Here is a 57671-nt window from a genome sequence, read left to right on the forward strand (position 1 = left end):
GCTCGAGCAGGCCGGCCTCGCGCAGGACCCGGAAGTGGTGGGTCAGCGTGGACTTCGGCCGGTCGATGCCGACCCAGCCGCAGCTGCGCTCGCCCCCGGCCGCGTCGACCAGGTAGCGGTGCAGGATCGCGAGCCGGATCGGATCACTCAGGGCGTCCATCACGACCGGGAGGTCCATCTCGGCCACGGACGGCTGCGGCAGCCGTTCAGGAGCATCGACGTGCGCGGGCATGGACGGGACGCTACCACCGTTCGGCTTGCTGTACGACTTGCGTCGTACTGTTCGAGTGCGGTACGAATGCAGTCGTACTGCACGGAGATGGAAAGGGGTGCGCATGCACCAGTCAGCTCGTTCGGTCGCCGGGTTCTGGATCCTGGCGGCGATGCTCCTGGTCTCGGTCGCGTCGTCGGCCGTGCCGTCGCCCATCTACCCGGTCTACGCAGCCGAGTGGCACCTCACCCCGCTCATGCTCACCGGGGTCTTCGCCATCTACGTCGCCGGCCTGCTGGCGAGTCTGCTCGTCGCGGGTCGCCTGTCCGACCACGTCGGCCGCAAGCCCGTGCTCGTCGTCGGCGGCCTGGGCGTCGCGCTGTCGCTCGGCCTGTTCGCGATGGCGGACGGGGTCGTCGCGCTCATCATCGACCGGATCGTGCAGGGTGTCTCGGTCGGACTGCTCATCGGGGCCCTCGGTGCGGCCCTCATCGACAACTCCCTCGAACGCCACCCCACCATGGCCGGCGTGCTGAACGGCGTCATCCCGCCGATCGCCCTGGCCACCGGCGCGATGTCGAGCGGCGCGCTGGTGCAGTGGGGTCCGGCGCCGGAGCAGCTCGTCTACCTGCTGTTCGGCGCGCTCCTCGTGCTGCTCGTGCTCGCGCTGTTCGTCGTCCCCGAGCAGGTGCAGCGTCGCCCCGGCGCGCTCCGCTCCCTGCGCCCGACGATCAGCGTGCCGCGGTCCTCACGCCGGCTGTTCCGCGGCGTCGCCGGCTCGCTCGTCGCAAGCTGGGCCCTCGGCGGCATGTTCCTGTCGCTCGTCCCCTCGGCGCTCGGCACGGTGTTCGGCATCACGAACCACTTCGCCGCCGGTGCACTCATCGCCGTGGTCACCGGCGTCGGCGCCCTGACCGGCTTGGCCATCCAGCGGATGGACACCCGTCGCGCGGTCCTGCTCGGACTCGTCGCGCTCGTGCTCGGCCCGATCGTCACCGTGTCGTTCGTGTTCGCACACTCCCTGCCGGGCATGGTCGTCGGCAGCGCCATCGCCGGTGTCGGCTTCGGCGCCGGGTTCCAGGCGCCGCTCCGGATGCTGCTCGCCACCGCTGCCCCGACCCACCGCGCCGGGCTGCTCTCCACGATCTACGTCGTCAGCTACCTGGCGTTCGGGGTGCCCTCGGTCATCGGCGGGCTGCTCGAGCCCTCGGTTGGCCTGGTCCCGGTCATCGCCGGGTACGGCGGCTTCATCGTGCTCGCCGCGGTCGTCGCCCTCGTGCTGCAGCTGTCGTCGAAGGACGCCGCCGAGGTCGAGGAGCACGCCGCCGAGGTCATCGAGCGCACCGCAACAGGCTCGATCCGGGTCGCTTCCGCCGACTAGTGCCGCCGCGCTAGTGGCCCGGTCGCGCCGAGTTCGCACCGCGAGCGCGCGCACGCACCCCGACCGTCCGCGCCGCACCGGTGTGCGCAGCGTCGACGTCGGCTTTGCCCCGGTCGGCGGCATCGCGCAGACGCTTCGGCCCGTGCCGCTTGGCCCAGTCCCAGAAGCGGTGCAGCTGCGCCCGGAGCCAGGTGATGATCCGGTGGAAGAAGTGGAACTCGCTCGCCAGCACCGTCAGGCCGATGAACACCACGAGCCACCCCGGGCCCGGCAGCGGCACCAGGATCAGCCCGACGATGACCACCAGCCCGCCCACCAGACCGACCAGCACCTTGTAGAGCAGGTGCACGTGCGGCCGCGCGTGGATCCAGGCGCGCAGGCGGTGGAACCACTGGAAGCGCTGGCGCGGCGTGCCGTCGGCCCGGGCGTCGCCGGGTCGGTCGTTCGGGTCGCCGTCCATGCCGAAAACGTAGGGCGCGCGGCTGGGAATCAGCGGCGCACGGGGTGGACGCGGGGTGCGCATGCCGGGAGGCGCGTGGCGGGGACGGACCGCGCCTCCAGGCCGTCAGGCGGCACCGATCGCGTGCCCCTCACGCGTGCGCGACGCACGTCGCCGCCCACGGGACGGCGGCCAGCCGGGCCTCCGCGATCGGCTCGCCGCCGACCGTGCACCGACCGTATGTGCCGTCGTCGAGTCGTGCGAGCGCTGCGTCCACCTGGCGGATCCGCAGCTGCGCGCCGTCGCGGACCGCACCGAGCGAGCCGCGTTCCCAGGCCAGGGTCGCACCCTCCGGGTCGTGTTCGTCGTCGGAGTTGGCGTCCTGCCGGGCGTCGCTGACGTCGCGCATGCTCCGCTCGACCTCGGCGAGCAGCCGGACGTTGCGGACGCGTTCGGCCTCGAGCGCGGGGCGGGGGCCCTCCATCCCGGACACGGTAGTCGCGGCGGAATGGCCCCGCCTCCGGATGCGTTCGCATGGACATGACGAAGATCGGGTTCCTGTCGTTCGGACACTGGCGTGACGTGCCGGGGTCGAAGGTGCGCAGTGGGCGGGAGGCCCTGGTGCAGGCGATCGACCTCGCGGTCGCAGCCGAGGAAGCCGGTGTGGACGGCGCCTACTTCCGCGTCCACCACTTCGCGCCGCAGCAGGCCGCACCGTTCCCGCTGCTCTCCGCCATCGCCGCGAAGACCAGCCGGATCGAGATCGGCACCGGCGTCATCGACATGCGCTACGAGAACCCGCTCTACATGGCGGAGGAAGCCGCGGCCACCGACCTGATCTCCGGCGGGCGACTGCAGCTCGGTGTCTCGCGGGGATCACCCGAGACCGCCCTCGCCGGCTACCAGCAGTTCGGCTACGTGCCCGACGCTGCCGACGAGAACGGCGGCGACATGGCCCGTGCGCACACGAACGTGTTCCGTCGCGCGATCGCCGGCGAGCCGATGGCCAACGCCAACCCGCAGATGACCGGTTCGGCCGGGTCGTTGCCGATCTCCCCGCTGTCCGACTCGCTCGGCGACCGCATCTGGTGGGGCGCCGGCACCCGTGCCACCGCGGAGTGGACCGCCGAGCAGGGCATGAACCTGATGTCCTCGACCCTGCTGACCGAGGACACCGGTGTGCCGTTCGACCAGCTGCAGGCCGAGCAGATCGAGCGCTTCCGCCGGGTGTGGTCCGAGTCGGGCTGGGACCGCGAACCGCGCGTCTCGGTCTCGCGGAGCATCATCCCGATCATCGACGACGAGTCGCGCCACTACTTCGGCATCCGTGCGCAGGTCGAGGGGCAGGACCAGGTCGGGCATCTCGACGGCGGGCTGGCCCGGTTCGGCCGGTCCTACATCGGTGAGCCCGAACAGCTCGTCGCGGAACTCGCGGCCGACCAGGCCGTCCGGGCTGCCGACACCGTGCTCGTCACCGTGCCGAACCAGCTCGGCGTGGACTTCAACGCCCGGCTGCTCGCCGCCGTGAAGGACGTGTTCACCGAGGTCGACGCGGAGCCGGTCCCCGCCTGACCCGGCCTCGGGGTCAGCCGTTCGGCCAGAGCAGCCGGAACCGCTCGCACACGACCGGCATGTCCGGCGCGAACCCGCGCGGGTTCTCCGAGTGTCCGCGCCAGAACGCCTCGTGCACCGTCCGCCAGTGCTCGAGCGTCCGGTCCCCTTCGCCCTCGGCCCAGGCGTGGTCCGCACCGACCTGGTCGAACGGCACCACCCGGACCACCGTCGTCTCGATGACGGCACGGGGCGCACCCGAGCCGTCGGTCACGATGCTCAACTCGTCGGCCGCCGGCAGCGCGTCACCGGTCGCCTCGTAGTCCCAGAGCGACGACGCCGTGCCGACCTTGACCCCGTCGAGCACGAGCTGCAGGAGCGCGTCCGCCTGCTCCGGGGTCGCGCCGAAGGACCACGCCTCCGGCACCGCCGTCGGGAGACCCGGACGCTCGCGGCGTCGCGCGGTCCAGAAGTCGTCGAGCGTCGAGGGCACGCCCCGACCGTAGTGCACCGGCCCGGTCCCCCCGTGTGCTGACACCCGGCTGGGGACTGGGGCGAGGCCGACCGCGCTCCTAGGCTCGGGAGCGTCGATCCACCCCGCACCTCGAGGAGCAACCGTGACGCTGCCGGCCGCAGGCTGGTTCCCGGACCCGCAGGACGCCCGTCGTCTGCGCTGGTGGGACGGTCGCACCTGGGGCGCAGCCACGCGGGTCCCCGCGGCCGCTGCTGACCCGGTCACGCCGATCGTCGTCGCACCGGTGGGGCCGTCGTTCTCGGTGCAGACCGCGGCGATCCGGACGGACGCGTGGGCATCGGGCACCGCCGGCGACCGTCGACTCTGCGTGTTCACGGTGCTCGCGGTACTGCTCGCCGTGGTCTCGGTCGTCGCGAACCCATGGGGCCTGGCGGGGCTGCTCGGTGTGGCGTGCGGCGTCATCGGCATCGTCCGTCCCGGTGCCGTCGGCGCCTGGGCGGTCCTGGCGCGGAGCGCTTCGGCGAGCGCCCTCGTCGTCGCGGTGACGACGACCGTCATCGCCGCGTCGGCCCAGTTCCACCTGTTCTGAGGGCGCGGGCCCGCCTACCGCCGCGCCCGCGGGTGTGCCGTCTGGTAGACGTCACGCAGCATGTCCGCCGTGACCATCGTGTAGATCTGCGTCGTGGCGACACTCGCGTGCCCGAGCAACTCCTGCACCACGCGCACATCGGCACCGCCCTCGAGCAGGTGCGTCGCGAACGAGTGCCGGAACGTGTGCGGTGACACGTGCGCCTCCAGGTCGGCGGCAGCAGCGGCAGCCTGGATCACGAGCCAGGCGCTCTGCCGCGACAACCGCGCTCCACGGGCACCGAGGAACAGCGCGGGCGTCGACGGCCCGCGCGCAGCGAACACCGGCCGTGCGCGCACCAGGTAGGCGTCGATCGCGGCCCGGGCGAAGCTGCCGAGCGGCACGATCCGCTGCTTGTTGCCCTTGCCGGTGACCTTCACGACGGAGAGCACGCCGTCGGCGTCCGACAGCGTCGTCACGTCGTCGACCGACAGTCCCACCGCCTCGGAGATCCGCGCACCGGTGGCGTAGAGCAGCTCGAGCAGGGCCTTGTCCCGCAGCTGGACGGGGTCGTCGGCGTCGACGGACACCGCCCCGAGCAGCCGTTCCATGTCCTCGACGGGGATCGCCTTCGGCAGCCGCATCGGGGCCTTCGGCGGCCGGACGGCGGTGCCCGGGTCGAGCGGCAGCCAGCCCTCCCCCGCGGCGAAGGCGGTGAACGAGCGCACTGAACTGAGCATCCGCGCGATCGACCGCGGTGCGAGCGGACCTTCCGGTCGGGTGGCCAGGTGTGTCACGAACCCCGAGACGTCCGCCCGTGCCAACCGTGCCACGTCCAGCAGCGCCGAGGACCCCCCGGCCCGGTCCGCACCGTCAGACTCGACGACCGGAGCGGCCGCCAACCACGACGTGAACACGGCGAGATCACGCCGGTACGCGGACAACGTGTGCTGCGAGAGTCCCCGCTCGATCGCGACGTGCCGCAGGTACGTCTCCGCGGCACGGTCGAGGGGCATCACCTCAGCAGGCTAACCGGCGCGGGGCCACCCGCCGTCAGTGCAACGCCTCGTCCGGCGTGCCCACGCGGAACCCGGTGAACGTCACGGTCAGCCCGGCCCGCGTCGGACCGGCGCACAGCAGCCCCGCGGACACGACGGCGTCCGGGTCGAGGTACGCGACCCGCACCAAGCGGGACTCGTCACCCTCGGCCCACGCCCGGATCGTCACGGCGTCACCATCGCGGCTCGCGCGGACGGTCACCACCCGGCCCACCCACTCCGGTACGGGCGACACCGACCAGTCCGAGAACCCACGTGTCACCACGGCGCCGAGCTGCGGGGCTCCGTCCGAGAACTCCACGCCGGCCTTGATCCAGGTCTGTTCGTCGACGCGCAGGAACACCCCGGCCTGGTCGAACTGCTCGGTGTAGTCGAGCACGAACGACGCCTCGACCGAGAACGGCCCGTCGGTCGGCTGCAGCAGCGCGTGCTCGGAGTCGTGCACGAACCCGTACGAGGTGGTCCGCCAGGCGTCACTGCCTTCGACCGCGGTGACGCGGAACACGTCGCCGTCGAACTCGGCGGCCTCCGGCTCGTGCGTCCACGTCCCCGTGGCGACCAGCTCGCGCAGACCGTCGCCCGCGGACCCGCTCACTTGCCGCGCTGTTCGATGGCCTCGACGGCGAGCGCCGCGACGACGAGGGCCGAGTTGTTCAGCCGACCGCCCAGGATCCCCTCGAGCAGCTCCGCCCGCGGGACCCAGCGCGTCACGATGTCGGCCTCTTCCGCCTCGCGCTCGAACGCGGACTCGGTCGACCGGACGCCGCGCGCCCGGTAGATCTGGATGAACTCGTCGCTGCCACCCGACGACGTGTTGTAGCGGACCAGGGGCTCCCAGGTGTCGGCCTCGAGGTCGGCCTCCTCGCCCAGCTCGCGCTTCGCGGCCGTCAGGTGGTCCTCGCCCTCCATGTCGAGCAGACCGGCGGGCAGCTCCCAGTCGCGCAGCCGCACCGGGTGTCGGTACTGCTGGATGACCAGGACGCGGCCCTCGTCGTCCTCGGCGTACACGGCGACGGCGCCCGTGTGGTCGATGTACTCGCGGACCATCGAGTCGCCGTTGTACGCGACGGTGTCGCGGCGCACGTCCCAGACGGCGCCCTCGTACACGACGGTGGATTCGGTGACCTCGAAGGAGGCGGACTCGTCAGCGATCGGTGCGTCTGTCACGGCTCCATCCAAGCACGCGCGCGCCGGACGCCCCGTCGGAACCAGGTTCCGGACACAGCACCGCGTCGTTCCGTGGTTCCGTGTCCGGAACCAGGTGCCGTGGACGCGCCCCCAGACGGACGGGAGGCGCGGTGCCAGCTGGCACCGCGCCTCCCGTCCGATCGTGGAGACCGGCGCTTACGCGACCTGCTCCTCGGTCTGCGGGTCGAACAGGCTGGACGCCTCGTGGCGCTCGATCGCGGCCGCGACGAGCCCCGCGAACAGCGGGTGCGCATCGGTCGGACGCGAGCGGAGCTCCGGGTGCGCCTGCGTGGCGATGTAGAACGGGTGCACGTCGCGCGGGAGCTCGACGTACTCCACCAGCGTGCCGTCGGGCGACGTGCCCGAGAAGACGAGGCCGGCGTCCGCGATCTGCTCGCGGTACCTGTTGTTCACCTCGTAGCGGTGACGGTGCCGCTCGGAGGCCTCCGGCGCCCCGTACAGCTCCGCCGCCAGCGAGCCTTCGGTGAACGACGCCGGGTACAGGCCCAGGCGCATCGTGCCACCCAGGTCGCCGCCGGCGATGATCTCGACCTGCTCCGCCATCGTCGCGATGACCGGGGTCGAGGTCTCCGGGTCGAACTCGGTGCTCGACGCGTCGGTCAGACCGACCTCGTGGCGGGCGTACTCGATGACCATGCACTGCAGGCCGAGGCACAGGCCGAGCGTCGGGATGCCCTGCTCACGCGCGAACTTGAGCGCGCCGAGCTTGCCCTCGATGCCGCGCACGCCGAACCCACCGGGGATGCAGATGCCGTCGACGTCACCGAGCTGCTTCGCCGCACCCTCGGGCGTGGTGCAGTCGTCGGACACGACCCACTTCAGCGTCACCTTGGCGTCGTGCGCGAAGCCGCCGGCACGGAGCGCCTCGGTGACGGACAGGTAGGCGTCCGGCAGGTCGATGTACTTGCCGACCAGGGCGACCGTGACGGCCTTCTTCGGCTCGTGCACGGCCTTCAGCACCGGGGTCCACGCGGTCCAGTCGACCGGACCGGCGTCGAGCTTGAGCGCATCGACGATGACCTGGTCGAGGCCCTGGTTGTTCAGCAGCGTCGGCAGGTCGTAGATCGAGGGGACGTCAACGGCGTTCACCACGGCGTCCTCGTCGACGTCGCACATGAGCGCGATCTTGCGCTTGTTCGACTCCGACACCGGACGGTCCGACCGCAGCACGAGCGCGTCGGGCTGGATGCCGATCGAGCGGAGCGCGGCGACGGAGTGCTGCGTCGGCTTGGTCTTCTGCTCACCCGAGGCGTTCATGAACGGCACCAGCGAGACGTGCACGAAGAACACGTTGTTGCGGCCGAGCTCGTGCCGCACCTGCCGGGCGGACTCGATGAACGGCTGCGACTCGATGTCGCCGACGGTGCCGCCGACCTCGGTGATGATGACGTCGGGCTGCGGGTCGTTCTGCGCCTGCTCGCGCATCCGGCGCTTGATCTCGTCGGTGATGTGCGGGATGACCTGCACCGTGTCGCCGAGGTACTCGCCGCGACGCTCCTTGGCGATCACCGTCGAGTACACCTGACCGGTCGTGACGTTCGCGGCCTGCGACAGGTTGATGTCGAGGAAGCGCTCGTAGTGCCCGATGTCGAGGTCCGTCTCCGCACCGTCGTCGGTCACGAAGACCTCGCCGTGCTGGAACGGGTTCATGGTGCCCGGGTCCACGTTGAGGTACGGGTCGAGCTTCTGCATGACGACCTTGAGGCCGCGAGCCGTGAGCAGGTTGCCGAGGCTGGCCGCCGTCAGGCCCTTGCCGAGAGACGAGACGACCCCGCCGGTCACGAAGATCTGCTTCGTCACCTTCGGGGTCGAGTTCGAGGAATTGGTACCGCCGCTGAGAGTGTCCGCCACGGGATTCCATCGTACGTCAGAACTGCCGGGAGGCGCGACCTCGGTTCGCCGTGGGCGTTGCGCGGGTGGGTGGCCGGGTCCTCGGGCCGTGGCCGGGTCCGGGTCCGGGTCCCGCCTGCTTGGTCGTCAGGCCCGCTGGCCGGCCACGTCGAGCAGCTCGCGTGCGTGCTCGATGCCGCTGGCGCTGTCACCGAGTCCGGAGAGCAGCCGTGCCATCTCCTGCAACCGGTCCTCGCCCTCGAGCCGGCGCACGCTCGACGACGTGACGGCACCGCTGGCATCCTTCACGACGTTGAGGTGGTTGTTCGCGAAGGCCGCGACCTGGGCCAGGTGCGTGACGACGATGACCTGCGTGCGCTCGGCGAGCTTCGCCAGCCGTCGGCCGATCTCGATCGCCGCCGCCCCACCGACACCCGCGTCGACCTCGTCGAAGACGAACGTCGGCACCGTGGTGCTGCCGGCCATGACGACCTCGATCGCGAGCATCACGCGCGACAGCTCACCGCCGGACGCCCCCTTGCCGATCGGCCGGGGGTCGGTGCCGGAGTGCGGCTGGAGCAGGATCGTCACCTGGTCACGGCCGTGTCGGCGGTACTCGCCGGCGTCGGTGACCTCGACCACCAGGGTCGCACCGCCCATCGCCAGGGTCTTCAGCTCAGCGGTCACGCGCTTCGCCAGGTCGGTCGCGGCCTTGGTGCGCGCCGTGGTGAGCGCGGCGGCGGCGGTCTCGAGCGCCTGCTCGTCCTGCTCGACCGACTGCTGCAACGCCGCGATCCGGTCGTCGTCGCCGTCGAGCTCGAGCAGCCGGTCGCTCGCGCGCTGTCCGTAGGCGATGACGTCGTCCACCGTCTCGCCGTACTTGCGGGTGAGGCCGGCCAGCAGGGCACGGCGTTCGTTGATGAGTTCGAGGTCGTGCCCGGCCTCGGGTTCCAGGGAACCCAGGTAGCTCGAGATGCTCGCCGAGGCCTCGGCCGCCTGGATCCCGAGTTCCGTGAGCTGCTCGAGCACCGGCTGCAGAGCACTGTCCGACGACACGACGCGCTCCACGGCACGGCGTGCGGACTCGACCAGGCCGACGACGTCGGAGACGCCGTCGAGGGACTCGCTGGACAACGCCTCGTGCGCAAGGGCCGCGGACAACCGGAGCTCCTCGAGGTTGCCCAACCGTTCGGCGCGCTCGGCCAGCTCGACGTCCTCGCCGGGCTGCGGGTCGGCGGCCTCGATCTCGTCGGAGGCCGCGCGGATCCGCTCGGCCTCGGCCACCCGGTCGTCCCGGTCGCGGACCAGGACCTCGAGTTCACCGGCGTGCTGCTGCCAGGCGTCGTACGCGGCGACGTACCGGGCGAGGGCCTTCTCGAGCGAGGCTCCCCCGAACCCGTCGAGGGCAGCGCGCTGCGCGGTGGCCGACGTCAGGCGGATCTGGTCCGACTGCCCGTGCACGGTGACGAGCTGGTCGGCGAGCTCGCCGAGCACCGCCACGGGCGCACTGCGACCGCCCACCGTCGCACGGCTGCGCCCCTCGGCGGAGACCGTGCGGGTGAGGATGAGTTCGCCGTCCTCGACGGTGCCGCCGGCGTCCTCGACGCGTTCGGCGACGGCGTCCTGCTCCGGGACGTGCCAGCGACCTTCGACGACGGCGCTCGATGCACCGCGGCGCACCGAACCGGCATCGGCCCGCGCACCGAGCAGCAGCCCGAGCGCCGTGACGATCATGGTCTTGCCCGCACCGGTCTCCCCGGTGACGACGGTGAAGCCCGGCCCGAGTTCGAGCGTGGTCTCACCGATGACACCGAGGTCGCGGATCGCGATCTCCTCGATCATCGGTCGTCCTCCGTGCTCATCGGTCGTCCTCCGTGCTCATCGGTCGTCCTCGTCGCTCTGGGGGCCGCGCCACCCGGCGACGGGCAGCTGGAACTTCGCGACCAGGCGGTCGGTGAACGGAGCGTCCTTGAGTCGGGCGACACGCACCGGGTCGGGCGAACGCCGGACTTCGACACGGGCGCCCGGGGGCAGGTCGTGGGTCCGTCGGCCGTCGCACCAGAGCACGCCGACGCCGCTCGTGCGCCTCAGGACCTCGATCGCGAGCGTGCAGTCCGGCCCGACGACGATCGGACGGGCGAACAGGGCGTGGGCGCTCAGCGGCACCATGAGCAGCGCGTCGACGTCCGGCCACACGATGGGGCCACCGCCGGAGAACGAGTACGCCGTGGAGCCGGTCGGGGTCGACACGACCACGCCGTCGCAGCCGAAGGACGACAGTGGGCGGCCGTCGACCTCGGTCACGACCTCGAGCATCCGCTCCCGAGAAGCCTTCTCGATCGTGGCCTCGTTCAGCGCCCAGCTCGAGTAGACGATCTGGTTGCCCACGACGACGTCGACCTGCAGGGTGACGCGCTCCTCGACGTTGTACTCGCCGGACAGCGCGCGCTCGACCGTCTCGGACAGGCCGTCACGCTCGCTCTCGGCAAGGAACCCGACGTGCCCGAGGTTCACCCCGATGAGCGGAGCGCCGGTGTTCCGCACGAGTTCCGCCGCGCGGAGGATCGTGCCGTCGCCACCGAGCACGATGACGATCTCGAGCTGGTTCGGCTGGACGTCGACGCCGAGGATGTCGACCTTGCCGACCGACGCTTCGGCACGACGGATGTCCGCGTACTCGTCGAAGGGCATGACGGGCGTGAGACCGGCCGCGTGCAGGAGGTCGCAGACCTCGACCGCAGCGTCGATCGAGTCACGGCGACCCGTGTGGGACACGAGCAGGATGTGCCGTTCGTCACTCATGAAGACCCTTCCGTGAGTTCGGTCGCCCGGACTCTCCATTCTGTCGGATTGCCCCCGACACCACGCTGCAAGCGGGCCAGGTACTCGTGGTTGCCGTGCGTCCCGACGATCGGGGACGCGGCGAGCCCACTGGTGCCGAGGCCCAGGTCCCACGCCGCCCACAGCACGTTCATGAGCGCGTCGTTCCGGAGTCCGGCGTCGTGCACGATGCCCTCGCGCACACCGCCACGGCCCACTTCGAACTGGGGCTTCACCAGGAGCACGAACTCGTCCGCGGGAACGGCTTCGGCCAGCGCAGGCAGCACGAGTCGGAGCGAGATGAAGGACAGGTCCCCCACGACCAGGCTCGTCTCGACGGCGGCACCGTCGAGCGCCAGGTAGTCGGCGCGCGTGAGGTTCCGCGCGTTCGTCCCCTCGACCACGGCCACGCGTTCGTCGAGTGCGATGGTGGGGTGCAGCTGCCCGTGGCCCACGTCGAGCGCGATGACGCGGCGCGCTCCGCGCGCGAGCAGCACCTGGGTGAACCCGCCGGTGCTCGCACCCACGTCGAGCACGACCCGGTCGGCGGGGTCGACGTCGAACGCGTCGAGTGCGCCGACGAGCTTCCGGGCCGCACGCGAGACCCATTCGTCCGCGGCGTCGACCTCGATGTCCGCGTCGGACGCGATCGGCGTCGACGGTTTCAGGACGGCACGGCCGCCCACGAGCACCCGGCCGTCCTGGATCAGCTTGCTGGCGACGGTGCGCGACCGTGCGAGCCCGCGTGCGGCGAGGAGGGCGTCGAGGCGGACCGGGGTCGCGTCGTGCACGGCTCCGTCCGGCTCAGGCACTCGCGGAGCCGCCGCTCTCGAGCCGCGTCCGCAGCTCGTCGTGCAGGGCGGAGAAGGCGTCGGCACGGTCAGCGAGCGGTAGGGCCTCGGCCTCGGCTGTGCGCGCGGCGAAGGCGTCCTGCTGCTCGGGATCGGCGGACGGCTGCTCAGGGTTCGGCACGTCCGACACGCTACTCGCCGCCGTACAGCTGCGGGTCCACGTCGAGGCCGTAGATGGCCAACCCGGATTCCCAGATGAGCGTCGAGCCGGCACGGAGCCGATCGATGTCCGTCCCGGCATCGAGCACCCGGACGACGTGCCCGCGCATGGCCACCGTCGAGGTACCGACGGTCGCGTACCGGGTGCCGTCCTCGTCCTCGCGCCGCGCCGTCTCCGGGTAGGGCTGGGACAGCCCCCGGAGGTCTTCGAGTACGTAGGTGGGACGCGACCGCTGGTCGGCCGCGAGCACCTGCTTCGCCTTGTCGATGCCGGTGAGCACGAGCACGCTCGGGATACCGGCGTCGTTCGCGCCCTTGATGTCGGTGTCCAACCGGTCCCCGATGAACAGGGTCCGACCGCCACCGAAGCGCTCGACGGCCGTGTCGAAGATCGGCCGCTCGGGCTTGCCGGCGACCACGGGCATCCGGCCGACCGCCTGGTGCACGGCGGACACGAGCGTGCCGTTGCCGGGCGCGATGCCCCGCTCGACCGGGATCGACCAGTCCATGTTCGTGGCCACCCACGGCACGTCCGGGTCCGCCAGTGCGAACGAGGCCTCGGCCAGTTCCTTCCAACCGAGGTCCGGCGAGAAGCCCTGGATGACCGCGGCCGGGGAGTCCTCGGCACTCGAGGTGACCGTGAACCCGGCTGCCTCGACGATGCTCGACAGGCCGAGCCCGCCGGTGACCAGGACGGTCGACCCGGCCGGCACCAGGGTCGCGAGCAGCTGGACGCCGGCCTGCGACGAGGTCACGACGTCACCCTCGGACACCTCGAGCCCGTAGCGCTCGAGGTGCTCGGCGACGTCGATCGGGCGGCGCGACGCGTTGTTCGTGATGTAACCGACCCGCGCCGTGAGCGATGCCCGGGTCAGGGCCTCGACCGCGTGCGGGATGGCGTTGCGGCCCCGGTAGACGACGCCGTCGAGGTCGGTGAGGACCACGTCGACGCCGTCGGTCAGGGCCGCCGAGTGCTCAGTCGGCTGCGGAGCCGTCGACGTCGCGGGGGTTGTCGTCGTCGATCTCGCCGGGCTCGTCGGCTGCGGAGGTGTCGTCGTCGAGGTCGTCGAGGGCGGGTTCGTCGTCGAGGTCGCCGTCGAGGTCGTCGGCGGATTCGTCGTCGCCGTCGAGTTCGTCGGTCGCGACGTCGTCGGCTCCGAGGTCATCGGCGTCGTCGTCTCCGGCGTCTCCGTGTTCTTCGACTTCGAGCGTTTCCTCGACCACATCAACTGTCTCCCAAGCGTTGTCGTCCGCGATTTCGGCGAGGGCCGCTGCCGCGCGGTCCACACGGGCCCACCACTCGTCGGCCTCGTCCTGTCGACCGAGCTCCTCGAGCGTGGCCGCGTAAGCACTGTAGAGCGCCGGGGACCACGTGTAGGCGGTGGACGGGTCGAGCTGTGGAATCTCCAGCTCACCGAGGGCGGCTGTGGGGTTCCCGAGGTCGAGACGAGCGCCGGACATGGCGATCGCGAGCTCGACCTGCACCGGGGTGTCGAGGGCCGAGCGCTCGACCGAGCGACCGAGCTCCAGTGCCCGCTCCGGACGGCCCAGGCCACGCTCGCAGTCCACCATCATCGGCAGCTGGTCGTTGCGACCGGAGATCCGACGGTAGGTGCGGAGCTCCCGGAGCGCGGTGGCGAAGTCGCCGAGGCGGTACGCGGTGATCGCGGCCGTCTCCCGGACGACACCGACACGACCGGCACGACGAGCAGCGCTGAGGGCGTGCTGGTTGGCCGCCTCGGGGTCGTCGTCGACGAAGAGCGCAGCTGCCACGAGGTGACGCGCAACCCAGTCGGCGTTGTCCTTGCTGAGGGTCTTCAGCTCCATCCGGGCCGCGGGGTCGAGGTCGCGTGCCTGGATCTCCTCGGGGATCTCCGGGTCGTCGTGGCGCGGACGGATCGACTTCGTGCCGTACGGGTCGCGGTCTTCCCAGTCGTCGCGCGCGGCCTCACCGAAACGGGCGCCGGCGTGACGGCTGCCGTCACCGAAACGACGACGGTCCTCACCGCCGTCGCGGGCCGGGCGGTCTGACGAACCGCCGCGGAACGGACGGTCGGACGAACCACCACGGGCCGGACGGTCGGAGGAACCACCACGGTAGGGGCGGTCGCCGTCACGAGCGGGACGATCCGAGCCACCACGGTACGGGCGGTCCCCATCACGGGCGGGACGATCCGAACCACCGCGGTACGGGCGGTCGCCATCTCGAGCGGGACGATCCGAACCACCACGGTACGGACGGTCGCCATCTCGAGCGGGACGATCCGAACCACCACGGTACGGACGGTCGCCGTCACGCCGCGGCCGGTCCGACGATCCGCCACGGTACGGGCGATCGCCATCACGAGCGGGACGGTCCGACGATCCGCCACGGTACGGGCGATCGCCATCACGAGCGGGACGGTCCGACGAGCCGCCACGGTACGGGCGATCGCCATCACGAGCCGGACGGTCCGAACGACCCTGGAACGGGCGGTCACCGTCACGACGCGGACGGTCAGAGCTCCCACCACGGAACGGACGGTCCCCGTCACGAGCCGGGCGGTCGGAGCCACCACGGAACGGACGATCGGCACCGCGCGGACCATCGCCGCGCGGCGGCCGGCCGGAGTCACCACGGTCGCCCTGCCACGACGGACGGTCGTTCCGGTCGCCGGAACGGAACGGACGGTCGCCGTCGCGACGCGGAGCGCTGTCCCGTCGAGGTGCGCCGTCGCGGAACGGGCGGTCTCCACCCTGCGGACGATCACGACGGTCGCCCTCGCGGCGCTCGAACTCGCGAGGACCGGACGACCAACGACCATCACTCTGGCCGTCCCGACGCGGAGCGCCGTCGCGACGCGGGAAACGGTCGCCGTCCCGCCGGGGTCGATCTCCGCGGTCCCCGTCGTTCCGCCGCTGATCGTCGTCGTTCGCCACCGTTGCTCCTCATCGCGTGCCCGGTGCAGTGCCTCGGGCGTTCGTCCGCTGTGTCGTTGTGTTGGGTGCCGCGTCGGCCACCCGACGTCGGCCTCCAGTCCATCACGAACCAGAGCCGGCGTCGAGCGAACGGCGGCGAAAACAGAAATGGCCACCGGCCCCGACCGAGAACGAGGGTTTCCCCTGCGAATTCTCGATGGAGGGCCGATGGCCACATCTTTCATACGTTAAGTCCGGCGGCGTCCTACTCTCCCACAAGGTCCCCCTTGCAGTACCATCGGCGCTGAGAGGCTTAGCTTCCGGGTTCGGAATGTGACCGGGCGTTTCCCTCTCGCTATGACCACCGGAACACTCTCGACCAGATCATACTTGGTCTCAAAGCTGTCCCGACTGCTGCCCCCGGTGAAGAGGGCAGAGCGGTGTATTCAGTTTCGATTCCCGATCGTCTGTCGGGAACCACAAAGTGGACGCGAGCCCGTGCAACAAGTGCACGGAAATCAGTGTGTTATCAAGTCTTCGGCTTATTAGTACCGGTCAGCTCCACGGGTCGTTAGTCCCCGCTTCCACATCCGGCCTATCAACCCAGTAGTCTGCTGGGAGCCTCTCACACTCAAGGTGCATGGAAATCTCATCTCGAAGACGGCTTCCCGCTTAGATGCTTTCAGCGGTTATCCGGTCCGAACGTAGCTAATCAGCGGTGCCCTTGGCAGAACAACTGACACACCAGAGGTTCGTCCATCCCGGTCCTCTCGTACTAGGGATAGATCTTCTCAAATTTCCAACGCGCGCAGCGGATAGGGACCGAACTGTCTCACGACGTTCTAAACCCAGCTCGCGTACCGCTTTAATGGGCGAACAGCCCAACCCTTGGGACCTACTCCAGCCCCAGGATGCGACGAGCCGACATCGAGGTGCCAAACCATGCCGTCGATATGGACTCTTGGGCAAGATCAGCCTGTTATCCCCGAGGTACCTTTTATCCGTTGAGCGACAGCGCTTCCACAAGCCACTGCCGGATCACTAGTCCCGACTTTCGTCCCTGCTCGACCTGTCAGTCTCACAGTCAAGCTCCCTTGTGCACTTACACTCGCCACCTGATTGCCAACCAGGTTGAGGGAACCTTTGGGCGCCTCCGTTACTCTTTGGGAGGCAACCGCCCCAGTTAAACTACCCATCAGGCACTGTCCATGAACCCGATCAGGGTCCTACGTTAGACATCCAAAGTGACCAGAGTGGTATTTCAACAATGACTCCACGAACACTAGCGTGCCCGCTTCACAGTCTCCCACCTATCCTACACAAGCCACTCCGAACACCAATACCAAACTGTAGTAAAGGTCACGGGGTCTTTCCGTCCTGCTGCGCGTAACGAGCATCTTTACTCGTAGTGCAATTTCGCCGAGTTCGCGGTTGAGACAGCTGGGAAGTCGTTACGCCATTCGTGCAGGTCGGAACTTACCCGACAAGGAATTTCGCTACCTTAGGATGGTTATAGTTACCACCGCCGTTTACTGGGGCTTAAATTCAGAGCTTCGCCCAAAGGCTAACCCTTCCTCTTAACCTTCCAGCACCGGGCAGGCGTCAGTCCGTATACATCGTCTTGCGACTTCGCACGGACCTGTGTTTTTAGTAAACAGTCGCTTCCCACTGGTCTCTGCGGCCTTCAACGCTCACGGAGTAAATCCGGTCACGTGTCCGGCCCCCCTTCTCCCGAAGTTACGGGGGCATTTTGCCGAGTTCCTTAACCACGATTCTCTCGATCTCCTTGGTATTCTCTACCTGACCACCTGAGTCGGTTTCGGGTACGGGCGGCTGCAACCTCGCGTCGATGCTTTTCTCGGCAGCATAGGATCACTGATTTCCCCTTACGGGTACGCGTCGGATCTCAGGCACACAGACGACGGATTTGCCTATCGTCAGCCCTACATCCTTACACCAGGTTCACCTTACGGATACCATCGCCTGGCTCAGCTACCTTCCTGCGTCACACCTGTTCATACGCTAACCGCACCAGCATGGGGTCGAGCGTTAGACCGGCCACCATCACCCCGAAGGGATCCGGTTGTACCGGGTTAGGACTCTTAGCACCACTGGATTAGCTTGGGCGGTTGTTCGCCGGTACGGGAATATCAACCCGTTGTCCATCGACTACGCCTGTCGGCCTCGCCTTAGGTCCCGACTTACCCAGGGCGGATTAACCTGGCCCTGGAACCCTTGGTCTTTCGGAGGACGGGTTTCTCACCCGTCTTTCGCTACTCATGCCTGCATTCTCACTCGTGTAGCGTCCACGGCTGGATCACTCCGCCGCTTCACTCGCCACACGACGCTCTCCTACCACTCCGCACGACTGAACCACGAAGGCTTGTCTATAGTGCGAAATCTACAACTTCGGTGGTGTGCTTGAGCCCCGTTACATTGTCGGCGCGGAATCACTTGACCAGTGAGCTATTACGCACTCTTTCAAGGGTGGCTGCTTCTAAGCCAACCTCCTGGTTGTCTGTGCAACTCCACATCCTTTCCCACTTAGCACACGCTTAGGGACCTTAGTTGGTAGTCTGGGTTGTTTCCCTCTCGACGATGAAGCTTATCCCCCACCGTCTCACTGCTGCGCTCTCACTCACCGGCATTCGGAGTTTGGCTGACGTCAGTAACCTGTTGAGGCCCATCGGCCATCCAGTAGCTCTACCTCCGGCGAGAAACACGCAACGCTGCACCTAAATGCATTTCGGAGAGAACCAGCTATCACGAAGTTTGATTGGCCTTTCACCCCTATCCACAGCTCATCCCCTCCATTTTCAACTGAAGTGGGTTCGGTCCTCCACGACGTCTTACCGTCGCTTCAACCTGGCCATGGATAGATCACTTCGCTTCGGGTCTAGAACATGCGACTCAAACGCCCTATTCAGACTCGCTTTCGCTACGGCTGCCCCTCACGGGTTAACCTCGCCACATATCACTAACTCGCAGGCTCATTCTTCAAAAGGCACGCCGTCACCCCTACTAAGGAGGCTCCGACGGTTTGTAAGCAAACGGTTTCAGGTACTATTTCACTCCCCTCCCGGGGTACTTTTCACCTTTCCCTCACGGTACTTGTCCGCTATCGGTCATCTGGGAGTATTTAGGCTTATCAGGTGGTCCTGACAGATTCACACGGGATTTCTCGGGCCCCGTGCTACTTGGGATACACATCCGGCCATAACACCATTTCGTCTACGGGGCTGGCACCCACTACGGCCCGGCTTTCAAACCGGTTCGACTATGATGCGCTGTAACCGTCCCAGTCCGGCAGAACTGAGTGACGTGTCCCACAACCCCGACCATGCAACGCCCGCCGGCTATCACACATGATCGGTTTAGCCTCATCCGCTTTCGCTCGCCACTACTCACGGAATCACATGTTGTTTTCTCTTCCTGTGGGTACTGAGATGTTTCACTTCCCCACGTTCCCTCTACCCGCCCTATATATTCAGGCGGGAGTCACCAGGTCGCAAAACGCCTGGCGGGGTTTCCCCATTCGGAAATCCTCGGATCGAGGCTCGATTATCAGCTCCCCGAGGCTTATCGCAGATTTCTACGTCCTTCATCGGCTCCAGATGCCAAGGCATCCACCGTTTGCTCTTAGAAACTTGACCACAAAGATTAAAATTGCGATCCAACGTCACCACACCAACCCGAAGGCTGATCATGGATGACGCGAATCAAAGATGCTCGCGTCCACTGTGTAGTTCTCAACATACGATCGGCACCAGCACTCCCCCACCACAACGGTAGGTTCACCCTGGCCCGACGAAGGACCCGTAGGCCCAACCCCCACCACCACTCACGTGACGACAGGAAGCCTGGTCCCTCAGGACCCAACAACGTGCACCAGCCAGTCACTCCACCCCCGACCCGTCCCAACCCTGCAAGCAGAGCGTACTGAGGTCGGAAGCATCACTCCCAACTGCACTGTCAATGTTCCACCCATGAGCTACCCGTCGGACACGTTCGGTCCGAATCAGGCGCCTGGACACCGCAAGCGATGCCAGATGCTCCTTAGAAAGGAGGTGATCCAGCCGCACCTTCCGGTACGGCTACCTTGTTACGACTTAGTCCTAATCACCGATCCCACCTTCGACGGCTCCTTCCACAAGGGTTAGGCCACCGGCTTCGGGTGTTACCGACTTTCATGACTTGACGGGCGGTGTGTACAAGGCCCGGGAACGTATTCACCGCAGCGTTGCTGATCTGCGATTACTAGCGACTCCGACTTCATGAGGTCGAGTTGCAGACCTCAATCCGAACTGAGACCGGCTTTTTGGGATTCGCTCCACCTTACGGTATCGCAGCCCTTTGTACCGGCCATTGTAGCATGCGTGAAGCCCAAGACATAAGGGGCATGATGATTTGACGTCATCCCCACCTTCCTCCGAGTTGACCCCGGCAGTCTCCTATGAGTCCCCGGCATAACCCGCTGGCAACATAGAACGAGGGTTGCGCTCGTTGCGGGACTTAACCCAACATCTCACGACACGAGCTGACGACAACCATGCACCACCTGTACACCGACCACAAGGGGGCGACCATCTCTGGCCGTTTCCGGTGTATGTCAAGCCTTGGTAAGGTTCTTCGCGTTGCATCGAATTAATCCGCATGCTCCGCCGCTTGTGCGGGCCCCCGTCAATTCCTTTGAGTTTTAGCCTTGCGGCCGTACTCCCCAGGCGGGGCGCTTAATGCGTTAGCTACGACACAGAAACCGTGGAAAGGTCCCTACATCTAGCGCCCAACGTTTACGGCATGGACTACCAGGGTATCTAATCCTGTTCGCTCCCCATGCTTTCGCTCCTCAGCGTCAGTTACGGCCCAGAGATCTGCCTTCGCCATCGGTGTTCCTCCTGATATCTGCGCATTCCACCGCTACACCAGGAATTCCAATCTCCCCTACCGCACTCTAGTCTGCCCGTACCCACTGCAAGCCCGAGGTTGAGCCTCGGGATTTCACAGCAGACGCGACAAACCGCCTACGAGCTCTTTACGCCCAATAATTCCGGACAACGCTTGCACCCTACGTATTACCGCGGCTGCTGGCACGTAGTTAGCCGGTGCTTTTTCTGCAGGTACCGTCACTTTCGCTTCTTCCCTACTAAAAGAGGTTTACAACCCGAAGGCCGTCATCCCTCACGCGGCGTTGCTGCATCAGGCTTTCGCCCATTGTGCAATATTCCCCACTGCTGCCTCCCGTAGGAGTCTGGGCCGTGTCTCAGTCCCAGTGTGGCCGGTCACCCTCTCAGGCCGGCTACCCGTCGTCGCCTTGGTGAGCCATTACCTCACCAACAAGCTGATAGGCCGCGAGTCCATCCCCAACCAAAAAATCTTTCCACCACCAGACCATGCGGCCAGTGATCATATCCAGTATTAGACGTCGTTTCCAACGCTTATCCCAGAGTCAGGGGCAGGTTACTCACGTGTTACTCACCCGTTCGCCACTAATCCACCCAGCAAGCTGGGCATCATCGTTCGACTTGCATGTGTTAAGCACGCCGCCAGCGTTCGTCCTGAGCCAGGATCAAACTCTCCGTAAAAAAATACAGACCCAACACCCGAAGGCATCAGACCGAGTTGATTCTGACTGTTGACTGTCTACTGACAATCTTCAATCCAAAAGGAATTGCTTCATGACCCAGTCAGCAAGCCGACCAGGCACGAGGTCAATCAATAAATTGGCATTGACAATGTGCACGCTGTTGAGTTCTCAAGGACCAGACGCACTTGCTCCTCGGCTCGAGTTCGAGCTTCAGCCACAAGGCTTGTGTTCTTGGCTTGCCACCGGTGGTTCGTCGGACCCGGAGGTCCAGTGGCTCATCCCGAGGGGAGAGAACCGGTGGGCTTGTCATCCTAGGCGTCGAAGCGATCCGGCGCAAGGCCCGATCTGAACTTCAGTGGAGGATGGTCCCGCTTGAGGGCCGACGTGCTCTGGGCTTTCGCTCCAGCCGCTCCGCCGCACCTTTGGGGTGACGAGTAAGAACTATACGCAGCCCTGAGCGAGTGCGCCAAGCCAGCTCCCATCCCGGGCGTGTCGCGTTGTGCAACACGCGTCGCCCGGACGCAGCGATGCCCGGTTCCACAGGGGAACCGGGCATCGCAGGGGGGTCGAGCAACCGGGGTCAGGCGAGCGTCACACCGGCGAGGGTCTTCTTGCCACGACGCAGTACGAGCACTCCCCCGGGCAGGGCGAGGTCGGACAGCGGGGCGGCCGGGTCTTCGGCCCTGACGTTGTTCACGTAGACGCCGCCTTGGTCGATCGCGCGGCGGGCCTCGCCGAGGGACTTCACGAGTTCGGTCTCCACGAGTGCGCGCGCGACGTCCGCTCCGGAGTCGAGCGTGACCGTGCCCGGCAGCGCGGCGATCGCCGACCGCAGGGTCTCCGGGTCGAGCGCACCGAGCTCGCCGTTGCCGAACAGCGCGGCCGCGGCATCGATCGCCGCCTGGGTCGCCGCCACCCCGTGCACGATCGAGGTCACCTCGAACGCCAGGGTCCGCTGGGCTTCTCGTCGGAAGGGTTCGTCGGCGACGGCCTGCTCGAGTCGTTCGATCTCGGTGCGCGTCAGGAACGTGAACTGCCGCAGTCGGGCGATCACGTCGGCGTCCGCCGTGTTGAGCCAGAACTGGTACAGCGCGTAGGGCGAGGTCATCTCGGCATCGAGCCAGATCGCGTTGCCCTCGCTCTTGCCGAACTTCGTGCCGTCGGAGTTCGTGATGAGCGGGGTCCCGAGGGCGTGCACCGTGGCACCTTCGGCACGACGGATGAGCTCCGTACCGGAGGTCAGGTTGCCCCACTGGTCCGAGCCGCCGGTCTGCAGCGTGCACCCGTACTGGCGCCAGAGCTCGCGGTAGTCGAGCCCCTGCAGGATCTGGTAGCTGAACTCGGTGTAGCTGATCCCCGCATCGGAGTTCAGCCGCGCGGCCACCGCGTCCTTCTTGAGCATCGAGTTGACGCGGAAGTACTTGCCGACGTCACGCAGGAAGTCGATCGCGGACAACGGTGCGGTCCAGTCGAGGTTGTTCACCAGGCGGACGCCGTTGTCGCCGTCCGGACTGAGGAACCGCGAAACCTGTGCCTGCAGCCGGGACACCCACTCCGCCACGGTCTCCGGCGTGTTCAGCGTGCGCTCTGCCGTGGGACGGGGATCGCCGATGAGACCAGTCGACCCACCCACCAACGCGAGCGGCTTGTGGCCGGCGAGCTGCAGCCGTCGCATGGTCAGGAGTTGCAGCAGGTTGCCGCAGTGCAGCGACGGCGCCGTCGGGTCGAAGCCGCAGTAGTACGTGATCGGCTCACCGTCGAGGGCCTCTTGCAGCGCGGTCTCGTCGGTCGAGACCTGCACCAGACCGCGCCACTGCAGTTCGTCCCACACCGAGTCGAAGGCGGGGTCGTTCTGCTGGCGCGTCAGGACGTCTTGAGCGGTATCACTGGACACCCCGCCATCGTAGCGGCGACGGACGTCCGGCAGGCGCGGCAGCCGGGAGGCCCGTGGCCGGGTTCACGAGTCGACGGCGCCCTTGTGCCGTCGGTACGTCGAGACCGTGGGGTCACCCGTCAGCCAGAAGCGCCAGGGGTACCGCACCCCACCGGCGATGCCGCCGACGCCGGTGCGCGGGCCGCGGGAGATCCGCGGGACCGCAGCGCCCGAGTGCGGACCTGCCAGGGTCTCGGACAGGAGCTCGTCGACCACGTCGGCCGGTCCGGCGGAGGCGAGCCGGGCCTCCAGGCCGGGTGCCAGGGTGAGCACGAACGGACCGGATCCGTCGAGGAGCGACGTGCCGTCGTCCTGCCCGAGGACCGCTCCGAGCGCACCACCGAGGTTGCCGGGCCCGCGTGCCAACGCGACGTCCGCGACCCTCGACCCGCGACGCGCTCGTGCGACGTCCACGCCCTCGACGACCTGCGCGCCGCGCAGCAGGGAGCCCGACGAGGTGCCGGCCGGCCCGCTCACGACGTTGACGCAGGTGTGGATTCCGTACGAGCGGTAGGCGTACAGCGTGCCGGGCGGACCGAAGAGGTGGCGGTTGCGATCCGTCATCCCCCGGTGACCGTGTGACCCGGGATCGGTGGGACCGGAGTAGGCCTCGACCTCGGTGATGCGGAGCGCGACGCCGCGCCCCGCGACCGTCGCACCGAGCAGGGCCGGCGCGATGATCGGGGCGGGCTCGGCGAGCAGCGCGGCGATCCCCCGGGTCATCGCGAGAAGGGTGCGCCCTCGGCCAGGTCGCGGACGCGGCGGGTGACGGACGCGAGCTGCTCGGCGACCCGGTCGGGTGCGGTGCCGCCGACGCCGGAGCGCGATGCGACGCTGCCCTCGATGGTCAGGACGGAACGGACGTCGGGCGTGAGGTGCTCGGACACCGACCGGTACTCGTCGTCGGTGGGCTCGTCGAGCTCGATGTCGCGCTCCTCGCAGTACCGGACGAGCGCGCCGGAGACCTCGTGCGCATCCCGGAACGGGACGCCCTGCCGGACCAACCACTCGGCGACGTCCGTCGCGAGCGAGAAGCCCTGGGGCGCGAGCTCGGCCATCCGGTCGGTGTCGAAGGTCAGGGTCGCGATCATGCCGGTGAACGCCGGCAACAGGACCTCGAGCGTGGCGACGGAGTCGAAGACCGGCTCCTTGTCCTCCTGCAGGTCGCGGTTGTACGCCAGTGGCAGTCCCTTGAGGGTCGCGAGGAGCCCGGTCAGGTTGCCGATCAGGCGCCCCGACTTGCCCCGGGCGAGCTCGGCGATGTCCGGGTTCTTCTTCTGCGGCATGATGCTCGAGCCGGTCGAGAACGCGTCGTGGAGCCGGACGAAGCCGAACTCCTTCGTGTTCCAGAGGATGACCTCTTCCGACAGGCGCGAGACGTCGATGCCGATCTGTGCGAGGACGAACGCGAACTCGGCGACGACGTCACGGGCTGCCGTGGCGTCGATCGAGTTGTCCGCCGGACGGTCGAAGCCGAGCTCCGCGGCGATCGCGGCGGGGTCGAGGCCGAGGGAACTGCCCGCCAGCGCACCGGCACCGTACGGGCTGACGCTCGCGCGGCCGGCCCAGTCGCGGAGGCGCTCGAGGTCGCGGACGAGCGGCCAGGCGTGCGCGAGCAGGTGGTGGGCCAGGAGCACCGGCTGTGCGTGCTGCAGGTGCGTGCGCCCCGGCATGATCGCGGCCGGGTGCTCGGTCGCCTGCTGGGTGATCGCGTCGACGAGGTCGATGACGAGTCGGCCGATGCGCCGCCCGTGGTCGAGCATGTGCATGCGGCCGAGGGTGGCGATCTGGTCGTTGCGGCTGCGGCCGGCACGGAGCTTGCCGCCGAGCTCGGGACCGAGGTCGGCGATGAGCAGGCGTTCGAGGGCGCCGTGGACGTCCTCGTCGGAGTCGTCGGGCTGCAGTGTGCCGTCGACGTGCGCCGCTTCGAGCCGGTCGAGGCCGGCGAGCATGCGTTCGAGCTCGTCGGCGGTCAAGTAGCCCGCGGTGTGCAGCGCTCGGGCGTGGGCACGGGACCCCGCGATGTCGTAGGGCGCGAGCTGCCAGTCGAAGTGCGTCGACTTCGAGAGCGCGGCGAGGGCCGCACTCGGGCCGTCGGCGAAGCGGCCGCCCCAGAGGGCACCGGTGTTGGTGGCGTCGGTCTTCTCGTCGGTCATGTCGTCCTGCGTCGTTTCGTCTGTGGTGCGGCTGTCGGTCAGTTCGCCGCGTCGCGGCGGGCGGAGATCTTGCTGGGCAGTGACCAGAGCTCGATGAACCCCCTGGACACTGAGTGGTCGAACGCGTCGCCGGTGTCCGACGTCGCCAGGTCGAAGTCGTAGAGGCTCTGCTCGGACCGACGGCCCGTCACGGTGGCACGCCCACCCTGCAGCCGCAACCGGACGTCGCCGGAGACGTGCTGCTGGGTGTGCTCGACGAAGGCGTCGAGGCTGCGCTTGAGTCCGCCGAACCACAGGCCGTCGTAGACCAGGTCGGCCCACTCGGACTCGACGCCGCGTTTGAACCGGGCGACGTCACGCTCGAGGGTGAGGCTCTCGAGCTCCTCGTGCGCGGCGATGAGCGCGATCGCGGCCGGCGCCTCGTAGACCTCGCGCGACTTGATGCCGACCACCCGGTCCTCGACGACGTCGATCCGCCCGACGCCGTGCTTGCCGGCGACCGCGTTGAGCTCCTGCACCATGCGCAGCACGCTGAACCGCTGCCCGTCGAGGGCGACCGGGACACCACGGTCGAAGGTGATCGTGACCTCGTCGGCCTGCTGCGGGAACGCCGGGTCTTGCGTGGTCGCGTAGAGGTCGGCGGCGGGGGCGTTCCACGGGTCTTCGAGGAGCCCGGTCTCGACGGCTCGGCCCCACACGTTCTGGTCGACCGACCACGGCTCCCGCTCCGAGTGCTGGATCGGCAGCCGGTGCTCCTGCGCGTACGCGATGGCGCGGTCGCGGGTCAGGGCGAGGTCCCGCACCGGGGCGACGGTCCGCAGGTCCGGTGCGATCGCCGCGACGGCTGCCTCGAAGCGGACCTGGTCGTTGCCCTTGCCGGTGGCGCCGTGCGCGACGCTGTCGGCACCGAGCTGCTTCGCCGTCAGCGCGAGGTGCTTCGCGATGAGCGGGCGGCTCAGTGCCGAGACGAGCGGGTACCGCTTCTGGTAGAGCGCGTTGGCCCGGAGCGCCGGCACGATGTACTCGTCGGCGAACTCGTCCTTGGCGTCGACGACGAGTGACTCCACGGCGCCGCAGTCGAGCGCACGCTGCCGGACCGCCTCGAGGTCCTCGCCGCCCTGGCCGACGTCGACCACGAGTGCGACGACGTCCTTGCCGGTGGCGTCGCGCAGCCAGCCGATCCCGACGGAGGTGTCGAGACCGCCGGAGTACGCGAGGACGACGCGGTCAGCCACTGGTGATCGGTCCGTCGGCTAGTCGTTGGCGAGCAGCCAGGCCAGCAGCGCCTTCTGGGCGTGCAGACGGTTCTCCGCCTCGTCCCAGATGATGCTGCGCGGGCCGTCGATGACGTCGGCGGTCACTTCGAACCCACGGTCGGCCGGCAGGCAGTGCATGAAGACGGCGTCGTCGGCGGCGTGCGCCATGAGCGCGTCGTCGACGCGGTACCCCGCGAAGGTGTCGAGACGCGACTGCTTCTCGGACTCCTTGCCCATCGACACCCAGGTGTCGGTGACGACCACGTCGGCACCCGCGACCGCGGCCACCGGGTCGGTCACCACGAGGACGGAGCCACCCGTCACGGCGGCGCGTGCCTCGGCGTCGGTGACGACCTGTGCCGACGGGGAGAACTCGGCGGGGGCGGCGACGCGGACGTGCATGCCCGCCGTCGCCCCGGCGAGCAGGTACGACTGCGCCATGTTGCTCGCGCCGTCGCCGATGAACGCCACGGTCTGCCCGGCGAGGGCGCCGCGGTGCTCACGGATGGTGAGCAGGTCGGCGAGGAGCTGGCAGGGGTGGAAGTCGTCGGACAGCGCGTTGACGACGGGGACCGTCGTGCCGGCGGCCATCTCCTCGAGCCCGGCCTGGCCGTAGGTGCGCCACACGATCGCCGACACCATGCGCTCGAGCACGCGGGCGGTGTCCGACGGGGTCTCCTTGCCGCCGAGCTGGCTGTTCGCCGTCGAGATGATCAGCGGGCTGCCGCCGAGGTCGGAGATGCCGACGTGGAAGGACACCCGGGTACGGGTCGACGACTTGTCGAAGATCACCGCGACGCTCTGCGGACCGGCCAGCGGCTTCTCCGCCCAGCGGTCGGCCTTCATGCGGTCGGCGATGTCGAGGATCGCGGACTGCTCGGCCTGGCTCAGGTCGTCGTCGCGGAGGAAGTGGCGGGTCATGCTGTGGGCTCCTGCGCTGCGGCGACGGCCGCGAGGCTCTGGGCGAGGATCGACAGGAACTCGTCGATCTCGGCGTCGGACACGATGAGCGGCGGCGCGATGCGCAGGCTCGACTCGTTGGGGGCGTTGATGATGAGGCCACGCTCGAGGGCGGCTGCGTTGACGGCCGGACCGATCGGACCGGTCAGACCGACGCCGATGAGCAGGCCGGTGCCACGGACCTCTTCCACCAGCGGGGAGCCGATGGCGCGGATGCCGTCACGGATCCGCTCACCCTTGACCACTGCGCCGGCGACGAGGTCGGCGCGCTCGATCTCCTCGAGCACCGCGTTGGCGACTCGGGTGCCGAGCGGGTTGCCGCCGAAGGTCGAACCGTGCTGCCCGGCCGAGAACAGGTCGGAGGCCCAGCCGAACGTGACGAGGGCGCCGATGGGGAAGCCACCGGCGATGCCCTTGGCGACGGTGATGGCGTCCGGCGTCACACCGTGGCCCTGGAACGCGAACCAGTTGCCGGTCCGGCCGACGCCCGTCTGGATCTCGTCGAGGATCAGCAGTGCGCCGTGCTCCGCGGTCAGTCGGCGTGCCGCCAGCAGGAAGCCCTCCGGCAGGTCGACCACGCCGGCCTCGCCCTTGATGGGTTCGAGGATCAGGGCGGCGACGGAGTCGTCGATCGACGCTTCGAGGGCCTCGATCGAGGTGTCGATGTGCTCGACACCCGGGATCATCGGCAGGAAGTCCTGCTGCAGCGCGGGCTTGCCGGTGAGCGCGAGCGCGCCCATGGTGCGGCCGTGGAAGCCCTGCTTGAGCGCGAGGATCCGGGTCTTGGTGCCGTCCGCACCCTTGTTGAGGCGGGCCAGCTTGAACGCGGCCTCGTTCGCCTCGGCGCCGGAGTTGCCGAAGTACACGCGGCCCGCGTCGCCCGCGCCGGTGATGCGCTTGAGGCGCTCGGCGAGTTCGAGCTGCGGCGGGGTGGCGAAGTAGTTCGACACGTGCACGAGCTTCGCGGCCTGGTCGGCGATCGCCTCCACCAGGGCGGGGTGCGCGTGGCCGAGCGAGTTCACCGCGATGCCGGCGAGGAAGTCGAGGTACTCGTTGCCCTCGACGTCCCAGACGCGGCAGCCCTGGCCGCGCTCGAGCATGATCTTCGGCGGGGTCAGGGATCGCATGAGCGACGCCCCGAACCGGTCGTTCCAGGTCTCGGTCTGCGTCTCGGTGCTCACTGCTGGTGTCCCTTCTCGTTCGTACCCGCCACGTGCTGGCCGGTACTGCTGTCGATCGACGGCGACGCCACGCGACGGCCGATCTCGGCGTGGGTCATCTGGTTCTCGGTTCGTCGGCTCGGGTCCGGGATCACCTCGGTGCCCGCACCCCGCAGGGTGAAGACCTCGAGCAGGATCGAGTGCGGGATCCGGCCGTCGATGATCGTCGCACCGCCGACCCCGCCGACCACGGCGTCGAGGCACGCGGTCATCTTGGGGATCATCCCCGACTCGAGGCTCGGCAGGAGCTCGCGGAGCTCGTCGACCGCGATGAGGTCGACGATCGAGTCACGGTCGGGCCAGTTGCGGTACAGGCCGGGGACGTCGGTGAGCATCATGAGCTTCGATGCCCGGAGCGCGATCGCCAGGGCACCCGCCGCGGCGTCCGCGTTCACGTTGAGTGCCTGGTCGGGGTGTGCGTCGTCGATCGCGATGCTCGAGACGACCGGGATCCTGCCGGCCTCGATCGCGGCGAGCACGCCGGACGGGTCGACGTGGGTGATGTCCCCGACATGACCGAGGTCGTACTCCTGCCCGTCGACGACGACGCCCTTCTTCTCGCCGGTGAACAGCGAGCCGCCGTCGCCGAACACGCCGACGGCCAGGCCCTCGCCGTGTTCGTTCACCAAGTCGACGATCTCGCGGTTGACCTCGCCGGCCAGGACGTCGCGGACGACCGTGATCGCCTCGGTCGTCGTGACGCGGTAGCCGCCGCGGAACTCGGACTCGATGCCCTGTTCCTTGAGGGCGGCGGAGATCTGCGGACCCCCACCGTGCACGACGACCGGGTGCAGGCCGGCGTAGCGCAGGTAGACCATGTCCTCGGCGAAGGCGCGCTTCAGGTCCTCGTTCACCATGGCGTTGCCGCCGAACTTGACCACGACGACCTTGCCCGAGAAGCGCTTGAGCCATGGCAGCGACTCGATGAGCGTCGCCGCCTTGACCGCGGCGAACTCGTGTTCTTCTTCCTTCGTGAGGGGCGTGCCGGCCCCGTTCGTGTCGGCCGCCATCAGCTGGAGTACGCGCTGTTCTCGTGCACGTAGTCGTGCGTGAGGTCGTTGGTCAGGATCGTGGCCGAGTGCGTGCCGACACCGAGGTCGATGCGCACGTGGGTGTCACGCGGGGTCAGGTCGACGGAGTCGCTCGGCTCGTCGGGTGCGCCCGCGTGGCAGACCCGGACGCCGTTCATGCTGACGTCCACCGCGTACGGGTCGAACTCGGCGTCGGTGGTGCCGATCGCTGCGAGCACCCGGCCCCAGTTCGGGTCGTTGCCGAAGACCGCAGCCTTGAACAGGTTGTTCCGGGCGACGCTCCGACCGACGGTCACGGCGTCGTCCTCGGTCGCGGCGTGCACGACCTCGATCGCGATGTCGTGGCTCGCGCCCTCGGCGTCCTGCTGCAGCTGGCGGGCCAGGTCGGCACAGACCGCGGTCAGGGCCTCCTGGAAGTCACCGACCTCGGGCGTCACGCCGCTCGCACCCGACGACAGCAGGACGACGGTGTCGTTCGTGGACATGCAGCCGTCGGAGTCGACCCGGTCGAACGTGATGCGGGTGGCGGCGCGGAGCGCCTGGTCGAGCTGGTCCGGGGTCTGCACGGCGTCCGTCGTGATGACGACGAGCATCGTCGCGAGGCCCGGGGCGAGCATCCCCGCACCCTTGGCCATGCCGCCGACGGTCCAGCCGTCCTCGGTCACGACGGACTGCTTGGCCTTCGTGTCCGTCGTCATGATCGCGGTGGCCGCATCCGGACCGCCGTCGTCGCTCAGTGCCGCACTCGCCAGGTCGACGCCACGGAGCACGTTGTCGCGGAAGGTCTGGTCGCCCACACCGATGAGCCCGGTGGAGCAGACGACGACGTCGCCGGCTCCGATCCCGAGGGCGTCGCCCACGGCTTCGGCCGTCAGGTGCGTGGTCTGGAAGCCGAACGGGCCGGTGAAGCAGTTCGCGCCGCCGGAGTTCAGGACGACGGCACGCGCGACGCCGTCCCCGACGACCTGGCGGGACCAGATGACGGGGTGTGCCTGGGCCCGGTTGCTGGTGAAGACCGCGGCCACGGCCGCGTCGGGGCCGTCGTTGACGACGAGGGCCACGTCCGGCTTGCCGCTCGTCTTGAGACCGGCGGTGACGCCGGCGGCGCGGAAGCCCGCTGCCGCGGTGACGCCCTGGAGGCCCGGCTCGGTCTGGGTGGTCGTGCCTGCGTCGGTCACGGTGCGACTCCGTCCACGCTGAGGCCCGTGGTCTCGGGGAGACCGAGGGCGATGTTCGCCGACTGGACGGCGGCGCCCGCCGTGCCCTTGGCGAGGTTGTCGAGCGCGGTCACCGCGACGACACGGCCGGCGGCCTCGTCGACGGCGATGCCGACGAGCGCGGTGTTCGCACCGATCGTGTCCGCGACTCGGGGGAACTCGCCCTCGGGCAGCAGGTGGACGAAGGGCTCGTCGGCGTACGCCTGTTCCCAGGCGAGGCGGACGTCGCGTGCGCTGACGCCGGGCGAGAGCTTCGCGGTGGTGGTCGCCAGGATCCCCCGCGACATCGGGACCAGGACCGGCGTGAACGAGATCGTCACGTCGGAGGCCCCCGCGACCTGCAGGTTCTGCTGGATCTCGGGGACGTGCCGGTGCGTGCCACCGACGGCGTACGCGCTGGCGGACCCCATGATCTCGGAGGCCAGGTAGGTGGTGCTGAGCTTCTTGCCGGCGCCGCTCGGGCCGACGCTGAGCACCGCGACGAGGTCGTCGGACTCGACGAGGCCGGCCTGGATGCCCGGCTGGATGCCGAGCGTCACCGCGGTGACGTTGCAGCCGGGCACCGCGATGCGCTTCGTGCCGACCAGGGCGGAACGCTGCTTGCCCTGCGACGCGATGTCGTCGACCTCGCGCCATTCATCGGCCGAACCCGGGGTGGGCGCCGCGAGCAGGAGCTCGGGCAGCCCGTAGGTCCACGCGCCGAAGTAGTCACCGCCGTAGAACCGCTCCCACGCCGCCGGGTCCGTCAGACGGTGGTCCGCACCGCAGTCGATGACGAGCGCGTCGTCGCCGAGTTCCGCGGTGATCGCTCCCGACTGCCCGTGCGGCAGCGCCAGGAACACCACGTCGTGCCCGCGCAGCGTCTCGGCCGTCGTCTCCGCCAGGGTCAGGTGCGACAGTGAACGGAGGTGCGGCTGCGTCGCGATCAGCGGCTGTCCGGCGTTCGAGAACGCCGTCACCGTCCTGACCTCGAACTCGGGGTGGGCGGAGAGCACACGCAGGAGCTCACCACCCGCGTAGCCGGAGGCTCCCGCCACGGCGACGGATACGGACATGGGATTCCACCTTTGGTCGGACTGGTCGTCGAGAGAGTCGGAGGCGGCGACCCCGGGCGGTGCTGATCCCGTGTGGGTCAGTCGCGCAGGGTCGCCCCGAATCGCTCGCCGGCACGTCGGACAGCGCCGTCACGGGCCTCGGTGGCCTCGGCAGCGGTCAGCGTGCGGTCCGTGGCGCGGAAGCGCAGGGCGAACGTCAGGGACTTCTGTCCCTCGTCCACGCCGGAGCCCCGGTAGTCATCCACGAGCCGAGCATACTCCAACAGGTCTCCGGCGCCAGAGCGCACCGCATCCAGCACGTCACCGGCCGGCACGTCCGCGTCGACGACGAGCGAGAGGTCCTGCGTGGCTGCCGGGTAGGAGACGATCGGCGCGACCGCGACGAGTTCCGGGGCCGCGGCGACCAGCGCGTCGAGGTCGAGCTCGACGACCGCCACCACACGGGGCAGGACGGCGGCCTCGGCCAGTTCGGGCAGGAGCTCTCCGGCGACGCCCACGACCGTGCCGTCGACGAGCAACGAGCGCGGCGCGGCCCGGGTGCAGGGACGGGTGGGTCGTCTGCGCGACGGTGAGTTCGACACCGACGGCCCAGGCGACCTGGCGGGCCGCGTCGATCGCGTCGGCGATGCCGAACGGTTCCGCCGTGGTGCCCGGCTGCTTGACGAGCCGGTGGCCGGTGAGCAGTGCGGCGACGTGGAAGGGCTGGGCGGGCAGCGAGGCGTCCAGCGCCTCGAGCGTCGCACGGTCGGGCCGGGCGGCGCCCGCCGGGACCTCGTCGGTGCCGAGCGTCACGCCCGTCACCGGCAGGAACACCCGGGACGTCTCGTAGAGCGCGACGTCGACGAGCCCGCGCGACACGTTGCGACGGGCGGCGTCGACCAGGGCCGGAACGCCGCTCCGGCGCAGGAGGTTCTGCTCGCTGTCCAGGGCGTTGGCGAGCACGACGCTCGGTCCGCCCTGCGGGTCGATCCCCGGGTAGGCGTCCTGCGTGGCCGCGGACACGAACGGCGCCGTGACGACCTCGGTCAGGCCCGCCGCGGCCAGCGCCGAGGCGACCCGACGACGAGCCTGCTGGTGCCGGGTCAGGCCCCGACCGGGCGGAGCGACCGGCAGCACGCTCGGGATGCGGTCGTAGCCGACGATGCGCGCGACCTCTTCGACGAGGGTGGTGTCGTCGGTCAGGTCGGGACGCCAGGTGGGCGGGGTGACCGCGAGCTGCTCGCCGTCGGCCTCGACCGTGGCGCCGATCGCGCGGAGCGTGTCGATGACCTCGGCATCGGTGTACTCGACGCCGACGAGCTCGGCCGGACGCGAGAGGCGCATCGTCACGGTCGCCCGCGGCTCGGTGTCGACGAGCGTGGACCCGAGAGCGTCCGCGGTGCCACCGGCGAGCTCGACGAGGAGCTCGACAGCACGGTTCGCCGCGGCCTCGGCCACCTGCGGGTCGACCCCACGCTCGAAGCGACGGGATGCCTCGCTGGGGAGCTTGTGGCGACGAGCGGTGCGGGCGATGGAGACCTGGTCGAACCCGGCGGCCTCGATCAGGACGTCGGTCGTGCTCGCCGAGATCTCGGTGCGGGCTCCGCCCATGACGCCGGCGAGGCCGACGGGACCGTCGTCGTCGGTGATGACGAGGTCTTCGGGGTCGAGCTTCCGGACGGTGCCGTCGAGGGTCTCGAGCGTCTCGCCAGCGGTCGCCCGGCGCACGCCGAGGCCGCCCACGATGGTCTGCAGGTCGTAGCCGTGGAGCGGCTGGCCGAGCTCGAACATGACGTAGTTCGTGATGTCGACGGGCAGGGAGATGGAGCGCACCCCGGCCAGCGACAGGCGCGACACCATCCAGGACGGTGTCTTCGCGGCCGGGTCGATCCCGCGAACGACACGCGTGACGAACGTCGACGCTCCGACACGATCCCGGATCGGGGCCTGGTCGTCGATCGTCACCCGGAAACCCTCGGCCGCACGCGGCACAACGCGCGCGACGGGGTCGTGGAAGCTGGCTCCGGTGGCGTGCGCGTACTCACGAGCGACCCCGCGCATGCTGAGCACGTAGCCGCGGTCCGGCGTGACGTTGATCTCGACCGCGGCGTCGTCGAGGCCGAGGAGCGCGATGGCGTCGGCACCGACGGTGGGGTCCATGCCGAGGTCGGCGAAGCGCAGGATGCCGTCGTGCTCGTCACCCAGCCCGAGCTCGCGAGCCGAGGCGATCATGCCGTCGGACACGTGCCCGTAGGTCTTGCGGGCGGCGATCGGGAACGGCCCGGGCAGGACCGCGCCGGGCAGCGTGACGACGACGAGGTCGCCGACGTCGAAGTTGTGCGCGCCGCAGACGATGCCGCGGGGCTCGGCTTCGCCGACGTCCACCTGGCACCAGTTGATGGTCTTGCCGTTCTTCTGCGGCTCGGGGACGCGCTCGAGGACCCGACCGACCACGATGGGTCCGGTCAGGTCGAAGGTGTGGACGTCCTCTTCCTCGAAGCCGACCGACACGAGCGCCGCGTGGACGTGCTCGAGGGTGACGTCCTCGGGGAGGTCGACGGACTCACCGAGCCAACGGAGTGGGACGCGCATCAGACCACCGTTCCGAACTGCTGCGAGAAGCGGATGTCGCCCTCGAGGAAGTCACGCATGTCGTTCAGGCCGTTGCGGAACTGCAGTGTCCGCTCGATGCCCATGCCGAACGCGAAGCCCTGGTACTCGTCCGGGTCGATGCCGGCGGCACGCAGGACGTTGGGGTTCACCATGCCGCAGCCACCCCACTCGACCCACCGCGCGCCACCCTTGGCGTTCGGCTGCCAGACGTCCATCTCGGCGCTGGGCTCGGTGAACGGGAAGTAGTTCGGGCGGAGCCGGATCTGCGCCTCGGCGCCGAACATCTGCCGGGCGAAGTGCTCGAGCGTGCCGCGCAGGTGCGCCATCGTCAGACCCTTGTCGATCGCGATGCCCTCGACCTGGGTGAAGACCGGCAGGTGCGTGGCGTCGAGCTCGTCGGCGCGGTAGACGCGCCCCGGGGCGATGACGTACAGCGGGAGGTCACGCGACAGCAGCGACCGCACCTGCACCGGTGAGGTGTGGGTGCGCATGACCAGGTGCCGGTCGACGGGCTCGACGAAGATCGTGTCCGCCATGGCCCGGGCCGGGTGGTCTTGGTCGAAGTTCAGCGCGTCGAAGTTGAACCACTCGTGCTCGAGCTCTGGGCCTTCTGCCACTTCCCACCCCATGCCGACGAAGATGTCGGCGACGGCTTCGTTCAGCAGCGAGAGCGGGTGGCGGGAGCCGGTGGCGCGGTGGACCGGCAACGCGGTGACGTCGACGCGCTCGGCCTCGAGCCGTGCGCGCTCCTCGGCCACCGCGAGGACGGATTCCTGCTCGGCGATCGCCGAGTTCACCCGCCCTCGGGCCTGCCCGACGAGCTTGCCCGCCGCGGCCTTCTGCTCCGGCGGCACACTGCGCATCGATGCGTTCATCCGCGCCAACGGTGACTGCTCACCGGTGTGCTCGGCCCTGGCCTGCTTCAGTTCGGCGACCGTCGTCGTGGCACGGACGGCGGCGAGGGCCGCGTCCACCGCGTCGGCGACGGCCGATTCGCTGATCTCGAGAGGTTCTGACACGAGACCCAAGCCTACCGGCCGTCGGGATACCACCCACCTGCACCGAGCGGACGGTGGATGACCGGCGCCGACGACCGGCTTGGGGAGGGAAGAGCGTCAGCTCCGGAGCGCGAAGGCCGACTCGTACAGGCACACCGACGCGGCCGTGGCGAGGTTCATGGACTCCGCCTGTCCGTAGATCGGCACCTTGACGGCCCGGTCGACGAGCGCCAGGTCGTCGGCGGTGAGTCCGCGGGCCTCGTTGCCGAAGACCCACGCGGTCGGTCCGTCGAGCATCCCCTCGGCGCGGACCACCGGCAGGTCGTCGCCGGAGACGTCCGCCGCGAGCACCGTGTAGCCGAGGGCCTTCGCCCGCGCGATCGTGTCTGCCAGGGTCACGCCGACGGACACCGGGACGTGGAACAGGGACCCGGTCGTCGACCGGACGACCTTCGGGTTGTACGGGTCGACCGAGCGTCCGGTCAGCACCACGGCGTCGGCGCCGGCCGCATCGGCAGCCCGGATGATCGTGCCGGCGTTCCCCGGGTCCCGCACCTCTTCGAGGATGGCGACCAATCCGGGCAACGCGGCCTGCTCGTCGGACGCATCACGGGCCTCCCGGTCGGCAGCGGCCGCAGCGCGGTCCGGGAAGACGTCCTTCACCGACGTCGGGAACTGCTGGCACACCGCGACCACGCCCTGCGGGGTGACCGTGTCGGCCATCGCGTCGAGCACCTGCTCGGTCACGAACCAGGTGTCCACCGGCGCGTCGTCGAGCCCGTAGCGGGCAGCGGCGGTCGGCGTCACGTAGAGCTCGCGCAGGAGCTCCGGTGCGTACTCCAGCGCTTCGCGGACCGCTTGCGGCCCTTCCAGCAGGAACAGGCCGGTCTCGGCCCGGACGTCCTTCTTGGCCAGGGCCGCAACGGCCTTCACGCGTCCGGCACGGGGGTTCTCGAGGAGATCGCTCACGACCCAAGTCTAGGAACGACGAAACCCCCGCCGTGCGGCGGGGGTTTCGCGAGCAGAAGAACTGACTACGCAGCCTTCGGGGCCGAGGTGTCGGCCGGGAGGGCCTTCTTCGCCGTCTCGACGAGCGCGGTGAAGGTCTCGGGGTTGTTCACCGCGAGGTCGGCGAGGATGCGGCGGTCGACCTCGACGCCGGCCAGGTTGAGACCCTGGATGAGGCGGTTGTAGGTCAGGCCGTTCGCACGGGACGCAGCGTTGATGCGCTGGATCCAGAGGCGACGGAACTCGCCCTTCTTCGCGTGACGGTCGCGGTACGCGTAGACGAGGGAGTGGGTGACCTGCTCCTTGGCCTTGCGGTACAGGCGCGAACGCTGGCCGCGGTAGCCCTCGGCGCGTTCGAGGATGACGCGGCGCTTCTTGGCGGCGTTGACCGCTCTCTTTACTCGTGCCATTGCACTATTCCTTTACGATCTGCGGGGCTCAGTGGCCGAGGAGCTTCTTGACGTTCTTCGCGTCACCCTTGGAGAGGACCTGGTCCTCGTTCAGGCGGGCCTTGCGCTTGGAGCTCTTGACCTCGAGGTTGTGACGCATACCGGCCTGCTGCTTCATGATCTTGCCGGTACCGGTGACCTTGAAGCGCTTCTTCGACCCGGAGTGGGTCTTCTGCTTGGGCATGGTGGTGCCTTTCCGTGGGATGGATGGGGGGCCGCGTCGTTGCGGGGTCGGTCCGGGGACCTATTCGGCCGCGGCGTCCGTGGATTCCGCAGCTGCCTCGGACGTGGAACCGGCCTCGGCCTCGTCCTTGCCCTTCGCGGCGTGCTCGGTGGCACGACGCTCGGCCTTCTGTGCAGCACGCTTGGCGTTCTGCTCGCCCTTGACGTCGGACTTGTTCTTGAGCGGAGCGATGATCATCGTCATGTTGCGGCCGTCCTGGGTCGGACGCGACTCGACGACACCGAACTCGGCGATCTCTTCCGCGAACTTCTGGAGGAGACGGACACCCTGCTCCGGACGCGACTGCTCGCGGCCACGGAAGAGGATCATCGCCTTCACCTTGTCGCCACCGAGGAGGAACCCCTCGGCACGCTTGCGCTTCGTCTCGTAGTCGTGCACGTCGATCTTCAGGCGGAAACGGACCTCTTTCAGGTCCGTGTTCACCTGGTTGCGACGAGCTTCCTTGGCCTTCTGAGCGGCTTCGTACTTGAACTTGCCGTAGTCCATGATCTTGGCCACGGGCGGCTTCGAGTTCGGCGCGACCTCGACCAGATCCAGTTCGGCTTCCTGCGCGAGACGCAGTGCCATGGCGATCGGGACAACGCCGACCTGCTCACCCTGCGGACCGACGAGTCGGACTTCGGGAACGCGGATTCGGTCGTTGGTACGGGGATCGGTGATGCGGAGCTCCTTCAATCAGGTGGTGGCCGTCCGGGGCGTTTGCCCTGGACGACAGCACGAGAGAGGAGATCTGACGCACGGGATGTCGACCCGTTCGGCAGCCGCCCTGCATCGGATCCGTGGGATCCGACCGACGAGCACAACACGTGCACTCGCGGAGCGGTGGTGACCCGGTAGCCTGGTGGAACGCGGCCGCGGGTGGGAGAGACTCCTCTTTCGTGACACCGTCCGGGTGTTGTCAAGGGAACTGACGGCACACGGACAGCATCTGCCGCGAGCAAGCCTAGCAGAGGAGCACCGTGAGCGACACCCCGATCGAGGACACCGGCATCGACGCCGCCAGGGACATCGCGGAGGTGCCGGCGGTCGAACTCATCAACACCGTTGCGGTGCACCTGCTCAGTGCCGCGGCCGTGAAGGTCGGCCTGGCCGACGACCCGCAGGAACAGACCGACCTGGACGAGGCGCGGAAGCTCATCACCGCGCTCGCCGGCCTGGTGACGGCCGCCGCGACCGAGATCGGCGACCACCACGCCCGCCCGCTCCGCGACGGACTGCGGTCGCTGCAGCTCGCCTTCCGCGAGGCGTCGGCGATCCCGGACCCGATCGGTGCCGGACCGGGCGAGAAGTACACGGGTCCCGTCAACTAGACGACGCCACCCGGTGACGGACGGGAGGCCCGTGGCGGTGTCGCCACGGGCCTCCCGTGGCGTTCGTGGGTCGCGCTCAGGACCCGCTGTCGCCGACCAGGCGCGCGACGGCCGCGAGCGGGATCCCGACCCAGTCGGGTCGGTTGCGGGTCTCGTAGACGACCTCGTAGACCGCCTTGTCGAGCTCGAAGGCGTCGAGCAGTGCGCTGTGGGCGGCGAGGTCCGCGCCGGTCCCCTGCTGGTAGCCCTCGAGGAAGCGGGCTCGCGCCTCGGCTGCCCACGAGGCCGCGTCGACCGGTTCGGCGTCGTGTGCCAGCGCGCCCGCGACGTAGTCGAACGAGCGCAGCATGCCCGCGACGTCGCGCAGGGTGACGTCCGGCAGCGAGCGTTCGTCGAGGGGGCGGAGCGGCTCGCCCTCGAAGTCCAGGAAGACCCACCCGCGGGGGTCCGGTGCCGACAGGACCTGTCCGAGGTGCAGGTCACCGTGGATGCGCTGCAGATCCGGCCACGTCGCGTCAGTGGCACGGGCGTAGACCGCGCGGATGGCGTCGGCGTGGTCGGCGACGGCCGGGGCCTCGCGGGCGGCGGTGTCGAGTCGGGCGTGCATCGTCGCGACGGCGACGTCCCGTCGGGGCGCGTCGGCCGGTTCCGTCGGCAGCGCTCCTGCGAGGGTGCGGTGCACAGCGGCGAGCGCGGCGCCGAGCTGCTCGGCGCGGTCACCGAACGGAGTACCGGCCTGCGCCTCCTGCAGGGCGACGCGCCAGGCGTCGTCGAGCCCGGGCAGGAACTCCTGGGCGAAGGCGAGGTGCCCCGTCGCCCTGCCGTCCGGGCGTCCGACATCGGGCCAGTCGGCACGGAGTGCGCCGTAGACCCGCGGCACGCGCGTGCTGCCCGCCGCCGTGAGGGCGAGCTGCGTGGTCACATCGGGGTTGTCGCCGTGGTGCAAGACGCGGAAGACCTTGATGATGACGCGGTCGCCCGACTCGGTGTCGCAGATGACCGAGGTGTTGGACTGCTCACCCGTCAGGACGCGGGCGGCGGTGACCCGGCCGATCGGGCTGAGGCTGTCCGGCGCCGCGTCGATGCGTGCGGCGAGCGCCGAGACCCACGCGAGGTCGGTCGTGGCGTCGACGATCGCGCCGTCGGCGTCGCTGGTGATCGGCGACTGGTAGAGGACGGGGACCGCGGGGGCCTCGTCGAGCAGCAGCCGCGTTCCGTCGTCGGTGGAGATCGTCCGGAGGCGTGGCACGGACCCCTTCGAGGCGTACCAGCGGCGGTCGGCGATCCAGGACTCGAGGTCGCGGTCGCTCGGCGTGCTGGTGGGGGCCGTGGTGTCGGGGGCGCTGTGGTCTGCGCGGGTGTCGGGGGCGCTGGGTGCTCCGTCGCTCATGCAGCGGAACCTACGCGCCGGGGCCTGGCGAGGTGCCGAGTCCTCCACAGGACGGGCAGGTCAGGACTCCGTCCACAGAACCCCGTTGCCCCCGGTCTGACACGGGTGCGTCGGACAACACTTGCGGCATGCCCCGACCCGCTGCCGCCCCCGCCCCCGCCGCCGCCGCCGCCGCCGCTGACGCTGCACATGCGCTCCCCGACCCCCGCCGGACCTGGCGGATCCTCGACGACCGCAGGCTCCCCGCACTCGAGCCGTTCGCCGCCGACGTGCGCCGTCACGAAGCGGTGACGGTGCGCGAGACGGTGTGGGACTCCGACGACCGGGTGCTCGCCACCGAGGGTGTCGTGCTCACACGGCTGCCGGACGGCGCCTGGACGATCGACCGGGGCGGGCACGGGACCGGCTCCGAACCGCTCAGCGGCGTGTCCGACGATCCCCCACGGGACGCCGTCGAGGTGTTCCTGCGTGGTCGTCCCCTGCGGATGGTCCTGGTCCGTGACACCACCACGACGCTCGTGACCCTGCGCGGCGGGGACGGCCGGGTGCGGGCCGAGGTCGCCGACGTTCGCGTGGACGACGGCGACCCGGACACCACCGTGCTGCGGTCGTCGCGGTGGTGGGCCCTGACGGACGACGGACGCGACGGCGCCACGGCTCGAGCGGCCGAACGAGCGCTGCACGACGCGGCGACCGATCCGGTGGACGTCGCGTCGGTTCCGCTCCCCCGCGGCCCCGAGCCCGCCCCGGAGCGGCGACGCGGCCGAGCGAAGCGCCCCCGGCCGGGCACCGCCGCCGGGTTCGTCCTGCGGGTGCTCGATGCCCTGCGGCGCGACCTCGTCGCCGTGGATCCCCGGGTACGGGCCGACGAGTCCGAGGCCGTGCACGACCTGCGGAAGGTGCTGCGCCGCCTGCGGAGTGTGCTCGCGGCGTTCCGCGGCGCGCTCGACCGCCGGGCGACCGAGGAGCTCCGTGCCGCCCTGGCCCAGACCGGTCGGGTCGCCGGGACCGCTCGCGACGCCGAGGTGCTGCACGCCGGCCCGTCCCGGTCGGCGACACGAGCCCCCGACGGGTACGTGGACGCCGAGACCCTGGACCGCATCGCTTCGGCGACCGCGGAACGTCGCAGCGTCGCCGCCGCTGAGCTCCGGCGAGCGCTGCGCTCCGACGCCTGGTTCCGGACGCTCGACGCCCTCGACGACCTGCTGCTGCGGGCACCGGCCGGCCCGCACGCGGACGACGACGCAGCCGCGTTCGTCACCAGGCGCATCCGGCACGAGCGGGCACGCGTCGGTCGGCTGCTGGGCGATCCCAGCGACGACCTCGACACCCTGCACGAGGTCCGGAAGGCTGCGCGCCGGTTGCGCTACGCACTGCAGGCGGCCGGGGACCTGCCCGACGTCGGCAAGCGTCGGCTCGGACGGCTGCGACGGGTGCAGGAGACCCTGGGCGAGACGCTCGACGCCGCGCACGCAGCCGATGCGTACCGAGGGCTGGCCGCTGTGGCAACGCAGCACGGCGAGGACACGTTCGGGTACGGCGTCCTGGCGACGACCGAGCTGGCGGCCAGTGCGCAGGGCCTGCACCGATCGCGGAAGCTGCTCGCCCGACTCTGACCGGGTGCGAGAATCGGGCCGTGCCGCACTACTTCGAGGACCTCGCTGCCGGACAGACCTTCACCACACCGGGGCGCACCATCACCGAGGCGGACGTGGTGTCGTTCGCCTCGTGGACGAACGACAACAACCAGGTGCACACGGACGTCGAGTTCGCCGGGAAGACCCGCTACCGGCAGCGGATCGTGCACGGGCTGCTCGGTACCTCGCTGTGCCTCGGCCTCATCGCGCGCACGGGCGTGTTCGAGGGGTCCGCGGTGGCACTGCTCGGGATCGACCAGTGGCGCTTCACCGAGCCCGTGTTCATCGGGGACACCGTCACCTGCACCGTCGAGGTCCTGGGCACCCGGCTGACGAGTTCGGGCACGACCGGGATCGTCGAGCGGGCGGTGGCACTGCGGAACCAGCACGGCGTGGTCGTCCAGCAGGGTCGGATGGACGTCATGGTGCTCACCCGCGACGCCGCGATCGACTGAGCGACCGCTCGACGAGAGCCCCGCCGAACCTGTTCCGCGCAATCCCGGCTCCCTCTTTACAACGATGTACCGGCACGGGAGCATGGACGCATGAGCACGCTCGACGGCACCGTGGCCGCACCTGACTCCGCTTCCACCCCCGGCCTCCCCCTCGCTTCGCGGCAGGACGGCACGTACCCCCGGCCGCAGATGCTCCGCACCGCGTGGGCCGACCTCGACGGCACGTGGTCGTTCCGGAACGACGGCGACGATCCCGCCTGGCGCACCGGCTTCACCGACGCACGGGACATCGTCGTCCCGTTCCCGCCCGAGTCCCCGGCCTCGGGCATCGACGAGCCCGGCTTCCACCCCGTGGTCTGGTACTCCCGTGCGATCACCCGCTCCGAGCTCGACGCCGCCGGGTTCGGCACCGGGGCACCCCGACTCGTGCTGCACTTCGGCGCCGTCGACCACCGCGCCCGCGTCTGGATCGACGGACAGTTCATCGGCGGACACGAGGGCGGCCACACCCCGTTCTCCTTCGACGTCACCGAAGCGCTGGCCGCCGACCCCGACGCCGTGCACACCCTGGTGGTCCGCGCCGAGGACGACCCGCACGACCTGACCCAGCCCCGCGGCAAGCAGGACTGGCACGAGGACCCGCACGCGATCTGGTACCGCCGGACCACCGGGATCTGGCAGACCGTCTGGCTCGAGGCCGTGCCGACCGCCTCGATCGCGTCCCTGCGCTGGACGAACGTCGACCACGCGACCATGCGCCTGACGGTCCGGCTCGACGGTCACCGCACCGGCGGGGAGCGCCTGCACGTCGAGGCCCACTGGGACGACCGCGACGAGCACCTCGCCACGATCGAGACCACCGTCGGCGAGACCGGCGACGAGTTCGACGTGGTCGTGCCGATCGCGCGGCAGACGAACGGGCAGGCCGAGGACGAGCTGCACTGGACGCCGGACACGCCCCGGCTGATCGACGCCACGGTCACGCTGCTGCCGAGCGCCGGCAACGCCACGACTGCGGGGACGGGCGCGCTGGACGCCGTCGCCAGCTACTTCGGGATCCGGACGGTCGGGGTCGACGGCGGCGCGTTCCTGCTCAACGGCCGACGCCACGACGTCCGCAGCGTCCTGAACCAGGGCTACTGGCCCGAGTCGCACATCGCCGCCCCGTCCCGCCAGGCACTCCGCCGCGAGGTCGAACTCATCAAGGAGCTCGGCTTCAACGCGGCCCGCAACCACCAGAAGATCGAGGACCCGCGGTTCCTGTACTGGGCCGACCGACTCGGACTCATGGTGTGGGGTGAGGCTCCCGGCGCCTACGCGTTCTCCCCCCGCGCCGTGCAACGTCTGATGCGCGAGTGGATGGACGCCGTCGAGCGTGACGCCTCGCACCCGTCGATCGTCACGTGGGTGCCCGCCAACGAGAGTTGGGGCGTGCAGCACATCGCCACCGACCCGGCCCAGCAGGCCTACGCCCGGGCCCTCGCCGACGTCACGCGGGCATTGGACCCGACGCGTCCGGTGATCTCGAACGACGGGTGGGAGCACACGAACTCCGACATCGTCACGATCCACGACTACGAGGGCGACGGCCCCCGGCTCGCGGACACCTACGCGGACGAGACCGCACGGACTCGACTCCTCGGTGGCATCGGTCCGGCGGATCGCCGCATCCTGGTCGGCGGCGCCGAGGACCTCGGCCAGCCGGTCATGCTCACCGAGTTCGGGGGCGTGAACTACCAGCCGGGCGTCCAGCGCGAGGACGGCTGGGGCTACACGTCGGCCAGCGACGGCGACGACTGGGTCGCCCGCATCACCGCGCTGTACGACGCGATCCGTGCGAGCTCGTTCCTCGCCGGGTCCTGCTACACGCAGCTCACCGACACCATGCAGGAGACCAACGGCCTGCTCAACGCCGACCGGTCGCCGAAGGTGCCGATCGAGCAGATCCGTCGCGCGGTCACGGGGCGCTAGCCGGGAGGCCCGCACTTCGTGAGCAGTAATGGTCGGGTCCGGCAGACGGACCCGACCATTACTGCTCACGATGCACACAGGTTGCCTCGCGGCGGACGCGGACGGCCCGCGATGCGGGGGGCGGCCCGCGGTCTGGGAGGATCGGGCGGGTGACGAACGTGGCGGAAGCGAGCCGGGCCTCCAGGCGGGGGTTCCGAAGCCTGCTGACCGGACGGCACAGCGCCTGGACCGCACCGCTGCTGATCTGGGCGGGCTCGCGGGTGCTCAGCACCGCGCTGCTGGCGACCGTGTACCTGCTGGCGACCGCGAACGGCTGGCCGTTCGCCTCGTACCGGCAGGATCCCTCGTTCTTCACCTTCTCGGGCTCGTGGGACGCCTCGTTCTACCGGATCATCGCCGCGCACGGGTACCCCGCGACGCTGCCGACCGATGACTCCGGGCACGTCCTGCCGAACGCGTGGGCGTTCCTGCCGGTGTTCCCCGCGGTGGTGCGGGTCGTGATGACGCTGACCGGAGCGTCGTTCTGGGTCGCCGGGGTCGTGGTGGCGTCGATCGCCGGAGCGGGCGCCTGCGTGCTGCTGTACAGGCTGGTGCTCGCCGGCGGGTGCTCGCACCGGGCCCGCTGGGCGACCGCACTGTTCGCGTTCGCACCGACGGGGTTCCTGCTGCAGGTCGCCTACGCGGAGAGCCTGCTGCTCGTGCTGCTGTTCGGCGCCCTGCTCGCCCTGGTCCGGCGACGGTACTGGCTGATCGCCCCGCTCGGTGTCGTGGCGGCGTTCACGAAGCCCGGGGTCCTCGCGCTGGCGCTGGCACTGGCGGTGCACCTGGTCCTGCGGTGGGTCGCGGGGCGCCGGCAGCAGGACGCGTTCCCGTGGCGCGACCGGATCGCGATCGTGGTGACCGGCCTGGTCGTCGCGGCTGCGGGACTGGCGTGGCCCGTCATCGCGACGGCCGTGACCGGGCGACCGAACGCGTACCTGGACACCGAGCTGTCGTGGTGGGTGGGGTTCGTCGGTCGCCGGCACTTCGCGCCGCTGACGCCGTGGTTCACGATGGCGTCGACGTGGCTCGGGCCGCTCGGCGTCGGACTCGTCGTGGCGGTGCTCGCCGGCGCGGTGTGGTTCTTCTCGCGCAGGAGCACCCGGGCCCTGGGCACCGACGTGCTCGCGTTCACGGCGTCCTACGGGCTGTACCTGGTGGCGGTGTTCCTGCCGCAGCAGTCGTTGCCGCGGTTGCTCATGCCGATGGCTCCGTTGCTCGGGTCGGACGTCTTCGTCGGCACCCGGCGGCGGGCGGTGACGTGGCTGGTCGTCGGGGTGTGCCTGCAGCCGGTCGCGATCGTGCTGCTGTGGTTCCTCGGGTACCCGTGAGCGGTGCTGGTCCGCGCTTCTGCAAGACACCGGTGTTCGCCGGTTGAACACGCGCAGACCGCGGTGCGACGTGCGAACACCGGTGTCTTGCGGGCCTGGTGAGCGCTACGCGTCGAACGTGTGGAACCAGGCCGATCCGCCGGGGTGCTGCACCGTGATCATCTCGTCGAGGTCGCGGTAGGGGCCGTCCTGGTTGTGGCTCGCCGACTTGATGCGGATGGTGCCGTCGGGCTCGGTGAAGACCTCGGACACGATGGTGGTGTGGTCCGGTGAGCCGTTGGCGTTCCAGTCGAAGAACACGATGTCACCGACCTTCACCTTGTCGCGCTCGTCCGACGACCGCCGGGTGAGCCCGAACTCGCCCGCGTTGTCCGCGAGCCAGGGGTCCATCGTCGGGCAGTAGGTCCACGTCGCGCTGTGCTCGGCACCGGCGGCCCGGTTGTACCAGTCGGACCGCTGCTCCCACCCACGGGCGATGAGGGTCTGGCTGACGTAGTTCGCGCAGTCGCCGCCGATGGGGTTCATCGTGCCGTACTCGGCGAGGTTGTAGTCCTTCCAGTACCGCATCGCGTAGGCGAGCTGCCGGTCGACGTCGGTCAGTGCGGCGTAGGCGAGGGTGGTCGAGGCGACCGCGCTGCCCGCAGCGGGCGTCGCAGCGGCTGTGGGCGTCGGCGATGCGGTCGCGGTGTCCTGGGTGGCGCCGCTCTGCCCGTCGTTCGCCGCACTGCCGTTGCCGTCGGAGGACTGGTTCGCCGACGGGGTCGGTGCGATCGCGGACGTGAAGAGTGCGACGTCGGCGTCGCCGGCCGTGTACATCGCCTGGTGCGGGGCCGTGAAGGTCACCTTCGACGCGGTGGCCTGGACGTCACGCGCCGCGACACCGCCGACGGTGACGCCCTTGACGGCGGCGAGTCCGGTCCCCGTCACGGTGACCGTGACGCCACCGGCGAGCGGGACCTGCGCCGGGGTGAGGGACTTCGCGACGGGCTTCGCGGTCGGTGCGGACGAGGCGTCCCCACCGCGCGAGCTCCCGCGCCCGCCGCCCGAGCCGTTGCCCGAGTCACCGCCCTTGTCGCTGCCGGAGGAGCACGCCGCGACGGCGAGCCCGATCCCGGCGACGCCGGCGAGGGACAGGAGTGCGCGGCGGTTCATCGAGGCAGTCATGACACGACCAGCGTAAGCGACACCTCCGTCGTTCCGACACGGCATGATCGTCTTCGGGGGCGAGCGTCCTCCGTGCCCCAGCGGACCCGTTCGGAAGGAACACACACATGCCCGAGAGCCACGACTTCTTCGTCGCGACCGACCCCGAGACCGCCCGTGCACAGGTGCGCGAGGCCCTGTCCCGCGAGGGCTACACCGTCGACGACGCCGAGCAGGGTGCACTCCGTGCGACCCGCGGCAGCCTCGGCCTGACGCTGCTCATCGGCGGCATGGCGAACGACCGCACGTTCCACACCCGCCTGGACGTCCAGATCATGATCGCCCCGGACGGCCGCACCGTCGCCCGGCTGCTGCGTGGCTCGGGCAAGTCGGCGATCAAGGGCGGAGCACTCGGCATCTCGCGCGGTAACCGTGCCTTCGAGCAGGCCGCGAACGCCATCCACACCACCTTCGCGCAGTCCGGCGTGCTGACGGAGAGCATCGCAGGCTGACACGTCGACGACGGGGACGGGTCAGGCGCGACCCGCCGACGGACGGGAGGCCCGGTGCCAGCTGGCACCGGGCCTCCTGTTCGTCAGGGCGTCAGGGCGTCACGACGTCGCAGCGCCACGTCACTGCGATCAGGTGCAGGAGACGTCTCGGTCGATGGTCCGGGAACCGTAGGGGACCTCGGCCTGGACCATCGCGATCTTGCCGCCGGACAGCGGTGTCGCGGCGCAGGTCTGCCGTGCCTTGGTGATCGTGCCCTTGCCGATCGCGATCCAGTTCGACCGGCCGCGCAGCGGGCTGCTCGACTTCACCGTGCCCGCGATGGTCTTCCACTGCGAACCGTTCGAGTAGATGCCGATCGTCCGCACACCGCCGGCCTTGAGCCCGACGATCATGCCCTGCATCGCGGCGCGGTTCTGGGCGGTGTCCCGCTGGTACGACAGCCCCGTCTCGACGTCGAGCCACCAGCGGTACGCGGACGGGTTCGCGACGCCACGGCTCTTGACGTCGTCGTACCCGCGGGCGTAGCCGTACATGAACGAGCACGCCAGGGTGACTTGCTTCTTGCCGCCCTTGGTCACGCACTTGCCGAACGGGTTGGTGGGCACCGTGCCCTGGTAGCTGTTCGACGTGGGCCAGACCGACGCCTTGAGGCCCGGGTTGGCGAACAGCACGTACAGCTGCGTCTTCGGCTGGGCCGATCCACCGACGGACTTCGCCGACCAGGCGAGCTGTTCGGCGAGGCACGGGTTCGTGGTGTTGCCGAGGGAACCGTTGACGCCGACGATGCCGAACGCCTGGTCGGTCGGGACCTGGCGGTCGCACTGCGGCCAGGAGATGTCGACCCCGAGCGGGGTGACCGCTGCGGACGCACCCGAGGACGGGCCGGCGACGGCGATGCCGGCGGCGACGACCACCGTGGTCGCGATGGTCGCGACGAGACGACTGATACGGAACATGCTCTCCCCCTGGTCGGGCCCTGCTGGCCAGCCGCGCCCCACCGGCGCACGGGGAGTCTAGGGCGGTGCGTCGGACAACACACCACCCCTGTTCGTGGACTGTGTCGAACGCTCCATGGCGCACCTGCTGTGGAGGAGGACCGGCTGACAGCCCGACGACGGCAGAACGGCCCGGAACCTGTGGGTTCCGGGCCGTTCGTGGTGCTACCTGGTGGAGCTAAGGGGATTCGAACCCCTGACCTTCTCATTGCGAACGAGACGCGCTACCAACTGCGCCATAGCCCCAAGTGCTCGATCACATTAGCACCCTCGGTCGGCCCAGCCGAAATCGCAGGTGGCCCGTCGGGCGTGCCGCGGGTCAGACCGCGCGGCGGCGTCGCATGATCGCGTCGAGGTCGGCCTGCTGGTAGGCGTCGTCGTCGAGGACCCCCATACCGGCCCACTTGCTCGGCGGACCGGCCGGAGCGGCGGGTTCGTCGGCAGCGAAAGCAGCAGCAGCAGCTGAGGCAGCAGGAGCAGCGGGCGCCCGCAGCCCGAGCCGCTCGGCCAGACGCCCCTGGTCGTGCGCGGACAGCGATGCCGCGGCTTCCTCGAGCTCGGGTCGCATCCGCGAGACCCGCGCCAGCGACGGGTCGGACTCCCCCGCCCGGATCGCCGCCGCTTCGGCCTCGGCCTCCGCCTTGGCCGCGGCGACGCGCTCCTTCAGCCGGGCAGCGAGTTCCGCCGACGACTCGGGCGATGCAGCCGGTGCGCTCGGCCGCTCCACGTAGAGCGGCTTCGGCACGTGGTTCGGGGTCCACGAACGGTCCGCAGCGGGTGCCGCGGGCTGCTCGGTCGACAGGGGCGGGGCCGGGTCCGTCCAGGCGGTGGACGGCCGGGAGGCGCGGGTCGCGCCCGTCTCGCCGGCCGCGAGACGCTGCTTCCGCGCCGTCGCCACCTGGTGCAGCTGGGCCAGGACCGCTGCGGACCCACCGGCGGCGACGAGGCCTGCGACACCGACGAGCCAGAGCGACGGTGCCACGACGAAGACCACGAGGGCCACGACGATGCCGACCGTGCCGAACAGGGTCGCCCCGAGCCGGGAACGGCGCATGCGCATCGCGGTCAGGGCCGGCACGGCGGACGCCCGCTCGAGCACCGGGGCCTGCTCGGCCAGGCGGCGGGTGATCTCACGCTGCCGCGCGGCTTCGTGGGCTCGGACGATGGCGGTGCGCTTGGCCTCTTCGGACCGGGCGACGCGCTGCGCCTGGGCGAGGGACTTCGCGTTCATCTCGATGCGGACCTCGTCCGGCAGCTCGGCGGTCTGCGCGAGGATCCGGAGGGTCTGCTGCAGCCGGATGGCGTTCCGCTCGGTGGCCAGGTACTGGCGGCGGGCGGCCCACGACGGCATCAGGTAGACGAGCCAGAGGACGGCCGCGACGAGCAGGACGATGCCGCCACCCCACGAGCCGATTCCTGCCATGCGAACACGGTAGGGGCGGCGGTTCCCGCGCCGCGTCATTGCCGGACGCGTGTTGCGCGTGTCGGGGGCGAATCTGCGGGGGCGAGCCGCGCCTCCAGGCCCGTGACAGGCGGCCCGTCAGATGCGGGGCGTCGTGTCCAGCGGCATGGCAGCCTCGTCGCGTGCGGCAAGCGGAACGGTCCCCGCACCGGGAGGCACCTGCCCCTGGACCCAGCGCTCGAGGACGCCGCCGCGGACCTCTTCCGCCACCAGCGCGAAGCAGAAGTGGTCGCGCCAGTCCCCGTTGATGTGGATGTAGCGGCGACGGAGTCCCTCGTACCGGAAGCCGAGCTTCTCGACGACGCGCAGGCTCGGGGCGTTCTCCGGCCGGATGCAGATCTCGATCCGGTGCACGCCGAGCGACCGGAAGCAGTGGTCGACGGCGAGGGCGACCGAGATCGGCGTCACGTTGTGGCCGGCGGCGTCCTCCACGACCCAGTAGCCGATGGAGGCACTCGCGAGCGAGCCGTAGGAGATGCCGGAGACGTTGAGCTGACCGACGAAGCGACCGTCGAGCTCCATCGCGAACGGGAGTCCGAGCCCCGCGCGGGCGTTGGCCTGGAGCGCGCGGATGCTGCCCCGGACGTCGGTGGAGACGTGTCCGGAGGGGTTCGTGGCCTCCCAGGTGCGGAGCCACGAGCGGTTCGTCGCGAGTGCCGCGTCGAGGTCGCGGGTGTCGCGGAGCCGGAGGGGCCGGATGGTGACCCGCCCGTGGGACAGGGTCGGGATCGTCGTCATCGCTGGGTTCCTCCGGGGTCCCGCCGCTGTGCGGGACGGGGTGTCCCGCTCGGGTCCGTCATGTCACGGACCCGAGCGGGATGGCCGACTATTCGCCCGCGTTGAACTCCTTCAGCCACGACTTGAGGTCGGGGCCGAGGTCATCGCGGTCCGAGGCGAGCTGCACGATCGCCTTGATGTAGTCGAGTTTGTCACCGGTGTCGTACCGGCGTCCACGGAACACGACGCCGTACACGCCGCCGGTCCACTCTTCGGCGCTCGCCATCTTCATGAGCGCATCGGTCAGCTGGATCTCGCCGCCCTTGCCCGGCTCCTGCTTCTCGAGGACGTCGAAGACCTCGGGACGGATGACGTAGCGGCCGATGATGGCCAGGTTCGAGGGCGCCTCGCCCTGCGGGGGCTTCTCGACGAGCCCGGTGATCTTCACCACGTCGTCGGTGTCGGTCGGCTCGACCGTGGCGATGCCGTACAGGTGGGTCTGCGACTCGGGGACCTCGAGCAGGGCCACGATGGTGGCGTTCTTCTCGCCCTGGACCTCGATCATGCGCTGGAGCAGCGGGTCACGGGCGTCGATGATGTCGTCTCCGAGGAGCACGGCGAACGGCTCGCGGCCGACGTGCATCTTCGCGCGGAGCACGGCGTGGCCGAGGCCGAGCGGGTCGCCCTGCCGCACGTAGTGCATGTCGGCGAGGTCCGTCGACTGGTTCACCTTCTGCAGCTTCTCGTGGTCGCCCTTCTTGCGGAGGGTCTCCTCGAGCTCCGACACGTGGTCGAAGTGGTTCTCGAGCGCGTTCTTGTTGCGCCCGGTGATCATCAGCACGTCGGTCAGCCCGGCACCGACAGCCTCTTCCACCACGTACTGGATGGCCGGCTTGTCGACGACGGGGAGCATCTCCTTCGGCATCGCCTTGGTCGCGGGGAGGAAGCGGGTACCCAGCCCTGCGGCCGGGATCACCGCCTTCGAAATCTGGAAGCCCATGGTCAGACCGTATCCGATCCCCCTTTCGAGGGCATGTCGTCGCTCCGGGGGACACGGGACCCAGCGGGTTCCCGGCGGGAAGCCGCAACCGCACCCCCTCGGTAGACTCCTGCCCATGATCGCCGATCTCGGGAACGAGAAGCGCGCCCTGCGAGCCGAACTCCGGCAGCGGCGGCGCACCCGGACCACGACCGAACGCGACGCGGACACCCAGACCCTGACCGCGACCCTGCAGCGCTTCGTCGAGGAACGCCAGGTGACGTCCCTCGCCCTGTACCTGTCCGCACCGGACGAGCCGAACGTCCGCCCGTTCCTGAACTGGGCGTTCGGGCAGGGCATCCGCGTGCTGCTGCCGGTCACCCGCGAGGACGGGCTGCTCGACTGGGCCGTCGGCGACGGCGAGAGCGAGACCGAGAGCCTGCTCGGCCTGCCCGAGGTGGTCGGCGAGGTCCTGTCCCCGCTCGCGATCAACGACGTCGACGCGATCCTCGCCCCGGCGGCGGCGGTCGGGCACGACGGCGTCCGCATGGGCTGGGGCCGCGGCTACTACGACAAGACCCTCGGGTCCATGGCGAACCGCCCGCCCGTCTATGCTGTGATCTTCGACGCGGAGTACCTCGACGAGGTCCCGCGCGAACCCCACGACGAACCCGTTGACGGCATCATCACGCCGTCGCGCATCATCACGTTCCGGAGCTGACGTGCCCACCTACTCGTACCGTTGCACCGAGTGCGACAACGCGTTCGACATCAAGCAGTCCTTCTCCGACGCCACCCTGACGGAGTGCCCGGTCTGCGGTGGCGTCCTGCGGAAGGTGTTCTCCCCCGTCGGCGTGACCTTCAACGGTGGCGGTTTCTACCGCACGGACTCGCGTCCGGCCCCGAAGTCCGAGGGTTCGTCGAGCACCCCCGCGAAGTCCGAGCCGAAGAAGTCCGAGCCGGCGAAGAAGGCCGAGTCGAAGCCCAGCGGCTCGAAGCCCGCCGCGTCCTGACGCGGTCTGCGCTCTCCGGATAGGTTGGGGCGCGTCGCCACCCGGCGGCCGTCCTCGACCCGGAAGGAGACCCTCGCATGAAGGGCTTCAAGGAGTTCCTGCTCCGCGGCAACGTCATCGACCTGGCCGTCGCAGTCGTCATCGGTGCGGCGTTCACCGCGATCGTCAGCACGATCGTCAGCGCCCTGATCAACCCGCTCATCGGCGCGGTGTTCAACGCCTCGAGCCTCGACAAGGCGCTGGTCGTGGCGATCCCCACGTTCTCCGGCGGTGACGCAGAACTGAAGTTCGGCGCGATCATCGGCGCCGTCCTGAACTTCGTCATCGTCGCCGCGGTCGTGTACTTCGCGCTCGTCGTGCCGGTCAACCACCTGAAGAAGGCGGCGTTCGAGCGCGTCAAGAACGACGAGGAGCAGACCCCGCAGGACGTGCCCCCGACCGACGTCGAGGTGCTGCTCGAGATCCGCGACCTGCTCCGCCCGCAGACCGGCGGTGCCACGAGCGCGGGCGCGCACATCGCCCCGTCGAACGCTCCCGAGGGGCCCGGCATCGGCGGCTCGACGAAGCTCTAGCCCCGGAGCCGTCGCAAGACACCGGTGTTCGCGCGCTGCACACCCGCAAACCGCGGTGCGCAGCGCGAACACCGGTGTTTTGCGGAGAGGGCGGGCGCGTCAGGCGGCGGGGACCGCGCGGCGCTTCGCGAACATCGCGACGGCGTACTGGGCGCCGGCGAGCACGTGGCCCGCTGTGCCGAGGTACACGAACACCAGGGCCACGACCCGGACCCACGGTGCGTTCTCGTCGACGGTGTGCACCGCGGAGAACAGCAGCACCGGCAGCCCGACGAACAGCAGGGCCGAGCGGATCTTGCCCGTCCACGTGACGTCGAGGTCCGGGTTGCCGTGGAACAGCACGCTCGACAGGACGACGAGCACCAGGTCGACGAGCACCACGACCGCCACCACCCACCAGGGCAGCAGGCCGACGAGCACCAGGGACAGCACGATCGCGATGATGGCCAGGCGGTCGGCGACGGGGTCGATCGCCTTGCCGAGCCTGGACCCCTGGTCGAACTTGCGGGCGATGAAGCCGTCCGCCCAGTCGCTCACGCCGATCACGACGAGGGCGACGAGCGCCCACCCCGGGTGGCCGGCGACGACGAGGCCGATGAACACCGGGATCAGCACGAGGCGGAACAGCGTGATCAGGTTCGGCCAGGTCTGCCAGTCGGGGCGCTGTCGCGCGGTGTCAGTCATCACGGGCCAGGCTACCGGTTACCAGTGCGGGGGGACGTCGCGTCGGAGCTGGTCGTCGTTCTCACCGTCGCGGTGCCGCGCCGGTTCCGGCGGCGGCGCGGGGTCGTAGCCCGCCACCGGCTGGGTGGTGACGCGTCTGCGGCGCCGCGCCGGGCCTCCCGGCTGGTCCGCCGTCTCGCGTCCGGACGACGCTGTCGGACCGGGAGGCGCGGCTGACGACGCGTCGTCGGCCCGGGTCCACGTGCCCACCAGCTGGTCCGTCTCCGGCGTCTCCGGCGTCACCGGACCGGCGGGCCGCGAGGCCCGGCGGCTCATCGGCGTGCGGGGATCGGTGGGATGGAGATCTCCTGCGTGGCGCCTCGGTCGACCCCGAGCACGGCGGCGACGGTGTCGGCGACGCGGTCCGGGTCGGAGAACAGCTGGAACGCGTGCACGCGCACGTAGTGCCAGCCGAGTCGGCGGAGCACCTCGGGACGCAGGCGCAGGGACTCGCGCAGCGATCCCTTGACCAGCGACGCATCGGTCTCGATCGTGACGCACACGCCGCCGTGCGCGGCGACGAGGCCGAGCTTGCCGCGGTGTCCGAGCGCGACCGGGATGCCACGCATCTCGAGGCGCCGGGCCAGGTCGACGAGCAGCGGGTCGGAGTCGTCCGGCACGTACTCGGCGGTGGTGCGGGCACGCACCTCGGCCAGGATCTCGGCGAGGGCGACGGTGCCGTGGCCCATGCGCTCGGCCTCGATGTCCGACGGCTGGAAGCAGGTGACGATGACCATCGAGCGACGCGCGCGGGTCATGGCGACCGCCAGCAGCCGCTCGCCGCCGGGCTTGCCGAGCGGACCGAAGTCACGCAGCACACGGCCGTGCGGGGTGCGGCCGTAGCCGATGGAGAACACGACGCGGTCGCGGCTCTGCGCCACCGACTGCTCGAGCGTCGCCACGATGAACGGCTCGGCACGGTCGCCGATGACGAACTCGGTCAGGTCCTTGTGGCCCTGGGCGGCGGTCAGTACGGCCTGCTCGACGCGCACGGCGTGCTTCGCCGACGCGGTGATGACCATGAGCGACTCGGTCGGGCGGGTGCGGGCGTGGTCGATGACGAGCCGGACCACGCGGTCCACCTCGGCGTCGACGCTCTCGACGGCACCGGACTCGGGGTCCGGGACGGCCTTGCCGTCGCTGACGTAGTCGAGCGCGATCGACCCGTGGCCGAGGAACGAGCCGGCCCACGGCAGGGACTCGATCTTGCCGCCGTAGAACCGACGGTTCACGAGCTCGGCGAGGTCCTCGCCGCCGGCGCGGTACGACCGCGACAGCGACAGGGTCGGCAGCAGGGTGGACAGCTTCGCCAGGGCGGAGTCGGCGTGGAACGCGTCGAGCGTGCCCTCGTCGACCTGCAGCGCCCGGTGCTCGGGGTCGACCGCGATGCGGAACGGCGACGGCGTCTGGGTGACGGGGTCACCGAACACGACGGTCTGCCGGGCACGACGGACGGCACCGACGGTCTCGGCGATCGTCACGGCGCCGGCGTCGACCAGGATCACGGTGTCGAAGGGCATCGTGTCGGCGATCTGCGGCACCTCGTACGGGCTGGCGAGCCAGACGGGTGCGATCGACCGGGACAGGTGCGGTGCGGAGTCCTGCAGCAGGCGCGAGGTGATCGCGCCGTCGCGGAGCTGGGTCTTGAGCGCCGTCGCTTCTTCGGGCCAGTCGACGAGACCGACCTTCCAGTTCTCGGCGAGCTGCCACGCCAGGCCCTGGGAGACCCCGGCCGCGTGGGCGTCGTCCACAAGGCGGAAGTCGGCCTCGACCCGGTCGAGCATGTCGGTGTTCGCGCCGAGCAGGGCCCGGTCGGACTCGAGCATGGTCTCGAGGGCGGACTGCCACCAGGCGAGTTCGAGCTCGGCCGGCACCTGCACGTCCGGCACGTGCCGGTTCGCCAGGTCGGTGATGAGCGGCTCGAGCTGCAGGTCGCGCAGGGTCTGCATGAGCTCGGTGCGCTCCTGCAGGTTGTGCAGGACGTCGGACTCGGCGGCGAGCTCGGCGATGGTCGGGACGAGCTGGTCGACCGGGGTGTTCGCGAGCTGGCGGTCGCGCTCGGTGCGGCCCAGCGGCTCGTCGAGGCGCGCGAGGTCCTCGGCGACGTTCGAGAACAGCACCTGGACGTCGGCGATGCCCGTGGGCACCTCGGGGTTCACGCCGGCGGCGACGTAGCGCTGCCAGAGCACCCGCTGCTGCTGGACGCGGGTCAGGGCCTCGTGCAGGTCGGACACGTGCACGCCCGGACGGACGTACTCGCGGGCGAGCTTCTTGAGCCGACGACGGTTCGTCGACGACATCGGGGCGCCCTCGCCGCGGGGGGCCGTGGCGGCCACGAGCTCGGACACCGAGCGGTCGAAGACCACCGGCAGGAAGCGGTCGAGCGTGTCACGGATCTCGGTGAGCAGGCGCAGGTAGATGCCGAGCTCGTTGATCGTCGTGAACTGGCGCATGTGCGTCGAGCTCACCAGGTCGTGGGCGCGGCGGAGCAGGGTCGGCAGGCCGTCGGCGTCGAGGTCCTTCGCGATGCGGTGCGCACGCTGGGCACCGTCGCTCGAACCGAACTTCGCGCCGTACCAGGGCGAGTCGTCGGGGCCGTAGCGGAACTCACCGAGGTTCGCGGCGCTGACCATCGTCTCGGCGACGCGCGACCGGCCGTCGACCATCGAGGCGACGGACTGCTTCGACAGGCGCGCGGTGGTCGAGGGGGCGACGGGCAGCAGCGACAGGCGCGACAGCTCCACCAGGCAGTCGAGCACCGAGACGCCGAAGTCGGGGTCCTTGCGGGTGAGCGACCCGCGGTAGTCCTTCAGCACCTTGCGCAGACGGACCAGTGCGTCGTCGACCTCGCGGAGGTTCGGACGCGCGGCCTTCTCGTTCCGGGCGATGGCACGGACGACGTCGCGGCGCAGGGTCGACGGCGTGACCGCGACCCCGGGCAGCTGGACCTCACCGAAGCGGGCGGCGATGCCCCGCAGGGTCGCGCGGCGCGGGCTCACGACGAGCACGCGCTTGTTCGCGGCGACCAGGCCGCCCAGGGCGTTCACGATGGTCTGGGTGCCACCGGTGCCGGGAAGGGTCTTCACGACGATGGAGTTGCCGGCCGTGATCTGCGCGATCACGTTCTCCTGCTCGTCGTCGGCGTCGAGCAGGAGCGTGTCGGTCTCCGGGCTGCGCTCGTCCGACGGGGTCTGCTCGACCGGGTGGTAGGACTGCTCGACCTGCCACTTCGCGCTCGGGTTGCCGGCGAGGGCGTCGAGCACGGGGTGCGACAGGTCGCCGGTGTCCTCGACCATGCCGGTCGCGACCTCGGCGAAGGTGGACACCACGAGTCGGGCGTGCACCGAGAAGCCGGGGATGTGCGCGGTCAGGCCCCGCAGGCGGTCGATGACGGGGTTCGGGGTGAAGGAGCCGTCCTGCTGCGCGAGGGCCACGAAAGACTGCGCGTCGAGGATGACCCCGAACTGCTCGTGCAGCGCGTCGGCGAGGCCCGGGTTGAGCACCGGTTCGCCGAGCAGGCGCACCTCGAAGTCGCGTCCGTGCCGGCGGATCGCCAGGGGGCGCAGGAGCACCGGGCCGCGGAACTGCTCGTCGCCGTGCTTCCAGTCGGCCATGCCGATGCCGAGCTTCACGGCGTCGATGCCGCGCACGGTGGCGAGCTCGGTGCCCTTCGCCTCGACGTGTCCGGCGGCCACGCGGGCGGCACGGAGCGCCACCTCGTCGCGGATCAGGCTGGACAGCAGGGTCGTCTTGCCGGTGATGAACTGCGCGAGACCGCCCGGGTGGGTGGTCGAGAGCTCGATGCGGGCGCGCGGGTGGTCACTGAAGTGCGTGAGCGGGCTCGTGCCGCCGACGCCGGTCAGCTGGGTCCGCCAGCCGTCCCACGTCGGTTCCGCCGCGTTGCCGGCCTGCAACCGCGGGTCGCCGAGGCTGATCGCCTGCGGGCTCGTCATCTGCAGCTCCGGGCGGAGCATGCGGTCCGGCTCGTCGTCGGTCCGTTCCTGGTCCACGTCCTGCTGCTCGTCTCGATCGTCGTCGGGGCGCGCGCGGGCACCCTCGACGGGGACGTCGTCGTTCACGTCGTCCTCACCGTCGGTCACCCTGTCCGCTCGCCACACATCCGACACTGTAGGCGGAACCGGACGGCCTCTCTGGCAATGAACCGAGGTTTCGGGGTTTCCGCAAGGACCTGACCGGCGTCGGACCCGCCCTGCGGCGCGTCCGATCCGACGGCGGCCCCGTCCGGTGTGGTACCAACGGGGCATGGC

The 57671-nt window shown here is 69.8% G+C and carries 50 protein-coding genes, 1 tRNA gene, 3 rRNA genes and 1 pseudogene (2 of these 55 cut by a window edge); 13 read left to right on the forward strand and 42 right to left on the reverse strand.

The features are described from left to right. Positions 1 to 232, reverse strand: the 5' portion of a protein-coding gene (locus tag ACZZ9K_RS08070) for an ArsR/SmtB family transcription factor (protein WP_071245119.1). It extends 134 nt beyond the left edge of the window; the window shows 232 of its 366 coding nt (coding positions 1-232); the start codon lies at positions 230 to 232; its stop codon lies off the left edge, out of view. 103 nt (positions 233 to 335) lie between these two features. Between ACZZ9K_RS08070 and ACZZ9K_RS08075 the strand changes: the two genes are divergently transcribed. Continuing rightward, positions 336 to 1592: an MFS transporter gene (locus ACZZ9K_RS08075; RefSeq protein ID WP_463443788.1), complete on the forward strand. Its 1257-nt coding sequence runs from the start codon at positions 336 to 338 to the stop codon at positions 1590 to 1592. 10 nt (positions 1593 to 1602) lie between these two features. On the opposite strand, the gene ACZZ9K_RS08080 is transcribed toward ACZZ9K_RS08075, so the two are convergent. Together ACZZ9K_RS08080 and ACZZ9K_RS08085 are read right to left on the reverse strand one after the other, a co-directional pair. Further along, positions 1603 to 2052, reverse strand: coding sequence for a TIGR02611 family protein (locus ACZZ9K_RS08080; protein ID WP_138801897.1), 450 nt, complete (start codon positions 2050 to 2052; stop codon positions 1603 to 1605). Positions 2053 to 2182: 130 nt separating this feature from the next. Continuing rightward, entirely contained in the window at positions 2183 to 2515 is a 333-nt protein-coding gene (locus ACZZ9K_RS08085; RefSeq protein WP_463443789.1) for a TraR/DksA family transcriptional regulator, read from the reverse strand. Between the two features lie 50 nt (positions 2516 to 2565). Here ACZZ9K_RS08085 and ACZZ9K_RS08090 point away from each other — a divergent pair, with 50 nt between their 5' ends. Next, complete coding sequence (locus ACZZ9K_RS08090) at positions 2566 to 3603, forward strand: LLM class flavin-dependent oxidoreductase (protein WP_463443790.1); 1038 nt, start codon at positions 2566 to 2568, stop codon at positions 3601 to 3603. 13 nt (positions 3604 to 3616) lie between these two features. On the opposite strand, the gene ACZZ9K_RS08095 is transcribed toward ACZZ9K_RS08090, so the two are convergent. Next, entirely contained in the window at positions 3617 to 4075 is a 459-nt protein-coding gene (locus tag ACZZ9K_RS08095) for an ASCH domain-containing protein (protein ID WP_463443791.1), read from the reverse strand. A 124-nt stretch (positions 4076 to 4199) separates the two neighbouring features. On the opposite strand from ACZZ9K_RS08095, the gene ACZZ9K_RS08100 reads away from it, so the two are divergent. Further along, a complete protein-coding gene (locus ACZZ9K_RS08100) occupies positions 4200 to 4646 on the forward strand; it encodes a DUF2510 domain-containing protein (protein WP_214521907.1) in 447 nt (148 codons plus the stop codon). A 14-nt stretch (positions 4647 to 4660) separates the two neighbouring features. Here ACZZ9K_RS08100 and ACZZ9K_RS08105 read toward each other — a convergent pair whose 3' ends face one another. The 29 genes and pseudogenes from ACZZ9K_RS08105 to infC all read right to left on the reverse strand — a co-directional run bounded on the left by ACZZ9K_RS08105 (position 4661) and on the right by infC (position 37828). Continuing rightward, positions 4661 to 5641 carry a site-specific tyrosine recombinase XerD gene (locus ACZZ9K_RS08105; RefSeq protein WP_463443792.1) on the reverse strand — a complete coding sequence of 327 codons (981 nt, stop codon included), beginning with the start codon at positions 5639 to 5641 and terminating at the stop codon, positions 4661 to 4663. 37 nt (positions 5642 to 5678) lie between these two features. Next, on the reverse strand, positions 5679 to 6278 hold the full coding sequence (locus tag ACZZ9K_RS08110; RefSeq protein ID WP_463443793.1) for a DUF1349 domain-containing protein: 600 nt from the start codon (positions 6276 to 6278) through the stop codon (positions 5679 to 5681). Next, positions 6275 to 6850 carry an NUDIX domain-containing protein gene (locus ACZZ9K_RS08115; RefSeq protein WP_111055212.1) on the reverse strand — a complete coding sequence of 192 codons (576 nt, stop codon included), beginning with the start codon at positions 6848 to 6850 and terminating at the stop codon, positions 6275 to 6277. The genes ACZZ9K_RS08110 and ACZZ9K_RS08115 overlap by 4 nt, the downstream gene beginning before the upstream one ends. A gap of 177 nt (positions 6851 to 7027) precedes the next feature. Beyond that, positions 7028 to 8743 carry a CTP synthase gene (locus ACZZ9K_RS08120; RefSeq protein ID WP_463443794.1) on the reverse strand — a complete coding sequence of 572 codons (1716 nt, stop codon included), beginning with the start codon at positions 8741 to 8743 and terminating at the stop codon, positions 7028 to 7030. Positions 8744 to 8869: 126 nt separating this feature from the next. Next, a complete protein-coding gene (recN, locus tag ACZZ9K_RS08125) occupies positions 8870 to 10564 on the reverse strand; it encodes a DNA repair protein RecN (protein WP_071245130.1) in 1695 nt (564 codons plus the stop codon). Positions 10565 to 10600: 36 nt separating this feature from the next. Continuing rightward, the gene (locus tag ACZZ9K_RS08130; protein ID WP_071245131.1) at positions 10601 to 11524 is read right to left on the reverse strand and encodes an NAD kinase; all 924 of its coding nucleotides are present in this window, start codon (positions 11522 to 11524) and stop codon (positions 10601 to 10603) included. Then, entirely contained in the window at positions 11521 to 12354 is an 834-nt protein-coding gene (locus tag ACZZ9K_RS08135; protein ID WP_463443795.1) for a TlyA family RNA methyltransferase, read from the reverse strand. The genes ACZZ9K_RS08130 and ACZZ9K_RS08135 overlap by 4 nt, the downstream gene beginning before the upstream one ends. After that, complete coding sequence (locus ACZZ9K_RS08140; RefSeq protein ID WP_155896846.1) at positions 12347 to 12514, reverse strand: hypothetical protein; 168 nt, start codon at positions 12512 to 12514, stop codon at positions 12347 to 12349. Before ACZZ9K_RS08140 ends, ACZZ9K_RS08135 begins: the two co-directional genes overlap by 8 nt. 10 nt (positions 12515 to 12524) lie before the next feature. After that, positions 12525 to 13496, reverse strand: coding sequence for an HAD-IIA family hydrolase (locus tag ACZZ9K_RS08145; protein WP_463443796.1), 972 nt, complete (start codon positions 13494 to 13496; stop codon positions 12525 to 12527). A 31-nt stretch (positions 13497 to 13527) separates the two neighbouring features. Then, positions 13528 to 14379: a hypothetical protein gene (locus ACZZ9K_RS08150; protein ID WP_463443797.1), complete on the reverse strand. Its 852-nt coding sequence runs from the start codon at positions 14377 to 14379 to the stop codon at positions 13528 to 13530. Further along, the gene (locus ACZZ9K_RS08155) at positions 14370 to 15686 is read right to left on the reverse strand and encodes a hypothetical protein (RefSeq protein WP_463443798.1); all 1317 of its coding nucleotides are present in this window, start codon (positions 15684 to 15686) and stop codon (positions 14370 to 14372) included. Before ACZZ9K_RS08155 ends, ACZZ9K_RS08150 begins: the two co-directional genes overlap by 10 nt. A gap of 16 nt (positions 15687 to 15702) precedes the next feature. Further along, positions 15703 to 15819, reverse strand: a 5S ribosomal RNA gene (gene rrf, locus ACZZ9K_RS08160). A gap of 156 nt (positions 15820 to 15975) precedes the next feature. Continuing rightward, positions 15976 to 19103 (reverse strand): 23S ribosomal RNA (locus ACZZ9K_RS08165). Positions 19104 to 19510: 407 nt separating this feature from the next. Beyond that, positions 19511 to 21032: ribosomal RNA gene (locus ACZZ9K_RS08170) — 16S ribosomal RNA — on the reverse strand. Together the 16S, 23S and 5S rRNA genes form the textbook arrangement of a ribosomal RNA operon. Positions 21033 to 21614: 582 nt before the next feature. Continuing rightward, on the reverse strand, positions 21615 to 22928 hold the full coding sequence (gene tyrS, locus ACZZ9K_RS08175; RefSeq protein WP_463443799.1) for a tyrosine--tRNA ligase: 1314 nt from the start codon (positions 22926 to 22928) through the stop codon (positions 21615 to 21617). Positions 22929 to 22991: 63 nt separating this feature from the next. Next, the gene (locus ACZZ9K_RS08180) at positions 22992 to 23690 is read right to left on the reverse strand and encodes a DNA-3-methyladenine glycosylase (RefSeq protein WP_463443800.1); all 699 of its coding nucleotides are present in this window, start codon (positions 23688 to 23690) and stop codon (positions 22992 to 22994) included. Continuing rightward, complete coding sequence (gene argH / locus ACZZ9K_RS08185; RefSeq protein ID WP_463443801.1) at positions 23687 to 25123, reverse strand: argininosuccinate lyase; 1437 nt, start codon at positions 25121 to 25123, stop codon at positions 23687 to 23689. Before argH ends, ACZZ9K_RS08180 begins: the two co-directional genes overlap by 4 nt. Positions 25124 to 25161: 38 nt before the next feature. Beyond that, positions 25162 to 26358 (reverse strand): argininosuccinate synthase, encoded by a 1197-nt coding sequence (locus tag ACZZ9K_RS08190; protein ID WP_463443802.1) that lies wholly within the window; start codon positions 26356 to 26358, stop codon positions 25162 to 25164. A gap of 18 nt (positions 26359 to 26376) precedes the next feature. Further along, a complete protein-coding gene (gene argF, locus ACZZ9K_RS08195) occupies positions 26377 to 27300 on the reverse strand; it encodes an ornithine carbamoyltransferase (protein WP_463443803.1) in 924 nt (307 codons plus the stop codon). Then, positions 27297 to 28520, reverse strand: coding sequence for an acetylornithine transaminase (locus tag ACZZ9K_RS08200; protein WP_027466545.1), 1224 nt, complete (start codon positions 28518 to 28520; stop codon positions 27297 to 27299). Before ACZZ9K_RS08200 ends, argF begins: the two co-directional genes overlap by 4 nt. Beyond that, complete coding sequence (argB, locus tag ACZZ9K_RS08205) at positions 28517 to 29569, reverse strand: acetylglutamate kinase (protein ID WP_301597021.1); 1053 nt, start codon at positions 29567 to 29569, stop codon at positions 28517 to 28519. The genes ACZZ9K_RS08200 and argB overlap by 4 nt, the downstream gene beginning before the upstream one ends. Then, a complete protein-coding gene (argJ, locus tag ACZZ9K_RS08210) occupies positions 29569 to 30768 on the reverse strand; it encodes a bifunctional glutamate N-acetyltransferase/amino-acid acetyltransferase ArgJ (protein ID WP_027466547.1) in 1200 nt (399 codons plus the stop codon). Before argJ ends, argB begins: the two co-directional genes overlap by 1 nt. After that, positions 30765 to 31862 carry an N-acetyl-gamma-glutamyl-phosphate reductase gene (locus ACZZ9K_RS08215; RefSeq protein WP_071250352.1) on the reverse strand — a complete coding sequence of 366 codons (1098 nt, stop codon included), beginning with the start codon at positions 31860 to 31862 and terminating at the stop codon, positions 30765 to 30767. Before ACZZ9K_RS08215 ends, argJ begins: the two co-directional genes overlap by 4 nt. Positions 31863 to 31939: 77 nt before the next feature. Beyond that, positions 31940 to 34433, reverse strand: a pseudogene (gene pheT, locus ACZZ9K_RS08220) (phenylalanine--tRNA ligase subunit beta). Next, positions 34433 to 35473 carry a phenylalanine--tRNA ligase subunit alpha gene (pheS, locus tag ACZZ9K_RS08225; RefSeq protein WP_138801914.1) on the reverse strand — a complete coding sequence of 347 codons (1041 nt, stop codon included), beginning with the start codon at positions 35471 to 35473 and terminating at the stop codon, positions 34433 to 34435. Before pheS ends, pheT begins: the two are co-directional and overlap by 1 nt. Before the next feature lie 96 nt (positions 35474 to 35569). Continuing rightward, the gene (locus tag ACZZ9K_RS08230) at positions 35570 to 36421 is read right to left on the reverse strand and encodes a TrmH family RNA methyltransferase (RefSeq protein WP_138801915.1); all 852 of its coding nucleotides are present in this window, start codon (positions 36419 to 36421) and stop codon (positions 35570 to 35572) included. A gap of 65 nt (positions 36422 to 36486) precedes the next feature. Further along, the gene (gene rplT, locus ACZZ9K_RS08235) at positions 36487 to 36870 is read right to left on the reverse strand and encodes a 50S ribosomal protein L20 (protein WP_017887975.1); all 384 of its coding nucleotides are present in this window, start codon (positions 36868 to 36870) and stop codon (positions 36487 to 36489) included. A gap of 28 nt (positions 36871 to 36898) precedes the next feature. Further along, positions 36899 to 37093 (reverse strand): 50S ribosomal protein L35, encoded by a 195-nt coding sequence (gene rpmI / locus ACZZ9K_RS08240; protein WP_017887976.1) that lies wholly within the window; start codon positions 37091 to 37093, stop codon positions 36899 to 36901. Positions 37094 to 37153: 60 nt separating this feature from the next. Beyond that, positions 37154 to 37828, reverse strand: coding sequence for a translation initiation factor IF-3 (infC, locus tag ACZZ9K_RS08245; protein ID WP_081827403.1), 675 nt, complete (start codon positions 37826 to 37828; stop codon positions 37154 to 37156). 284 nt (positions 37829 to 38112) lie between these two features. Here infC and ACZZ9K_RS08250 point away from each other — a divergent pair, with 284 nt between their 5' ends. Then, complete coding sequence (locus tag ACZZ9K_RS08250) at positions 38113 to 38463, forward strand: DUF1844 domain-containing protein (RefSeq protein WP_463443804.1); 351 nt, start codon at positions 38113 to 38115, stop codon at positions 38461 to 38463. 76 nt (positions 38464 to 38539) lie between these two features. On the opposite strand, the gene ACZZ9K_RS08255 is transcribed toward ACZZ9K_RS08250, so the two are convergent. Next, positions 38540 to 39853: a phosphotransferase gene (locus tag ACZZ9K_RS08255; RefSeq protein ID WP_463443805.1), complete on the reverse strand. Its 1314-nt coding sequence runs from the start codon at positions 39851 to 39853 to the stop codon at positions 38540 to 38542. Positions 39854 to 39981: 128 nt separating this feature from the next. On the opposite strand from ACZZ9K_RS08255, the gene ACZZ9K_RS08260 reads away from it, so the two are divergent. The 4 genes from ACZZ9K_RS08260 to ACZZ9K_RS08275 all read left to right on the forward strand — a co-directional run bounded on the left by ACZZ9K_RS08260 (position 39982) and on the right by ACZZ9K_RS08275 (position 45286). Continuing rightward, the gene (locus ACZZ9K_RS08260) at positions 39982 to 41469 is read left to right on the forward strand and encodes a CYTH and CHAD domain-containing protein (protein ID WP_463443806.1); all 1488 of its coding nucleotides are present in this window, start codon (positions 39982 to 39984) and stop codon (positions 41467 to 41469) included. A gap of 20 nt (positions 41470 to 41489) precedes the next feature. Beyond that, a complete protein-coding gene (locus ACZZ9K_RS08265; protein WP_463443807.1) occupies positions 41490 to 41945 on the forward strand; it encodes a MaoC/PaaZ C-terminal domain-containing protein in 456 nt (151 codons plus the stop codon). Between the two features lie 90 nt (positions 41946 to 42035). Then, positions 42036 to 43916, forward strand: coding sequence for a glycoside hydrolase family 2 protein (locus ACZZ9K_RS08270; protein ID WP_463443808.1), 1881 nt, complete (start codon positions 42036 to 42038; stop codon positions 43914 to 43916). A gap of 149 nt (positions 43917 to 44065) precedes the next feature. Continuing rightward, the gene (locus ACZZ9K_RS08275) at positions 44066 to 45286 is read left to right on the forward strand and encodes a hypothetical protein (RefSeq protein ID WP_463443809.1); all 1221 of its coding nucleotides are present in this window, start codon (positions 44066 to 44068) and stop codon (positions 45284 to 45286) included. A gap of 105 nt (positions 45287 to 45391) precedes the next feature. On the opposite strand, the gene ACZZ9K_RS08280 is transcribed toward ACZZ9K_RS08275, so the two are convergent. Continuing rightward, complete coding sequence (locus ACZZ9K_RS08280; RefSeq protein ID WP_463443810.1) at positions 45392 to 46450, reverse strand: amidase domain-containing protein; 1059 nt, start codon at positions 46448 to 46450, stop codon at positions 45392 to 45394. Positions 46451 to 46557: 107 nt separating this feature from the next. On the opposite strand from ACZZ9K_RS08280, the gene ACZZ9K_RS08285 reads away from it, so the two are divergent. Continuing rightward, the gene (locus ACZZ9K_RS08285; RefSeq protein WP_071405149.1) at positions 46558 to 46941 is read left to right on the forward strand and encodes a response regulator; all 384 of its coding nucleotides are present in this window, start codon (positions 46558 to 46560) and stop codon (positions 46939 to 46941) included. A 129-nt stretch (positions 46942 to 47070) separates the two neighbouring features. On the opposite strand, the gene ACZZ9K_RS08290 is transcribed toward ACZZ9K_RS08285, so the two are convergent. The 5 genes from ACZZ9K_RS08290 to galU all read right to left on the reverse strand — a co-directional run bounded on the left by ACZZ9K_RS08290 (position 47071) and on the right by galU (position 51116). After that, the gene (locus tag ACZZ9K_RS08290) at positions 47071 to 47898 is read right to left on the reverse strand and encodes a glycoside hydrolase family 25 domain-containing protein (protein ID WP_463443811.1); all 828 of its coding nucleotides are present in this window, start codon (positions 47896 to 47898) and stop codon (positions 47071 to 47073) included. A 209-nt stretch (positions 47899 to 48107) separates the two neighbouring features. After that, positions 48108 to 48183, reverse strand: a tRNA-Ala gene (locus ACZZ9K_RS08295). 73 nt (positions 48184 to 48256) lie between these two features. Then, complete coding sequence (locus ACZZ9K_RS08300; RefSeq protein WP_463443812.1) at positions 48257 to 49360, reverse strand: hypothetical protein; 1104 nt, start codon at positions 49358 to 49360, stop codon at positions 48257 to 48259. Positions 49361 to 49477: 117 nt separating this feature from the next. Continuing rightward, a complete protein-coding gene (locus ACZZ9K_RS08305) occupies positions 49478 to 50137 on the reverse strand; it encodes a GNAT family N-acetyltransferase (protein WP_138801921.1) in 660 nt (219 codons plus the stop codon). Between the two features lie 88 nt (positions 50138 to 50225). After that, positions 50226 to 51116: a UTP--glucose-1-phosphate uridylyltransferase GalU gene (galU, locus tag ACZZ9K_RS08310; protein WP_027466560.1), complete on the reverse strand. Its 891-nt coding sequence runs from the start codon at positions 51114 to 51116 to the stop codon at positions 50226 to 50228. A 115-nt stretch (positions 51117 to 51231) separates the two neighbouring features. On the opposite strand from galU, the gene ACZZ9K_RS08315 reads away from it, so the two are divergent. From ACZZ9K_RS08315 to mscL, 3 genes are all read left to right on the forward strand, one after another. Then, a complete protein-coding gene (locus ACZZ9K_RS08315; RefSeq protein WP_071244110.1) occupies positions 51232 to 51816 on the forward strand; it encodes a 5-formyltetrahydrofolate cyclo-ligase in 585 nt (194 codons plus the stop codon). Position 51817: 1 nt separating this feature from the next. After that, complete coding sequence (locus ACZZ9K_RS08320; protein WP_027466562.1) at positions 51818 to 52108, forward strand: FmdB family zinc ribbon protein; 291 nt, start codon at positions 51818 to 51820, stop codon at positions 52106 to 52108. A 77-nt stretch (positions 52109 to 52185) separates the two neighbouring features. Beyond that, positions 52186 to 52680 carry a large conductance mechanosensitive channel protein MscL gene (gene mscL, locus ACZZ9K_RS08325; protein WP_027466563.1) on the forward strand — a complete coding sequence of 165 codons (495 nt, stop codon included), beginning with the start codon at positions 52186 to 52188 and terminating at the stop codon, positions 52678 to 52680. A gap of 99 nt (positions 52681 to 52779) precedes the next feature. On the opposite strand, the gene ACZZ9K_RS08330 is transcribed toward mscL, so the two are convergent. Both ACZZ9K_RS08330 and ACZZ9K_RS08335 read right to left on the reverse strand, forming a co-directional pair. Then, complete coding sequence (locus ACZZ9K_RS08330) at positions 52780 to 53364, reverse strand: CDP-alcohol phosphatidyltransferase family protein (protein WP_463443813.1); 585 nt, start codon at positions 53362 to 53364, stop codon at positions 52780 to 52782. Between the two features lie 311 nt (positions 53365 to 53675). Then, positions 53676 to 57503 carry an AAA family ATPase gene (locus tag ACZZ9K_RS08335; protein ID WP_138801922.1) on the reverse strand — a complete coding sequence of 1276 codons (3828 nt, stop codon included), beginning with the start codon at positions 57501 to 57503 and terminating at the stop codon, positions 53676 to 53678. Between the two features lie 163 nt (positions 57504 to 57666). Between ACZZ9K_RS08335 and ACZZ9K_RS08340 the strand changes: the two genes are divergently transcribed. Beyond that, positions 57667 to 57671, forward strand: the 5' end (the start) of a protein-coding gene (locus ACZZ9K_RS08340) for an HpcH/HpaI aldolase/citrate lyase family protein (RefSeq protein WP_027466565.1). It continues 868 nt past the right edge of the window; 5 of the gene's 873 nt are visible here — the first part of the coding sequence; the start codon lies at positions 57667 to 57669; its stop codon lies beyond the right edge, outside the window.

The sequence above is a fragment of the Curtobacterium sp. AC268 genome, assembly GCF_979258745.1.

Coding starts and splice junctions, on each gene's coding strand:
- argB (WP_301597021.1), bottom strand. CDS start 29,569: ATGGCGGCCGACACGAACGGGGCCGGCACGCCCCTCACGAAGGAAGAA.
- mscL (WP_027466563.1), top strand. CDS start 52,186: ATGAAGGGCTTCAAGGAGTTCCTGCTCCGCGGCAACGTCATCGACCTG.
- ACZZ9K_RS08280 (WP_463443810.1), bottom strand. CDS start 46,450: ATGACTGCCTCGATGAACCGCCGCGCACTCCTGTCCCTCGCCGGCGTC.
- ACZZ9K_RS08290 (WP_463443811.1), bottom strand. CDS start 47,898: ATGTTCCGTATCAGTCGTCTCGTCGCGACCATCGCGACCACGGTGGTC.
- ACZZ9K_RS08305 (WP_138801921.1), bottom strand. CDS start 50,137: ATGACGACGATCCCGACCCTGTCCCACGGGCGGGTCACCATCCGGCCC.
- ACZZ9K_RS08090 (WP_463443790.1), top strand. CDS start 2,566: ATGGACATGACGAAGATCGGGTTCCTGTCGTTCGGACACTGGCGTGAC.
- ACZZ9K_RS08085 (WP_463443789.1), bottom strand. CDS start 2,515: ATGGAGGGCCCCCGCCCCGCGCTCGAGGCCGAACGCGTCCGCAACGTC.
- ACZZ9K_RS08330 (WP_463443813.1), bottom strand. CDS start 53,364: ATGACTGACACCGCGCGACAGCGCCCCGACTGGCAGACCTGGCCGAAC.
- ACZZ9K_RS08285 (WP_071405149.1), top strand. CDS start 46,558: ATGCCCGAGAGCCACGACTTCTTCGTCGCGACCGACCCCGAGACCGCC.
- ACZZ9K_RS08260 (WP_463443806.1), top strand. CDS start 39,982: ATGCCCCGACCCGCTGCCGCCCCCGCCCCCGCCGCCGCCGCCGCCGCC.
- ACZZ9K_RS08315 (WP_071244110.1), top strand. CDS start 51,232: ATGATCGCCGATCTCGGGAACGAGAAGCGCGCCCTGCGAGCCGAACTC.
- ACZZ9K_RS08215 (WP_071250352.1), bottom strand. CDS start 31,862: ATGTCCGTATCCGTCGCCGTGGCGGGAGCCTCCGGCTACGCGGGTGGT.
- ACZZ9K_RS08150 (WP_463443797.1), bottom strand. CDS start 14,379: ATGGAGCTGAAGACCCTCAGCAAGGACAACGCCGACTGGGTTGCGCGT.
- ACZZ9K_RS08080 (WP_138801897.1), bottom strand. CDS start 2,052: ATGGACGGCGACCCGAACGACCGACCCGGCGACGCCCGGGCCGACGGC.
- recN (WP_071245130.1), bottom strand. CDS start 10,564: ATGATCGAGGAGATCGCGATCCGCGACCTCGGTGTCATCGGTGAGACC.
- ACZZ9K_RS08105 (WP_463443792.1), bottom strand. CDS start 5,641: ATGCCCCTCGACCGTGCCGCGGAGACGTACCTGCGGCACGTCGCGATC.
- ACZZ9K_RS08255 (WP_463443805.1), bottom strand. CDS start 39,853: ATGAGCGACGGAGCACCCAGCGCCCCCGACACCCGCGCAGACCACAGC.
- ACZZ9K_RS08270 (WP_463443808.1), top strand. CDS start 42,036: ATGAGCACGCTCGACGGCACCGTGGCCGCACCTGACTCCGCTTCCACC.
- ACZZ9K_RS08130 (WP_071245131.1), bottom strand. CDS start 11,524: ATGAGTGACGAACGGCACATCCTGCTCGTGTCCCACACGGGTCGCCGT.
- argF (WP_463443803.1), bottom strand. CDS start 27,300: ATGACCCGCCACTTCCTCCGCGACGACGACCTGAGCCAGGCCGAGCAG.
- rpmI (WP_017887976.1), bottom strand. CDS start 37,093: ATGCCCAAGCAGAAGACCCACTCCGGGTCGAAGAAGCGCTTCAAGGTC.
- ACZZ9K_RS08180 (WP_463443800.1), bottom strand. CDS start 23,690: ATGACCCGGGGGATCGCCGCGCTGCTCGCCGAGCCCGCCCCGATCATC.
- rplT (WP_017887975.1), bottom strand. CDS start 36,870: ATGGCACGAGTAAAGAGAGCGGTCAACGCCGCCAAGAAGCGCCGCGTC.
- argH (WP_463443801.1), bottom strand. CDS start 25,123: ATGACCGACGAGAAGACCGACGCCACCAACACCGGTGCCCTCTGGGGC.
- galU (WP_027466560.1), bottom strand. CDS start 51,116: ATGGGCTTCCAGATTTCGAAGGCGGTGATCCCGGCCGCAGGGCTGGGT.
- ACZZ9K_RS08075 (WP_463443788.1), top strand. CDS start 336: ATGCACCAGTCAGCTCGTTCGGTCGCCGGGTTCTGGATCCTGGCGGCG.
- ACZZ9K_RS08300 (WP_463443812.1), bottom strand. CDS start 49,360: ATGGCAGGAATCGGCTCGTGGGGTGGCGGCATCGTCCTGCTCGTCGCG.